Source organism: Chryseobacterium sp. AC417 (genome assembly GCF_979258215.1).
Genome location: NZ_OZ409845.1, coordinates 863,015 through 920,237, shown reverse-complemented (window position 1 = coordinate 920,237; position 57,223 = coordinate 863,015). Strand labels below are relative to the sequence as shown.

The 57,223-nt window shown below is 35.2% G+C and carries 59 protein-coding genes and 2 pseudogenes (2 of these 61 cut by a window edge); 31 read left to right on the top strand and 30 right to left on the bottom strand.

Features of this window, described 5'->3' with window-relative positions:
* The 10 genes and pseudogenes from ACZZ9T_RS04495 to ypfJ all read left to right on the top strand — a co-directional run.
* On the top strand, positions 1-1,838 hold the 3' portion of the coding sequence (locus ACZZ9T_RS04495; protein ID WP_463441094.1) for a TAT-variant-translocated molybdopterin oxidoreductase. Its footprint begins 1,207 nt before the window's first position; only the last 1,838 of its 3,045 coding nucleotides appear in the window; its start codon lies beyond the left edge, outside the window; its stop codon occupies positions 1,836-1,838.
* Between the two features lie 25 nt (positions 1,839-1,863).
* Positions 1,864-3,262, top strand: a pseudogene (gene nrfD, locus ACZZ9T_RS04490) (NrfD/PsrC family molybdoenzyme membrane anchor subunit).
* On the top strand, positions 3,249-3,770 hold the full coding sequence (locus tag ACZZ9T_RS04485) for a DUF3341 domain-containing protein (RefSeq protein WP_463430187.1): 522 nt from the start codon (positions 3,249-3,251) through the stop codon (positions 3,768-3,770). Before nrfD ends, ACZZ9T_RS04485 begins: the two are co-directional and overlap by 14 nt.
* Positions 3,763-4,446, top strand: coding sequence for a c-type cytochrome (locus ACZZ9T_RS04480; protein WP_463441093.1), 684 nt, complete (start codon positions 3,763-3,765; stop codon positions 4,444-4,446). The genes ACZZ9T_RS04485 and ACZZ9T_RS04480 overlap by 8 nt, the downstream gene beginning before the upstream one ends.
* Positions 4,447-4,454: 8 nt before the next feature.
* The gene (locus ACZZ9T_RS04475; RefSeq protein WP_463441092.1) at positions 4,455-5,786 is read left to right on the top strand and encodes a quinol:cytochrome C oxidoreductase; all 1,332 of its coding nucleotides are present in this window, start codon (positions 4,455-4,457) and stop codon (positions 5,784-5,786) included.
* Positions 5,787-5,910: 124 nt separating this feature from the next.
* Complete coding sequence (locus ACZZ9T_RS04470) at positions 5,911-6,927, top strand: hypothetical protein (RefSeq protein WP_463441091.1); 1,017 nt, start codon at positions 5,911-5,913, stop codon at positions 6,925-6,927.
* A 51-nt stretch (positions 6,928-6,978) separates the two neighbouring features.
* A complete protein-coding gene (locus ACZZ9T_RS04465; RefSeq protein WP_463441090.1) occupies positions 6,979-8,169 on the top strand; it encodes a hypothetical protein in 1,191 nt (396 codons plus the stop codon).
* A gap of 133 nt (positions 8,170-8,302) precedes the next feature.
* A complete protein-coding gene (locus ACZZ9T_RS04460) occupies positions 8,303-9,013 on the top strand; it encodes a YfgM family protein (protein WP_463441089.1) in 711 nt (236 codons plus the stop codon).
* 4 nt (positions 9,014-9,017) lie between these two features.
* Positions 9,018-9,542, top strand: coding sequence for a 6,7-dimethyl-8-ribityllumazine synthase (ribH, locus tag ACZZ9T_RS04455; protein ID WP_463430181.1), 525 nt, complete (start codon positions 9,018-9,020; stop codon positions 9,540-9,542).
* A 51-nt stretch (positions 9,543-9,593) separates the two neighbouring features.
* Complete coding sequence (gene ypfJ, locus ACZZ9T_RS04450) at positions 9,594-10,442, top strand: KPN_02809 family neutral zinc metallopeptidase (protein ID WP_463441088.1); 849 nt, start codon at positions 9,594-9,596, stop codon at positions 10,440-10,442.
* A gap of 39 nt (positions 10,443-10,481) precedes the next feature.
* On the opposite strand, the gene ACZZ9T_RS04445 is transcribed toward ypfJ, so the two are convergent.
* Positions 10,482-11,306: a GLPGLI family protein gene (locus tag ACZZ9T_RS04445; protein WP_463441087.1), complete on the bottom strand. Its 825-nt coding sequence runs from the start codon at positions 11,304-11,306 to the stop codon at positions 10,482-10,484.
* A gap of 146 nt (positions 11,307-11,452) precedes the next feature.
* On the opposite strand from ACZZ9T_RS04445, the gene ACZZ9T_RS04440 reads away from it, so the two are divergent.
* The 4 genes from ACZZ9T_RS04440 (at position 11,453) to sufD (ending at position 15,734) form a co-directional block, all read left to right on the top strand.
* Positions 11,453-11,782: a HesB/IscA family protein gene (locus ACZZ9T_RS04440; protein WP_463430178.1), complete on the top strand. Its 330-nt coding sequence runs from the start codon at positions 11,453-11,455 to the stop codon at positions 11,780-11,782.
* Positions 11,783-11,862: 80 nt separating this feature from the next.
* Positions 11,863-13,311: a Fe-S cluster assembly protein SufB gene (gene sufB, locus ACZZ9T_RS04435; protein WP_463430177.1), complete on the top strand. Its 1,449-nt coding sequence runs from the start codon at positions 11,863-11,865 to the stop codon at positions 13,309-13,311.
* 258 nt (positions 13,312-13,569) lie between these two features.
* Positions 13,570-14,313, top strand: a complete 744-nt coding sequence (sufC, locus tag ACZZ9T_RS04430) for a Fe-S cluster assembly ATPase SufC (protein ID WP_463441086.1) — start codon at positions 13,570-13,572, stop codon at positions 14,311-14,313.
* Between the two features lie 113 nt (positions 14,314-14,426).
* Positions 14,427-15,734 (top strand): Fe-S cluster assembly protein SufD, encoded by a 1,308-nt coding sequence (sufD, locus tag ACZZ9T_RS04425; RefSeq protein ID WP_463441085.1) that lies wholly within the window; start codon positions 14,427-14,429, stop codon positions 15,732-15,734.
* Positions 15,735-15,808: 74 nt separating this feature from the next.
* On the opposite strand, the pseudogene ACZZ9T_RS04420 reads toward sufD, so the two are convergent.
* Positions 15,809-16,742 (bottom strand): annotated as a pseudogene (locus ACZZ9T_RS04420) (DUF3078 domain-containing protein).
* Between the two features lie 181 nt (positions 16,743-16,923).
* Here ACZZ9T_RS04420 and ACZZ9T_RS04415 point away from each other — a divergent pair.
* From ACZZ9T_RS04415 to ACZZ9T_RS04400, 4 genes are all read left to right on the top strand, one after another.
* Positions 16,924-17,691 (top strand): rhomboid family intramembrane serine protease, encoded by a 768-nt coding sequence (locus tag ACZZ9T_RS04415; RefSeq protein WP_463441084.1) that lies wholly within the window; start codon positions 16,924-16,926, stop codon positions 17,689-17,691.
* Between the two features lie 37 nt (positions 17,692-17,728).
* Positions 17,729-18,838 (top strand): DNA-processing protein DprA, encoded by a 1,110-nt coding sequence (dprA, locus tag ACZZ9T_RS04410; RefSeq protein WP_463441083.1) that lies wholly within the window; start codon positions 17,729-17,731, stop codon positions 18,836-18,838.
* Between the two features lie 191 nt (positions 18,839-19,029).
* Positions 19,030-20,388: an NADP-specific glutamate dehydrogenase gene (gene gdhA, locus ACZZ9T_RS04405; RefSeq protein ID WP_463441082.1), complete on the top strand. Its 1,359-nt coding sequence runs from the start codon at positions 19,030-19,032 to the stop codon at positions 20,386-20,388.
* A 139-nt stretch (positions 20,389-20,527) separates the two neighbouring features.
* On the top strand, positions 20,528-20,896 hold the full coding sequence (locus ACZZ9T_RS04400; protein WP_463441081.1) for an iron chaperone: 369 nt from the start codon (positions 20,528-20,530) through the stop codon (positions 20,894-20,896).
* A gap of 160 nt (positions 20,897-21,056) precedes the next feature.
* Here the strand turns inward: ACZZ9T_RS04400 and ACZZ9T_RS04395 are convergent, their stop codons facing one another.
* Positions 21,057-21,542 (bottom strand): YkgJ family cysteine cluster protein, encoded by a 486-nt coding sequence (locus ACZZ9T_RS04395; RefSeq protein ID WP_463430171.1) that lies wholly within the window; start codon positions 21,540-21,542, stop codon positions 21,057-21,059.
* A gap of 5 nt (positions 21,543-21,547) precedes the next feature.
* Complete coding sequence (locus ACZZ9T_RS04390; RefSeq protein WP_463441080.1) at positions 21,548-22,513, bottom strand: ion channel; 966 nt, start codon at positions 22,511-22,513, stop codon at positions 21,548-21,550.
* Between the two features lie 169 nt (positions 22,514-22,682).
* On the opposite strand from ACZZ9T_RS04390, the gene ACZZ9T_RS04385 reads away from it, so the two are divergent.
* Positions 22,683-23,063, top strand: a complete 381-nt coding sequence (locus tag ACZZ9T_RS04385; protein ID WP_463441079.1) for a group III truncated hemoglobin — start codon at positions 22,683-22,685, stop codon at positions 23,061-23,063.
* Between the two features lie 32 nt (positions 23,064-23,095).
* Here the strand turns inward: ACZZ9T_RS04385 and ACZZ9T_RS04380 are convergent, their stop codons facing one another.
* From ACZZ9T_RS04380 to hflX, 11 genes are all read right to left on the bottom strand, one after another.
* The gene (locus ACZZ9T_RS04380) at positions 23,096-24,166 is read right to left on the bottom strand and encodes a calcium:cation antiporter (protein ID WP_463441078.1); all 1,071 of its coding nucleotides are present in this window, start codon (positions 24,164-24,166) and stop codon (positions 23,096-23,098) included.
* A gap of 61 nt (positions 24,167-24,227) precedes the next feature.
* Complete coding sequence (locus ACZZ9T_RS04375; protein WP_463441077.1) at positions 24,228-24,566, bottom strand: DUF6122 family protein; 339 nt, start codon at positions 24,564-24,566, stop codon at positions 24,228-24,230.
* 19 nt (positions 24,567-24,585) lie between these two features.
* Positions 24,586-25,686: a hypothetical protein gene (locus ACZZ9T_RS04370; protein WP_463441076.1), complete on the bottom strand. Its 1,101-nt coding sequence runs from the start codon at positions 25,684-25,686 to the stop codon at positions 24,586-24,588.
* Positions 25,640-25,822, bottom strand: coding sequence for a hypothetical protein (locus ACZZ9T_RS04365; protein ID WP_463441075.1), 183 nt, complete (start codon positions 25,820-25,822; stop codon positions 25,640-25,642). Before ACZZ9T_RS04365 ends, ACZZ9T_RS04370 begins: the two co-directional genes overlap by 47 nt.
* Entirely contained in the window at positions 25,823-27,676 is a 1,854-nt protein-coding gene (locus ACZZ9T_RS04360; RefSeq protein WP_463441074.1) for a hypothetical protein, read from the bottom strand. It abuts the gene before it with no gap.
* Positions 27,669-27,863, bottom strand: coding sequence for a hypothetical protein (locus ACZZ9T_RS04355; RefSeq protein WP_463441073.1), 195 nt, complete (start codon positions 27,861-27,863; stop codon positions 27,669-27,671). Before ACZZ9T_RS04355 ends, ACZZ9T_RS04360 begins: the two co-directional genes overlap by 8 nt.
* Positions 27,864-27,898: 35 nt before the next feature.
* The gene (locus tag ACZZ9T_RS04350; RefSeq protein WP_463441072.1) at positions 27,899-28,567 is read right to left on the bottom strand and encodes a hypothetical protein; all 669 of its coding nucleotides are present in this window, start codon (positions 28,565-28,567) and stop codon (positions 27,899-27,901) included.
* Positions 28,568-28,616: 49 nt separating this feature from the next.
* Complete coding sequence (locus ACZZ9T_RS04345) at positions 28,617-29,336, bottom strand: DNA alkylation repair protein (protein WP_463441071.1); 720 nt, start codon at positions 29,334-29,336, stop codon at positions 28,617-28,619.
* A gap of 14 nt (positions 29,337-29,350) precedes the next feature.
* Entirely contained in the window at positions 29,351-30,637 is a 1,287-nt protein-coding gene (locus tag ACZZ9T_RS04340) for a cation:proton antiporter (protein ID WP_463441070.1), read from the bottom strand.
* A 10-nt stretch (positions 30,638-30,647) separates the two neighbouring features.
* Positions 30,648-31,283, bottom strand: a complete 636-nt coding sequence (locus ACZZ9T_RS04335) for a DUF4919 domain-containing protein (protein WP_463441069.1) — start codon at positions 31,281-31,283, stop codon at positions 30,648-30,650.
* Positions 31,283-32,515 (bottom strand): GTPase HflX, encoded by a 1,233-nt coding sequence (hflX, locus tag ACZZ9T_RS04330; protein ID WP_463430159.1) that lies wholly within the window; start codon positions 32,513-32,515, stop codon positions 31,283-31,285. Before hflX ends, ACZZ9T_RS04335 begins: the two co-directional genes overlap by 1 nt.
* A gap of 209 nt (positions 32,516-32,724) precedes the next feature.
* On the opposite strand from hflX, the gene ACZZ9T_RS04325 reads away from it, so the two are divergent.
* From ACZZ9T_RS04325 to ACZZ9T_RS04315, 3 genes are read left to right on the top strand one after another with little or no spacing between them, the layout of a single operon-like run.
* Positions 32,725-33,204 carry a T9SS type A sorting domain-containing protein gene (locus ACZZ9T_RS04325; protein ID WP_463441068.1) on the top strand — a complete coding sequence of 160 codons (480 nt, stop codon included), beginning with the start codon at positions 32,725-32,727 and terminating at the stop codon, positions 33,202-33,204.
* Between the two features lie 5 nt (positions 33,205-33,209).
* On the top strand, positions 33,210-35,756 hold the full coding sequence (locus ACZZ9T_RS04320) for a beta strand repeat-containing protein (protein WP_463441067.1): 2,547 nt from the start codon (positions 33,210-33,212) through the stop codon (positions 35,754-35,756).
* 8 nt (positions 35,757-35,764) lie between these two features.
* Positions 35,765-36,178 carry a hypothetical protein gene (locus ACZZ9T_RS04315; RefSeq protein ID WP_463441066.1) on the top strand — a complete coding sequence of 138 codons (414 nt, stop codon included), beginning with the start codon at positions 35,765-35,767 and terminating at the stop codon, positions 36,176-36,178.
* Between the two features lie 50 nt (positions 36,179-36,228).
* Here the strand turns inward: ACZZ9T_RS04315 and ACZZ9T_RS04310 are convergent, their stop codons facing one another.
* Positions 36,229-36,663 carry an META domain-containing protein gene (locus tag ACZZ9T_RS04310; protein WP_463441065.1) on the bottom strand — a complete coding sequence of 145 codons (435 nt, stop codon included), beginning with the start codon at positions 36,661-36,663 and terminating at the stop codon, positions 36,229-36,231.
* Positions 36,664-36,749: 86 nt separating this feature from the next.
* Between ACZZ9T_RS04310 and ACZZ9T_RS04305 the strand changes: the two genes are divergently transcribed.
* On the top strand, positions 36,750-38,951 hold the full coding sequence (locus tag ACZZ9T_RS04305) for a S46 family peptidase (protein ID WP_463441064.1): 2,202 nt from the start codon (positions 36,750-36,752) through the stop codon (positions 38,949-38,951).
* A 121-nt stretch (positions 38,952-39,072) separates the two neighbouring features.
* On the opposite strand, the gene ACZZ9T_RS04300 is transcribed toward ACZZ9T_RS04305, so the two are convergent.
* The 4 genes from ACZZ9T_RS04300 to ACZZ9T_RS04285 form a co-directional block, all read right to left on the bottom strand.
* Positions 39,073-39,711 carry a response regulator gene (locus ACZZ9T_RS04300; protein WP_463441063.1) on the bottom strand — a complete coding sequence of 213 codons (639 nt, stop codon included), beginning with the start codon at positions 39,709-39,711 and terminating at the stop codon, positions 39,073-39,075.
* Positions 39,701-40,987 (bottom strand): sensor histidine kinase, encoded by a 1,287-nt coding sequence (locus ACZZ9T_RS04295; RefSeq protein WP_463441062.1) that lies wholly within the window; start codon positions 40,985-40,987, stop codon positions 39,701-39,703. The genes ACZZ9T_RS04300 and ACZZ9T_RS04295 overlap by 11 nt, the downstream gene beginning before the upstream one ends.
* A 31-nt stretch (positions 40,988-41,018) precedes the next feature.
* Positions 41,019-42,359: a sensor histidine kinase gene (locus ACZZ9T_RS04290; RefSeq protein ID WP_463441061.1), complete on the bottom strand. Its 1,341-nt coding sequence runs from the start codon at positions 42,357-42,359 to the stop codon at positions 41,019-41,021.
* A 251-nt stretch (positions 42,360-42,610) separates the two neighbouring features.
* Positions 42,611-44,146 carry a YifB family Mg chelatase-like AAA ATPase gene (locus tag ACZZ9T_RS04285; RefSeq protein ID WP_463441060.1) on the bottom strand — a complete coding sequence of 512 codons (1,536 nt, stop codon included), beginning with the start codon at positions 44,144-44,146 and terminating at the stop codon, positions 42,611-42,613.
* A gap of 256 nt (positions 44,147-44,402) precedes the next feature.
* Between ACZZ9T_RS04285 and ACZZ9T_RS04280 the strand changes: the two genes are divergently transcribed.
* Entirely contained in the window at positions 44,403-45,104 is a 702-nt protein-coding gene (locus ACZZ9T_RS04280) for a 3'-5' exonuclease (RefSeq protein WP_463441059.1), read from the top strand.
* Between the two features lie 3 nt (positions 45,105-45,107).
* Positions 45,108-45,434 (top strand): SUF system Fe-S cluster assembly protein, encoded by a 327-nt coding sequence (locus ACZZ9T_RS04275; protein WP_267608192.1) that lies wholly within the window; start codon positions 45,108-45,110, stop codon positions 45,432-45,434.
* A gap of 220 nt (positions 45,435-45,654) precedes the next feature.
* On the opposite strand, the gene ACZZ9T_RS04270 is transcribed toward ACZZ9T_RS04275, so the two are convergent.
* The 3 genes from ACZZ9T_RS04270 to ACZZ9T_RS04260 form a co-directional block, all read right to left on the bottom strand.
* Positions 45,655-46,488, bottom strand: coding sequence for a sulfurtransferase (locus ACZZ9T_RS04270; protein ID WP_463441058.1), 834 nt, complete (start codon positions 46,486-46,488; stop codon positions 45,655-45,657).
* Between the two features lie 63 nt (positions 46,489-46,551).
* Entirely contained in the window at positions 46,552-46,953 is a 402-nt protein-coding gene (locus ACZZ9T_RS04265) for an OsmC family protein (protein ID WP_463441057.1), read from the bottom strand.
* A gap of 31 nt (positions 46,954-46,984) precedes the next feature.
* Positions 46,985-47,833 (bottom strand): hydroxymethylglutaryl-CoA lyase, encoded by an 849-nt coding sequence (locus tag ACZZ9T_RS04260; protein ID WP_463441056.1) that lies wholly within the window; start codon positions 47,831-47,833, stop codon positions 46,985-46,987.
* A gap of 187 nt (positions 47,834-48,020) precedes the next feature.
* On the opposite strand from ACZZ9T_RS04260, the gene pepT reads away from it, so the two are divergent.
* Positions 48,021-49,268 (top strand): peptidase T, encoded by a 1,248-nt coding sequence (pepT, locus tag ACZZ9T_RS04255; RefSeq protein ID WP_463430144.1) that lies wholly within the window; start codon positions 48,021-48,023, stop codon positions 49,266-49,268.
* 5 nt (positions 49,269-49,273) lie between these two features.
* Here pepT and ACZZ9T_RS04250 read toward each other — a convergent pair whose 3' ends face one another.
* From ACZZ9T_RS04250 to ACZZ9T_RS04240, 3 genes are all read right to left on the bottom strand, one after another.
* The gene (locus ACZZ9T_RS04250) at positions 49,274-49,732 is read right to left on the bottom strand and encodes a hypothetical protein (protein ID WP_463441055.1); all 459 of its coding nucleotides are present in this window, start codon (positions 49,730-49,732) and stop codon (positions 49,274-49,276) included.
* 71 nt (positions 49,733-49,803) lie between these two features.
* Positions 49,804-50,868, bottom strand: coding sequence for a thiamine-phosphate kinase (gene thiL, locus ACZZ9T_RS04245; RefSeq protein ID WP_463441054.1), 1,065 nt, complete (start codon positions 50,866-50,868; stop codon positions 49,804-49,806).
* Between the two features lie 84 nt (positions 50,869-50,952).
* Positions 50,953-51,447, bottom strand: a complete 495-nt coding sequence (locus tag ACZZ9T_RS04240; protein WP_463441053.1) for an acyl-CoA thioesterase — start codon at positions 51,445-51,447, stop codon at positions 50,953-50,955.
* A 167-nt stretch (positions 51,448-51,614) separates the two neighbouring features.
* On the opposite strand from ACZZ9T_RS04240, the gene ACZZ9T_RS04235 reads away from it, so the two are divergent.
* The 4 genes from ACZZ9T_RS04235 to ACZZ9T_RS04220 are packed head-to-tail and all read left to right on the top strand — an operon-like array spanning position 51,615 to position 54,800.
* Entirely contained in the window at positions 51,615-52,817 is a 1,203-nt protein-coding gene (locus ACZZ9T_RS04235) for a BaiN/RdsA family NAD(P)/FAD-dependent oxidoreductase (protein ID WP_463441052.1), read from the top strand.
* 13 nt (positions 52,818-52,830) lie between these two features.
* The gene (locus ACZZ9T_RS04230; RefSeq protein ID WP_463441051.1) at positions 52,831-53,244 is read left to right on the top strand and encodes an energy transducer TonB; all 414 of its coding nucleotides are present in this window, start codon (positions 52,831-52,833) and stop codon (positions 53,242-53,244) included.
* Complete coding sequence (locus ACZZ9T_RS04225) at positions 53,245-53,883, top strand: DUF2306 domain-containing protein (RefSeq protein ID WP_463441050.1); 639 nt, start codon at positions 53,245-53,247, stop codon at positions 53,881-53,883.
* Complete coding sequence (locus ACZZ9T_RS04220; RefSeq protein ID WP_463441049.1) at positions 53,880-54,800, top strand: YARHG domain-containing protein; 921 nt, start codon at positions 53,880-53,882, stop codon at positions 54,798-54,800. The genes ACZZ9T_RS04225 and ACZZ9T_RS04220 overlap by 4 nt, the downstream gene beginning before the upstream one ends.
* Here the strand turns inward: ACZZ9T_RS04220 and ACZZ9T_RS04215 are convergent, their stop codons facing one another.
* The 3 genes from ACZZ9T_RS04215 to ACZZ9T_RS04205 all read right to left on the bottom strand — a co-directional run bounded on the left by ACZZ9T_RS04215 (position 54,801) and on the right by ACZZ9T_RS04205 (position 56,437).
* Entirely contained in the window at positions 54,801-55,196 is a 396-nt protein-coding gene (locus tag ACZZ9T_RS04215) for a ribosomal maturation YjgA family protein (RefSeq protein ID WP_463441048.1), read from the bottom strand. It lies immediately after the preceding gene.
* 90 nt (positions 55,197-55,286) lie between these two features.
* On the bottom strand, positions 55,287-55,937 hold the full coding sequence (locus tag ACZZ9T_RS04210; RefSeq protein ID WP_463441047.1) for a thioredoxin family protein: 651 nt from the start codon (positions 55,935-55,937) through the stop codon (positions 55,287-55,289).
* Between the two features lie 2 nt (positions 55,938-55,939).
* Complete coding sequence (locus ACZZ9T_RS04205) at positions 55,940-56,437, bottom strand: TlpA family protein disulfide reductase (RefSeq protein WP_463441046.1); 498 nt, start codon at positions 56,435-56,437, stop codon at positions 55,940-55,942.
* A 243-nt stretch (positions 56,438-56,680) separates the two neighbouring features.
* On the opposite strand from ACZZ9T_RS04205, the gene ACZZ9T_RS04200 reads away from it, so the two are divergent.
* Positions 56,681-57,133: an energy transducer TonB gene (locus tag ACZZ9T_RS04200; RefSeq protein ID WP_463441045.1), complete on the top strand. Its 453-nt coding sequence runs from the start codon at positions 56,681-56,683 to the stop codon at positions 57,131-57,133.
* A gap of 22 nt (positions 57,134-57,155) precedes the next feature.
* Here the strand turns inward: ACZZ9T_RS04200 and mutS are convergent, their stop codons facing one another.
* Positions 57,156-57,223, bottom strand: the final stretch of a protein-coding gene (mutS, locus tag ACZZ9T_RS04195) for a DNA mismatch repair protein MutS (RefSeq protein WP_463442980.1). 2,521 nt of this gene lie beyond the right edge of the window; the window shows 68 of its 2,589 coding nt (coding positions 2,522-2,589); its start codon lies off the right edge, out of view; it ends in the stop codon at positions 57,156-57,158.

Here is a 57,223-nt window from a genome sequence, read left to right as displayed (position 1 = left end):
CTCACCATAAAGGTCAGGATTTCAAAAAATCTTTAGCTAAAGTTCCTTATGTAATTGCTGTAGCAGACAAGAAAAACGAAATGTATAAAGCAGCGAAAGCTGTAATTCCTGTAGCCAACTGGCTAGAATCTTGGGGTGATATGGAACCTCAGTCAGGCGTTTATTCATTAATGCAGCCTACGATCCAGAAAATCTACAAATCAAGACAGATCGAAGAATCTCTATTGGTTTGGAAAAATGGAAAGAACAATGCAGCAAACAACTATTACGATTATTTAAAAGCGAGTTCAGCTTCTGTATTAGGAGCAACTTCTTTCAACAAAGCTTTGTATAATGGTATTATAGCTTCTAACAATGCAACTACTTTATCTTACGCTGGCGGAAACGCTGCACAGGCTGTTGCTGAATTAGGAAACTTTAAAGCTTCAGATTTAGAATTAGTTTTATATACAAAGACTTCTATTGGAGACGGAACTCAGGCAAACAACCCTTGGTTGCAGGAATTACCGGATCCGTTGACAAGAATGTCTTGGGATAATTATTTGACAATTTCTCCGAAAGATGCTCAAAGATTAGAAATAGAAAATGACCTGAATGCAAGAATGCAGTTAGACGGTTCTCTAGTAAATCTTACAGTAAACGGAGTAACAATAAAAGATGTTCCTGTATTTATTCAGCCAGGTCAGGCAGACGGATCAGTAGGTCTTGCGCTTGGTTATGGTAAAAAAGATTCAGGAGCAACTGCAGATACAGGGGTAAATGCTTATCCTTTATTTGATGGTTCAAACCTTGCCATTTCTAATATTAAGATAGAAAAAACAGGAGAAAACCACGAATTTGCAGGTATTCAGCTTCAAAATACACTGATGGGTCGTTATGACATTGCTAAAGAAGTTCCTTTAAAGGAATACTTAAATGTAGCATTTGATGACGAACACCACGGATGGAATAAGCCATTGGAATATCACACCATCAGCGGTGCGTTACCAGCAGGTAAAATTGACCTTTGGGATGCATTCGATGATACAGACGGTCCTCACTTTAACTTATCGGTTGACTTGAACTCTTGTACTGGTTGTGGAGCATGTATTATTGCATGTCAGGCAGAAAACAACGTTCCTGTTGTTGGTAAAGAAGAGATCAGAATGTCCAGAGATATGTATTGGTTGAGAATCGACCGTTACTATTCTGCTAAAGAAAAAATTGAGACTAAAGAAGGTGTAGAAAGAGGATTGAATGTTCCTCAGCTTTATGACATCTTGATTGAACCAAACGAAAGTCCTGATGTAATTTTCCAGCCGGTAATGTGTCAGCATTGTAACCACGCTCCTTGTGAAACTGTATGCCCGGTAGCGGCTACTTCACACGGTAAGCAGGGTCAAAACCATATGGCTTACAACAGATGTATCGGAACCAGATATTGTGCAAACAACTGTCCGTACAAAGTGAGACGTTTCAACTGGTTTACTTATAACCTGAATGATAAATTTGATTTCAATCAAAATAACGATTTAGGAAGAATGGTACTTAACCCGGATGTTGTTGTAAGAACAAGAGGGGTTATGGAGAAATGTTCATTATGTATCCAAAAGACTCAAGCTACGATCTTAGAGGCTAAGAAAGAAAACAGAAAAGTAACAGATAATGAATTTAAGGGTTCCGTTGCTTGTGCCGCAGCTTGTCCTACAGGATCACTGACTTTCGGAGACATGAATGACAAAGAATCTGAAGTGAGAGAATTATATTCTAGCAACAGAAGATACTATTTACTTGAAGAGATCGGAACAAAACCAAACGTGTTCTATCACACTAAAGTAAGAAACAGAGCAGAAAATTAAAGTTTAAATAATAAATAGGTAAAAAATGTCAGGACATTACGAAGCTCCGATAAGGGAACCTCTGATTATTGGTCACAAAACTTATCACGATATCACAGAAGATATTGCACGACCTATAGAAGAAAGAGCAGGAAAATTATGGTGGGTATCACTATATGCAGCCTTAGTTCTTTTCATCTACGGATTTGGCTGTATCGCCTACACTATCGGGACAGGTATTGGAGCATGGGGGCTTAATAGAACTATTAACTGGGGTTGGGATATTACCAACTTCGTATGGTGGGTAGGTATTGGTCACGCCGGAACCTTAATCTCAGCAGTATTATTATTATTTAGACAGCGTTGGAGAATGTCTGTAAACCGATCTGCGGAAGCAATGACAATCTTCGCAGTTGTACAGGCAGCAATCTTCCCGGTGATTCACATGGGTAGAGTTTGGGTAGGATATTGGGTATTCCCTCTTCCTAACCAGTTTGGTTCTCTTTGGGGGAACTTCAACTCTCCTCTACTTTGGGACGTATTTGCAATCTCTACATATTTCTCAGTGTCAACAGTATTTCTGGTTTATGGGATTGATTCCTGACTTTGCAATGATCAGAGACAGAGCAAAAACTCCTTGGACAAAGAAAATTTATACCTTCCTTGCCTTCGGTTGGGGTGGAAAAGCAAAACACTGGCAGAGATTTGAAGAATTGTCTTTGGTATTGGCAGGTTTGGCAACTCCACTAGTATTCTCGGTACACACTACAGTATCTTTTGACTTTGCTACTTCAGTAATCAAAGGATGGCACTCTACGATCTATCCTCCTTACTTCGTTGCAGGAGCAATCTTCTCAGGATTTGCAATGGTACAAACGCTATTGTTAATCGCCAGAAAAGTGTGTCACCTGGAAGATTATATTACAATGTATCATATTGAAATTATGAACATCGTAATCATCTTAACCGGTGGTATGGTAACTGTAGCTTACGGAACCGAATATTTTATCGGATGGTACTCTGGATCAAGATTTGAAGATTTTACTTATCTTTCTCCGGGTGCTGCAACAGGACCTTACTGGTGGGCTTTCTGGGCATTGATTACTTGTAACTTGATTATCCCTGCATTATTCTGGTTTAAGAGAATAAGAACAAATATTATCGCAACATTTATCATTGCATTAATCATCAACATCGGTATGTGGTTTGAGCGTTTCGACATCATCGTTATCAACCTTTCAAGAGATTACTTGCCAGGAACTTGGACGATGTTTAAACCAACCATTATCGACGTAGGTGTATATTTAGGAACGATCGGGTTTTTCTCTGTATTATTCTTACTATACGCAAGAACGTTCCCTGTAATTGCACAGGCAGAATTAAAATCGATTTTGAAAATCTCAGGTGAAACTTATAAAGCAAAAGAAGGAGATGAGCACCACTAAAATTGTATACGGACTTTATGCAGATGACGACGATCTTATGAACGGAGTTAGAGCATTCAACGATAAAGGAATCGCAATAAACGAAGTTTATACTCCATTCCCTGTTCACGGGCTAGATAAAGCTTTAGGTTTAAAGAAAACAAGAATTTCTGATGCTGCATTTATCTACGCTTTATATGGTGTGAGTATTGGCGCTACCGTTACCTGGTACGTGATGAATCATGACTGGCCTCAGAATATTGGTGGTAAACCAGCTTTTGATTGGGCTCACAACATGCCGGCATTTGTAGTTCCAATGTTTGAACTAATGGTATTCTGTGCTGCACACATGATGTCTTTAACTTTCTTGGTTAGAAATAAAATGTATCCAGGTGCACCGGCTCAGAACCCAGACCCTAGAACCACAGACGATAAATTCATGATGGAATTTATTACTGAAGATGTAGAATCTATTAAGCAGCTGCTTGTTGATACGGGAGTTGAAGAAATAACTGTAAAAGATGCTTAAAATGAAAAGAAATATTTTAAAAATAACAGCAGTTTTAGGTTTAGCTTCAGTTTTACTTAATTCTTGCGGACCAAAAGATAATACCCCATTGGTATATTTCCCGGATATGTACTTTCCGGTAGCTTACGACCCTTTAATGAAAGCTGAGATCGCCTATTCAGATCATGAAAATGAGATTCCTGCATTTGTGAAAAATAACGGTGCTACAGGTCTTGGCCCAGTGGAAGGTTCTGTTGCTCAGAATAAAGACGGTATTTTCGCAGAAAATAAGCTTCCAAAAAACCCGGATGAGTATAACGCTGGTTATGATGCTTCAAAATCATTATCTTCTTCTCCTCTGAACCCAGCTAATGCTGCGAAAGATATTGAAAGAGGTAAAATATTATTTGATCATACTTGTTCAGCTTGCCACGGAACTGGTGGTGACGGACAAGGACCAATCGTGCAAAGCGGAGCATACTCTGGTGTACCCAATTATGCAGACAGAGAAATCACTGTAGGTTCTGTACATTATGTAATAACAAACGGTAGAAATGCAATGGGTTCTTATGCAGGACAATTAAACGCTGGTGACAGATGGAGAGTTGCAATGTACGTGATGAATGCTTTTAAAAAAGGCGCAGTTCCGGCAGCAACTACAGCAGCAAAAACAGATTCTACCGCAACTAAAAAATAAGAAAAGAAATGTATAGTTTTTCACCAAAATTAAAATCAACTTCTATAATACTTCTTGTTGTAGGTTTAGTTCTATTTGGAATTGGTTATTTTATGAATCATGGAATAACTGCAGAAAAAGTTGAACACATGATGGAGGCAGTTCATTCTGCTGGTCACGATGCACCTACACATTCTAGTGAGATGATAGGACCTCAGGATCATGCTTCTCATCTTGAGCATGCAACAATGCAGATTCACAATCAGCCTTTGGCAGCAATACATTTCGTAGCAGTATTTTTCTTCGGAGTAAGTTGTGCAGTATTATTTTTCTACTGTATTCAGCATGCAGCTCATGCAGGATGGCCAATTATTATTACAAGAGTAATGGAAGCTATTGCTTCTTACATCCCTTATGGTGGTGCTATTTTAGTAATTCTAATGCTACTGAATATCTTCCACCAAGGTCACTTATTCCACTGGATGGATCCTGATTTAACAGATCCAAATTCTGCACATTTCGATGTCATCTTGTTTGAAAAGAAAAGATTTTTAAATATTCCTTTCTATGCAATCAGAACATTGATCTACGTAATCGGAGCATCATTCTTCGCATGGAAACTGAAAGCACAATCTAAAAAAGTAGATGATACGAAATCTTTGGTTGAGTATCAGTTCCTTTACAGATGGGCAGTAGGATATATCGCATTCTTCGGGTTTGCTTCTGCAGCTTGGGCATGGGACTGGTTGATGTCTATTGACCCTCACTGGTATTCTACAATGTATATCTGGTATTCTATGGTTAGCTGTCTTTCAAGTGGTATCGCAGTAATTATTTTACTTAGTGTTTACCTGAAGAAAAACGGATTCTTGCCACAGTTCAATGACAATCACTTGCACGATTTAGGAGTTTTCCTTTTTGCGACAAGTATGCTTTGGACGTATACATGGTTCGCACAGTTTATGTTATACTGGTATGCAAACGTACCGGAAGAGGTTAATTACTTCTTTGGAAGATTCCAGCACTACGGTGTGACATTCTTACCGATGTTGATCATCAACTTCTTATTACCACTATTGGTATTGGTAAGTTCAAGCATTAAGAGAAATTATAAAGTGGTTACTATTATGGCGGTTGTTGTAATATTAGGTCACCTTTTAGATTATTTTAATATGGTTATGCCGGGAACGGTTGGTCCTTACTGGAATACTCCTGAAGTTCTTCTGTTAGTATTGGGTGCTATTTTATTTGTTGTAGGATTATTTATCTTCACAGTAATGTCTGCATTGGCTAAATTAAAATTAATTCCGACAGGTAACCCTTACCTTCACGAATCTGAAATTTATGAGTATCCTTTCTAAGGACTTGTAACAAAATAAAACTTTAAAAGACTGATTTATCATAAATCAGTCTTTTTTTGTCATTTAAGGCAACCATTTATTAAAAATACTGTCTTATTATAAAATAAACTTAAAAAAATAAACCATGAAAAAAATTCAGCTACTTACTGTACTATTTGTATTCTTACTCAACTTTGTAAGCGCACAGACCACAACCTTTCTTTCTGAAAAAACAAACCAGCCCCTTCCAAAGGTTTCAGTCTTTGGAAATGACGGAAGCATCGTTGCCTATTCTGACATTGACGGAAAAATAGAAAGAAAGATGTTAACATCTTCTCAGGAAAAATTCCAACTGGTCTATGAGAATATATTGCTAGGAACATTTTCTTATGCTGAACTGGATAAAGATGTGGTAAAGCTAAATGACCGGGTAAAAGATATTGAAACTGTTGTCATAAAAAACACCAAACCTGCAAAATATATTTTGATAAAAGGAAATTTCAATGCCTATGTAACATTAAACAGTAAGCTCAATTGTTACGTTGACGGAATTGTTACCTACGTTTTTGATAACAAAACAAAAAAAGTAAAAAGTACAAACATCGAACAATATCGCATTTTCAGATTAGAGAATGCTAAGAACGAGAAAAAGGAAATGGGATCTTGGGATTATAATTCTTTCCTGGAGCTTCCAAAATTGAAAAGTGTAGGTAATGTAGAAGAATACAAACAGAAAAACACAAAAGTAAAAGAACTTAAAGGAACAAATAAAGACGAAATAGAAATCACAGGTGAAGCACTTCAGGAGAAAGAACTGGCTCTTTTCGGGTATCGCTTCTTTGATATTAGAGGAATTATTAATGTTTCTTACGATAAAGATTCAAAAAAAACATTGCGCGATCTTTTAGAATCCAATGAAATTAGTTTCATCAAAGTAAAACATAAAACTGAGCAACAATATAATCAAATCATAGTGTATAAAAATTTCGCACCTATTGAGCTGGAATTCAGTGACAATAAGGATGTAGAAAAAGTAAAATACGATAAAGATATCAGTCAATACACAACCAGCTACTGGCAAGATTCTTCCTTCCCAAATATGCAGACTATTTTCAGTTCGTTCTTCAAAGAAGATTTAAAGGAAAAAGAAAACAAAAAATAAAGAAACTTTATTCACAAAGGTTTTCTAAATTTGCATCAAACCATAAACAAAATGAAAAAGCTAAGTTTTCTACTTATTTTTAGTTTACTTCTTTTTACAGCTTGTAAGAAAGATCATGCCGATGCTACCACGACTCAGACTTTACAGTCGAGCATCAATGACATGGCATCAAGTCTTACGACGATCAAACAGATCAAATTTAACGAAGCCTTATATATTCTAAAAACTTTTGGTGTTGAGGCAGATGGCGATGTGAATGAGCTGAAAGCTTTGGGTCAACTTATTGATGGAAAAAAAGTTCCTGAAATTTTGTCAATGGCAGATCAGGTGGCTCAGAAAAATGGCATTGAATGGGCAAGTACAGCTCCACCATCATTAGGAGAAATGAATATTTTCGGTGACGAAACAGCAAAAGAAAGCGACCCGAATGATGTAAGAGCAAACTCTTTAAATATTGTAACCCAATTATCCGGTGATGCAGGATATGGGGCAACATCAATGCAAATTATCCCAAGATTGGTAGACAATGCAGGAAAACCTATTGCTTTTACAGGCGCGGCTTTAGAAACCACTTTAGAAGTTTTCAGTAACGGAATTAAGCTTTCGACAGCGAAAAATTTAATGCTGGATAATAATTTCAAAGGATTTAACCTTAAATTTTCATCTTTACTCGCATCTAAAATTGTTGATAATAAAATTGACATCACAGTTTCCGTAAAGACAACTTCAAAAACTTTCAAAATGTCTAAAATAGGATTGGATGTAAATCCAAATGCTTTGAGAGTTCCTGAAATTCCGAAAACAGATTCGACGATGATTGTGGAAGATCCAAATGCAGTGATTGATCCTGCCAATCCCACAGGAACTACTCCAGGTACGGTAACAGATCCAAATACAACTCCTACTCAGCCAAAACCGGCGGTAACTGACCCTAAAGGTACAGTAAGCAAATTTTTAAATAATGTAAGTTCACAAAATTTAAAAGCAGCTTTTGACGCATCAAGCAATCCAAGTTGGGGAAGCTATGAATCATTTTCTAATCCCACATCTGGTTTTGGTGCTGTGAAAAACGTAAGTGTGAAAAACATTACGACCAACGCTTCAAATCCTAATGTCTCGAGTGTGAATGCAACCTATGATGTTACTGATAAAAATGGAAGAACAACTTCTTTAAAAGCAACTTTCGGGCTTAAAAACGTAAATGGAGAATGGAAAATTTCAAGTTATAAGATCAACCCGTAATAATAAGCGAATAATATAACGCTGAAATTTTATGAAAATATAAAGAATTTACAATTCAGATAATAATACCTGCAAAGTATTTTGTAAATCACTTAGAAACAATTAAATTTGCAGTTCAATTTTTTAAGAATTTATGGCAAAATTGGGAAAAAATGCTCCAAATGAGCAAGAAGGTAAAGAAACAGTAGAATTTTTTAAAGATCTTGATAGAGAGGCTTTAAATACAGAAAGATTCTTAGAAAGATATCAGAAACCATTAAGCATCGCTTTCGGAGTTTTAGTTTTGGGAGTTTTAGGGTTTTTCGGATACCAACAGTTTGTGGTAGCTCCAAAAAATGCTGAAGCGGTAAAAACTTATTTAGCAGCTCAGAAAAACCTTACGGAAGGTAAAGATAAAGAAGCTTTGGGTGGAAAATCTGCAGCAAATCCTGGTTATTTGGGAACTTACAACGAATATTCTTCAACTAAAATCGGTAAACTTTCTGCTTATAATGCAGGTTTATTGAAATTCAAAGAAGGTAAATTCCAGGAAGCCTATGATCTTTTGGATAAATTTTCATCTGATAACAAAACATTGATGGCAATGAAGTATGGCGCAATGGCTGATGCACAATCTGGACTTAACAAAAACGATGAAGCTTTATCATTGTTAGACAAAGCCACTTCAGCATCTGATGATCCTTACACTTCTTATTATTTCACAAGAAAAGCGGGTATTTTAGCTTTAGGAATGAAAAAAAATGCAGAAGCTAAAAAATATTTCGCAGCAATTGACGAGAAATATCAGGACTACGACAACGGAATGTCTGATTCTTATATAGAAATGGCTAAATACATAAACTAAAAACATGGCAACAGTTAATCTTTCAGATTACAAGCCACTACATATTACCAATGCCGAAGATTTTTCTATCGGCATTGTTTTTTCTGAGTGGAATGACTTTGTAACCTATAACTTACGTGACGCAGCTTTGGAAATTCTTGCAAAAGAAGGGGTAAAGTCTGAAAACATCAAATTATTTTCCGTTCCGGGGGCTTTTGAATTAAATTATGCGAGTATGCAACTTTGCAAAGAGCGCAAATTTGATGCAGTAATCTCTATCGGATGTGTGATCAGAGGCGAAACTCCACACTTTGATTTTGTATGTGATGCCGTAGCTCAAGGAATTAAAGACTGTAATATTTTAACCGACACTCCTACAATTTTCTGTGTGTTGACAGATGATACAAAAGAACAGTCTATCGCTCGAAGTGGCGGTGATCTTGGGAACAAAGGTGTAGAAGCAGCAGTAACAGCTCTAAGCATGATTAATTTTAAAAGAAATCTTTCCAATAAAAAAGGAAATATTGGTTTTGGAAATTCTCAAGTCTAAATGATTTCTATATAAAGAATATTTTTAACTTTACCTGTAAAATTACTTATTATGAAATGGACAGACGACAGAAGTGGTAACGTGGATGACAGAAGAGGATCCGGTGGCGGCGGAGCAATTGTTGGCGGCGGTCTGGGAACGATTATTATTGCTGCAATTGTATTTTTTCTTGGTGGAGATCCTTCAGCGATTCTTTCAGGAGGAGGTTCAGCACCACAGACTGAACAACGAGAATTAAATCAAAACGAACTTCAAATTGGCGAATTCATCAAAATGATTACCGCAGAAAACGAAGAAACCTGGACTAAGATTTTCGCAGAAAACAATATGCAATATCAGCCTGCAAAAGTAGTTTTATTTGAATCTCAAACACAATCTGGCTGCGGAACGGCACAGTCTGCAATGGGACCATTTTACTGTCCGGCAGACCAGGCTGTTTATATGGACATGAGTTTCTTTCAGGAACTTCAGGAAAAATTTGGCGCTAAAGTAACCGAATTTACCATCGCCTATGTAATGGCTCATGAAATGGGACATCACGTACAGAATCTTCTGGGAACTTTAAACAAGACAGACCAATTAAGAAGAAGCGGAAAGTATTCGGAAACACAGCTTAATCAGGTTTCTGTAGCAACCGAGCTTCAAGCGGATTTTTATGCCGGACTTTGGGCAAGATATTCTAACGAAAGGGAAAAATTCTTAGAGCCCGGAGATTTGGAATCGGCAGTTGAGGCGGCAGAAGCAGTGGGTGACGATAATATACAGCAAAAAACGCAAGGACATGTAAATCAGGAAAGTTTTACGCACGGTTCATCGGCACAGAGAAAAGAATGGTTTATGAAAGGATATAATTCCGGAGACATCAAGCAGGGAGATACTTTTAATCAACTTTTAAGATAACAAAAAAGACCTGAAGAAATTTCTTCAGGTCTTTTTAATTTATTTCAGCTCGATAGGATTGCTGTTTTTTTTCACCTCTTCTTTTACCCTTTCTTCCATTCGCTTTCTCATATCTGCCGGATTTTGATTTCCGCCACCTCGATTTCCAATTCTAGCTCCACCGCCACCTTGATTCATAAACGACATAGGATCGGTTTTGAATTTTTCCTGTTGCTTAAGGTAATCTGTTCTTTTCACTTTAATCACATTTACGAATGAGGTCATTTCAGGAAAATCAGCAATCTTATAATTTTTCATTAAATCAAAAGAATAATCTCCTTGGGTGTCTTCTGCTTTCACAACTAACCCAGGAAGTCCGCTGAATTTATACGGACCATCCTGATAGGGCAAATCTGTTGTGAACCAGGCTGTCCAGGTTCTGCCACCAAAATCAGTTTCAGCTTTTTGAACTTTATATTCACCAATTTTTGTGGTTTCAGATAAGATTTTCCAGTTTAAAGGTCGGTCTTCTTCGTAAGAATAAAGATCTCTTCCCAGACGATCTTTGTAAAAAGTTTTTTGATCTTTTTTGTCCTTCTCAATAGAATAATTAATATTGGTTCTCAAACTTTCCATTTGATCTCTGTTGAAACCTCTTGCACCACCACTTTGACGGTTAGCCTGCATTACCGAATCTCTTTTAATTCTGTTTTCGGAATAGAACATTGATTTTTCTGCCGAGATGTCTAAATAAGCATTCTCCGTTTTTACATCCGCTTTATTAGAAGCGTCAGATTTCATTGTTACCTGATAAACAAATCTATTGGTTTGTGCAAAGGTTGTCTGCACCAATAACGCCACAGCTAAAATGCCTAATTTTTTCATTATTTTCCTTGATTTATAGTTTTGATTTTAAATAATCATCAAAGTTAAGCCATCGATGATAAAAATTGATAAAATAAAAATTACGATTTTTTATTACTGATTAAAGTTTGTATTTTTGCACTATTAAATCATTCTAAATAAATACAATGATAAAAGTTTCAGATCATGCTAAGGAAAAAGCTATTCAACTGATGACAGAAGATGGTTTTAATCCGGCAGAAGATTATATAAGAGTGGGAGTAAAGAGTGGTGGTTGTTCTGGTTTGGAATATGTTTTAGGTTTTGACAACAAAAAAACAGATACCGATCAGATTTTCGAAGACAATAATATCAAAATTGTTGTAGAAAAAAAATCAATTCTTTATTTAGCAGGAACTGTCCTGGAATACTCAGGTGGATTGAATGGAAAAGGATTTGTTTTTAACAATCCTAATGCAGCCAGAACGTGTGGTTGTGGTGAGAGTTTTTCTTTGTAATTAGAAATTAGAGTTAGAAATTAGAAACGAGCCTATTGCGAAATCTAAAATCTAAAGTCTGAAATCTAAAATCTAATAAAATGAGTAAATATACTGAAGACGACCTACGCGTCGATTTAGAAAATAAAAAATACGAATTCGGCTGGGAAACGATACTCGATTACGAAGATTTCCCGATTGGTTTAAACGAAGACATCGTCCGGGCTATTTCTGCCAAGAAAGAAGAACCGGAATGGATGACAGAATGGCGTTTAGAGTCTTTCAGAATTTGGTTGAAAATGACTGAGCCTACTTGGGCAAACATCAAATACACACAACCAGATTTTCAGGCTATAAAATATTACGCTGCGCCAAAATCAAACCCTACTTTAGAAAGTCTGGACGAAGTTGATCCTGAATTATTGGCAACTTTTGCTAAATTAGGAATCAATATTGAAGAACAGAAAAGACTTTCAAATGTTGCGGTAGACATTGTAATAGATTCTGTCTCTGTAAAAACAACTTTTCAGGATACATTATCTGAAAAAGGAATTATTTTCTGTTCCATCTCTGAAGCGATTAAAAATCATCCAGACTTGGTAAGAAAATATCTTGGCAAAGTAGTTCCTAGAGGTGATAACTTTTACGCAGCATTGAACTCCGCAGTATTTTCTGACGGAAGTTTCTGCTATATTCCAAAAGGAGTAAGATGCCCTATGGAATTATCAACCTATTTCCGGATTAATCAGGCAGGAACCGGTCAGTTTGAGAGAACGCTTGTGATTGCAGATGAAGGAAGTTATGTATCTTATCTTGAAGGCTGTACAGCTCCCTCAAGAGACGAAAATCAGCTTCACGCCGCTGTGGTTGAATTGATTGCATTGGATCATGCTGAAATTAAATATTCAACGGTTCAAAACTGGTATCCCGGAAATGAAGAAGGTAAAGGTGGCGTTTTCAATTTTGTAACCAAAAGAGGTTTGTGTGAAACCAAAGCTAAAATCTCATGGACTCAGGTGGAAACGGGTTCTGCAATAACATGGAAATATCCGTCTTGTATTTTAAAAGGTGACGGCTCTGTAGGTGAGTTCTACTCTATCGCAGTGACCAATAATCATCAGTATGCAGATACGGGAACGAAGATGATTCACATCGGAAAGAATACAAAATCAACAATTATTTCTAAAGGAATCTCGGCAGGAAAATCTCAAAACTCATACAGAGGACTGGTAAAAGTAATGCCTTCTGCAAAAGGAGCAAGAAACTTTTCTCAGTGTGATTCACTGTTAATGGGTAATGAATGTGGTGCACATACTTTTCCTTATATTGAAATTAAAGATCCTACGGCTCAGTTAGAACATGAGGCTACAACTTCAAAAATCGGTGAAGACCAGATTTTCTACTGCAACCAGAGAGGTATTGATACCGAAAGAGCAATTGCTTTAATCGTAAATGGTTTTAGTAAAGAGGTTTTAAATAAATTACCTATGGAATTTGCTATTGAAGCTCAGAAATTACTTGAGATTTCTTTGGAAGGTTCTGTTGGATAAAATTAAGATTTTATTTAAATTTTAATTTTACAAACTAATATTAGCAATGTCTTTGTCATTCCGGAGGAATCTAAACATAGAATTTCAACGCTGTTGAGATTCCTCCGGAATGACAAAGACTATTTAAAAATCTACAAATTATTAGAATAATTTTTAAATAGATTAATAATAAAATTAAACATAGGAATTGATTAAATTCTTAATATTAATAAATAATAAAAGCATTAAGTATTCCTTAATGATCGATAAATAAAGTTTATGTTAAACATTAAAAACTTACACGCCAGAATTGAAGATGGCGCACAAATATTAAAAGGTATCAATCTTGAAATAAAGCCGGGCGAGGTTCATGCGATCATGGGACCAAACGGGGCAGGAAAATCTACGCTTTCTTCTGTAATTGCAGGAAAAGAAGATTACGAAGTAACGGAGGGTGAAATCCTTTTTCAAGGTGAAAACATTATTGAAGATGCTCCTGAAGAGAGAGCGCACAAAGGTATTTTCCTTTCATTTCAGTATCCGGTAGAAATTCCGGGAGTTTCTGTGACTAACTTTATCAAAGCAGCTTTGAATGAAAACAGAAAAGCCAATAATCTTGAAGATATGCTTGCAAAAGAAATGCTGGCAATGATTCGCGAAAAGTCTGAGAAATTGGGAATTAAAAAAGATTTCCTTTCAAGATCATTGAACGAAGGATTTTCAGGAGGTGAAAAGAAAAGAAATGAAATTTTCCAGATGATGATGCTGAATCCTAAGTTGGCTATTCTTGACGAAACCGATTCAGGATTAGACATCGATGCTTTGAGAATCGTTGCAGATGGGGTAAATCAGTTCAAAAACGAAGGAAATGCAGTTCTTCTGATTACGCACTACCAAAGATTGCTGAATTATATTGAGCCTGATTATGTACACGTTTTAGCAAACGGAAAAATCATTAAGACAGGTGATAAATCTTTAGCTTTAGAATTAGAAAGCAAAGGGTACGATTGGTTGCTTAACTAATAAAATATTTTTGGGTAAGTTTTTTATCAATTCTTAGTCGAAAAGGCAGTGAAAAACTGCGATATTGATACAAATTAAATTATAATAAAGGTGTGATGGCCCAAATATCAGTAATGGCTTTATACGATCAAACAATAGAAAATCACAGTGAATTTTTGGAGAGTCTGCGTCACAGATTTTTAGATGACGACAGAAAAAAGGCGCTTGAGAAATTTGCGATCAAAGGTTTTCCTACCAAGAAAGACGAAGAGTACAAATATACCAACCTCAAAGAAATCACAGAAAAAGAGTACAACTTTTTCCCGAAAGAAAGTCACAACATCTCCAAAGAACAGCTGGATCAGCTTCATTTGGGAGAAGAAAACTTTGACTGGATTGTTTTTGTAAACGGTCAGCTTCGCAAAGAGCTTTCAAACATTTCTATCGAAAATGCAGAATTTTTGTCTTTCAACTATGCTTTGAATGATGAAAACCACAAAGATGTTTTCGACAAATATTTCAACACCATCGCAGCAAAAGATTTAGCTTTTACAAACTTAAATCAGGCATACTGCAAATACGGGTTCTTCCTTAAGGTTCCGAAAAACGTGATCATTGAGAAGCCGATTCATGTTTTTTATCTTTCTCAAAATCAAGAAGAAAACACTTTCTACAACACCAGAAATTTATTGATTGTTGAAGAAGGGGCTAAAGTAGAAATCATTGAAAGTCACCATAATTTTGATGAGAGTTTTGTGTTTACCAATTCGGTAACTGAAATTTTCACGTATCAGAATGCAAAAGCAGACTGGCACAAAATTCAGAATGACAGCGATACTTCTTATCTGGTAGACCATACTTTCGCAAAACAGGAAAGAGACAGCTTAACGACGGTAAATACGTTTACATTCGGAGGAAAAATCATCAGAAACAATCTTGATTTTATTCACAACGGTGAAAATATCAACTCTTTCATGAACGGAATCACCATTATCGGGAAAGATCAGTTGGTAGATCATCATACTGCGGTTCACCACAATACACCAAACTGTCAGAGTTACCAAAATTACAAAGGCATTTATAAAGATAAATCTCACGGAGTTTTCAACGGAAAGGTATTCGTAAATAAAATTGCGCAGAAAACCAATGCTTATCAGCAAAATAACAATGTTTTATTGAGCGAAGGAGCTACGATCGACACAAAGCCTCAGTTGGAAATTTTTGCAGATGATGTGAAGTGTTCTCACGGTTGTACAGTAGGTCAGCTGAACAAGGATGCTTTGTTTTATTTAAGAGCAAGAGGAATTTCTAAAAAAGAAGCACAAGCTTTATTGTTATATGCTTTTGCCAATGACGCGATGCAGAATATCGACATTGAGCCATTAAAAGTAAAAATAGAGCAACTTTTAGCAGAAAAACTTGAAGTTACGATGGAGTTTTAATTCAAAATTAATTTCACTAAATATTAAAAAGCACTTCGATTGGAAATGCTTTTTTTGTTTCAATGAGATTTACTTTATTTCTTCAGCCAATACTGATGATCTTTCCTGCCAGAAATGCTTCACTCCATTATCAATATTATACGCAAACCCGATTCCCAAAGTCTGTTTCAGCTGTGTTTTCTGAATCTGATTATGGTCGTACATGACATCTACCGTAATGATCGAAGAGATAAACTTGTTGATTTTCATATTTAAAAGCATATTGTAAGACAGCACCATATGATCTGGATTATCGAGATAATTGGAGAATATAGAGGCTGTATTGGTCATTTCTATATTTTCCATCAGTTTAACCTTATAAATCGCAGAACCTAAGAAACCAATTTGCATTAAGAAAAAATCTCCGTCAGCTTTTAAACCGTAATTTCCTGCAAGCTGCAATTCTTTATCGAGTACGAAAGTAAATCTGCCATTGAGAGGACGTAACGTTACGGTTAAATTGTCATCTGGTCTGTACGTTAAACCCAAACCTGCATTCACATATCCCGGAGCCATAAAATTTGATATTTTCTTTGCTTCCGGATTATTTCCGTCTTCAAAACCACCAGAGAACTGCGAAAGCAAACTTGCACCTGTAGATAGATACCAGCTTTTAGAAAACTGTCTTCCATAGTTGCTGGAGATATTAAGAACGTCCTGAGTTTTTCTGGTTCCGATATCTTGGGTAGTATTTTGGCCGTAATTTAAAATAATAATATTTTCCCAAAGGTTGCGTTCCTTCTCGTAGGTAAGATTATAATTTGCACTTGCAAGCCATCCCACATTATTGGCTCCACCTCCTACCCAATTTGAGAATGCTACCTGATTAAACAAGAGGCTATTTTTTGCAATTACAGACCAATATTTAGGTTTTTTGATGGTATCAACTGCTGCTGAATCAGAAATTATTACCTGAGCAAAAGAACTACCGCTGAAATACATCAATAACAGTATTAAATAATTTTTCATAAAATTGTATTTTTTCAAGTGCAAAAATAAGTATATAAATTTAAATTCCAACTGATGGGATTTTCTGAGCCATAATTCTATTAAAATCATAGCGTTTTGTCTCAAATCGTTTTTAAAATCCCAAATCATCGACAAATTTTCCGAAATTTATACTTGGCTTTTGATTTGACAGTTTTCATTCATGTTTAAAAATGTAATTCACAAAAACGCAATCATCAATCCTCTGCTCATGCTTGGAGCCATGTGGTTGGGATATTTTTTACAGATGCTGGGCTTTTTTGGAAGTTGCTTCGGTGCGATCATTCCGTTACTGCCGGAAGGTTTGTTGGGGATAATCACCTCTCCTCTTCTCCACGGAAGTATAGATCATATCTTCGGAAACTCTATCCCCATTGCAGTTTTGATGTTTTTATTGTACCAGTTTTATCCTTTGGTTGCCAATAAAGTTTTGGTTTTGGGCTGGCTGGCTACAGGACTTTTACTTTGGATACTTCCACCCATAGACATTCTGACGGGTGAATATATGTACACCTGTACCATCGGAGCCAGCGGTGTTGTGTATGTTCTCGCATTTTTTCTGTTTTTCAGCGGAGTTTTTAAATGGAATATGACGCTTCTAACTATATCACTTCTTGTCGTTTTATATTACGGAAGTTTGATTTGGGGAATGTTTCCTGAAGAACTTTTTTATAATATGCCGGAACCGAGCAAGATTTCATGGCAAGCTCATTTATCAGGAGCTGTTATAGGCAGTATTCTTGCCTTTACATTTAAAAATGTTGGCGATAAAAAGAAAAGATATATCTGGGAATTTCCTAACTATTACAGTGAAAAAGATGATAAGCTTTGGCAGGAATATAAAGAAAACAATCCTGATGATTTTCTGGAATTACCCTACAAAAAAAATGAAGATATTTGGGATCGTTTAGACGAAATACGTAAAAAATAAATCTAAAAATGTTTACATTTGAATAAAAAAAACACAAATGTATTCTGAAGAACACCTTTATTCTATCGCGCTTCGTGAGTGTAATTTTATTGGAGATATTAATTTTTATAAGCTTGTGCGGGCTTTCGGAAGTGCAAAAAACGTCTGGGAAATATCAAAAAAAGAATTAAGCAAAACCGATGGAATAGGCACTAAAACAGTTTCTGATATTGGAAATTCTGAGCATCTGAAATTTGCTGAAAAAGAGATTCTGTTTTGCGAAAAAAATTCCATCAAAATCAATCTGCGACAACAGAATGAGCTGCCGTTTTTACTGAAAGAATGTGACGATGCACCTGCAATTCTCTACCAAAAAGGAAACTTTGAAACAAAAGTAAAAGCAACCAGTATAGTCGGAACAAGAAACATGACGGCTTACGGTAAAAAATTTATTGAAGATTTTTTTGAAGAAATAAAACCCCATCCGTTCATTTCGATAAGCGGATTAGCTTTAGGCGTCGATAAAGAAGTTCACGAGCAGTCTCTGAAACATCAGATTCCTACGATTGGTGTTTTAGCTCACGGTTTTCACACCTTTTATCCTTCAAAAAACAGAAAGCTTTCAGAAAAAATCCTTGAAGAAAATGGAGGGTTGCTAACAGAATTTAATTCTTCACGAAAACCCGACAGAGAAAATTTTATTCAGCGAAACAGGATTGTTGCCGGCATTTCTCCTGCTACAATTGTTGTGGAGACAGCATTTGGAGGCGGCTCTATCAGCACCGCAACTTTCGCAAATACCTACAACAGAGACATTTTTGCATTGCCCGGAAAAATCACAGATAAATACAGCCAGGGCTGCAATCAGCTTATCTTTCAAAATAAAGCAACAGCAATTTCCACGATTAAAGATTTGCTTGATCTTATAGGAATCAATTCACCAAAAACCAAAATAGAAGAACTTTTCCCATACAGTAAAATGACAATTCAATTATCTGAAAATCAAGAAATAATATATAAAAGCATTGCAGAAAACCCACATGTTTCATTAGATGATTTGGCAGAGAAAATTTCTGTTGCTTCACACAAGATACTTCCGGTGATTTTAGAATTGGAGCTTTTGGGGAAAGTAAAATCATTTTCCGGGAGACAATTTCTCGCTATTTGAAAATTAACGATTTCTTAATATTTCATTATTTCACATATAACATTTAATTTTTAACAAATTTTAGATCATAATTATCAATTTAACAATATTCTGTTGCATTATTATTGAGTTTTCAGCAAATATCAAATCAGGTATTGTGAATCTTGAAAAAAAAATTAAATTTGTTGACATAATATTCAACCCTACTTAATATGGAACAATATAATATTGACCAGAAGATCCAGGAATTTATTGCTAAAATTGAGGCGAAAAATCCTAACGAACCGGAATTTTTACAGGCAGTAAAAGAAGTTGCCATCACTGTAATTCCGTTTATCTTAACAAGAAAAGAATATACAGGCATGAAGCTTCTTGAGAGAATGGCTGAAGCTGAAAGAATTATTATTTTCAGAGTTCCATGGGTTGATGACAAAGGTGAAATTCAGGTAAACAGAGGGTTCAGAATTCAGATGAACTCTGCAATCGGACCTTATAAAGGAGGAATCCGTTTCCATCCTACGGTCAACCTTTCTGTTCTTAAATTTTTGGCATTCGAGCAGGTTTTCAAAAACTCTCTGACTACACTTCCGATGGGAGGTGGAAAAGGAGGTTCAGACTTTGATCCTCAAGGTAAAACTGACATGGAAGTAATGCGTTTTTGCCAGGCTTTCATGACTGAACTTTGCAAACATATCGGTCCTGAAACTGACGTTCCTGCGGGAGACATCGGTGTTGGAGCCAGAGAAATCGGATATTTATTCGGTCAATACAAAAAAATAAGAAACGAATTTACGGGTGTTCTTACCGGAAAAGGTTTGGCTTACGGTGGTTCATTAATCCGTCCTGAAGCTACAGGATATGGTGTGGTGTACTTCGCTGAGCAGATGCTGAAAACTATCGGACAGACTTTTAAAGATAAAACGGTAACGGTATCAGGTTTCGGAAACGTAGCTTGGGGAGTTATCAAAAAAGTAAACGAACTGGGTGGAAAAGTGGTTACACTTTCTGGTCCTGACGGTTATGTTTATGATAAAGATGGTATTGACGGTGATAAAATAGATTATTTATTAGAATTAAGATCTTCAGGTAATAACAGAGCTGAAGATTATGCTAAGAAATATCCGTCAGCTATTTTCTATGCCGGCAAACGTCCTTGGGAAGTGAAGTGTGATGTTGCGATACCTTCTGCAACTCAAAACGAATTACACTTAGAAGATGCAAGAATGTTGGTAGAAAACGGTTGCGTTTGTGTAACTGAAGCTGCCAATATGCCTTCTACATTAGATGCTATCAATTATTTCCTTGAAAACAAAGTATTGTTCTCTCCGGGAAAAGCTTCTAACGCAGGTGGTGTAGCCACTTCAGGATTGGAAATGACTCAAAACTCAATCAGATTAAACTGGACTTCTGAAGAAGTTGATGCAAGACTGAAAGAGATCATGATCGGGATCCACAAAGCTTGTAGAGACTATGGTAAAGAGGAAGACGGCTATGTGAACTACGTGAAAGGTGCCAACATCGCCGGATTCGTAAAAGTAGCAGAAGCAATGCTTGCTCAGGGAGTCGTATAAAAATATAAAGGTCGGGAAGTTTCCCCGGCCTTTTTTCTTACAACCTGTCCCGGGAATATAAATGGGAAAAAGTAATAGTGAAAGAGGAAAGCGTTGGATTTATTCAGCGCTTTTTTTATTTTTATTAAAACTTTCAATCATGAAAAATACATTCAAAACTATTGATGAATATTGTGATTTGTTTCCTGAAGAAGTTCAGATAAAATTTGAATTGTTAAGAAAAACCATTCATTCTCAAAACTCTGAAATCGAAGAATATATTGGGTACCAAATGCCTGGATTCAAATATCTGAAAAAACCGCTGGTGTATTTTGCAGGTTATAAAAATCACATCGGGTTTTATCCAGGAGCCGAAGCTGTAGAAAAATTTAAGGAAGAATTGAGTGAAAAAAAGTATACAATTTCAAAAGGAACGATACAGTTTCCGATTGAGGAAGAACTTCCTTTAGATTTGATTGAAAAGATTATACAGTTCAGAATGATGGAAATTGAGCAGAAAAAATCCTGAAACATTAAAGCTTCAGGATTCCAATTTACTATCTAAAAAACTACTTCTAATATAAATCAACGGGGATTGATTTTATAATGAAACGAAGCGAGATTGATAAAATTATATTGAATTTATCTTTTAACGTAAGTTTAGTATTATTTAAATATATTTAAGAGTATCATTTAATTCTGCTCATCATTTTTTCTACAAACTCAAATGCTGCAGGACAAATCACGGTATTCTGTATCATCAGGTGATTGATTTGGTAAATCTTTTTCCTGTCTGTATGCGGATATTCTCTACACGCTTTAGGACGTACTTCATAGATCGAGCAGGTATTATCGTTATTCAGAAAGAAGCACGGAAGATTCTGCAAAACTTTATCCTTATCCTCATCTACACGCAGAAACTTACTTTCAAAATCTGCCTGTTTCATCCGCAGATGTTTTGAGATACGCTCTATATCTTTCTCAGTGTAAAGAGGTCCGGTAGTCTTGCAGCAGTTTGCACATTGCAGACAGTCAATTTTTTCGAAAACCTCTTCATGAATTTCTTCAACAACATAGTCAAGATTTTTAGGCGGTTTCTTTTTGAGACCGTCTAAAAATTTTTTATGCTCTTTTTGCTTTTGTAAAGCCTGTTTTTTATAAAAATCTACATTCATTATTTCTAATCAACTTGTACAGTGGGCAGATTTACTTTTTTAAATTCATTTATTTTATCTAAATCTAAAACCGTTGATTGCTTTGAAATATCGGGATAATACATCGGAATAAACTGTGCACCATATATTATTTCCTTGGAAACATAAGAAGATCTTTGGACTACGGTGTTAGAAAAAACTTCGTCAAATGCGCGTACATGCACAATGATTTCAATATTTATATTTTTAAAATCCTCTTCTGAAAACCTGTAAAATGGTGAATTTTCATCTATTTTATGCACAATTGTCCAGTTCAGTGCCAATGTATTGATTCTATTGAGATGGGTGTCAAGTGTGTAAAAATTCGTTTTAGAATCTCCGTCTTCTGTAATCTCTATTGCAGTAGAAAGTACAACTTCTGCATCTGTCAACGCATTGTTTTTATAAGGCGCTACTCTGAACATCAATGCTGTAACATCTTGAAAAGGAGCAATGACAGCCACTTTTGAAAACATAAGATATGCTCTGGGTCGTGAAAATCTACCGTAAAATAAACCTGTTGCTATAGCAAAAGTAAGTAAACCTAGAAATGCTTCAAAAGTAGCCACAAGACTTGCCACAAAACCCACCGGTGCAATTCTGCCATAACCGACTGTGGTAAACGTTTGTGAGCTGAAGAAAAAAACATCAATAAACTCATCGAGAGGATTACTCTTGTTAATCCCCGTAAGATGCTCTACCCCAATAAAATAATAAATGGCTGCAAAAATAAAATTGATGAAAATATACATCAAAACCAGATAAGAAATAAAACGGAAAGAAGACAGGTTCAGCATCGTGTGATACCAGCTCATTCTGTTTAAAATATTAACTCCTTTCCTTTTTACATTAGGTAATCCGTCTTTATTGATAAATCGTCCTGAAGCATTTGCTCCAAAGCCGCTACTGTCTGTGTTTTTCTGCTGAATTCTTTTTTTAAAACCTCTTGCCATATTGTATTGTCATTTGTGTGCTTACATTTTCCTGTTTATTAAACCGCAGTTAGAAAGCGCAAAGATAAAACATTGTTTTTTATGAAATTTTACAGGTAGCCCAATGAAATATCATGTTATTTTTAAACTAAATTTGAAGAACGAAATTGAATCGAAAATAAAATTACCAATGAAAGATTTAGAATCGAGAGAAGACATAGAATTGCTCGTCAACTCATTTTATAAAAAAGTTGCAGAAGACGAAACAATTGGTTTCTTCTTTAAAGACATCGTAAAGGTAGATTGGGAAAAGCATTTGCCTAAGATGTATTCGTTTTGGGAAACCATTTTATTCGGACAGATGAGCTATAAAGGAAACCCGATGCAGATGCACTTTCCGATCAACGAAATTCAGGCAATGGAAAAACAGCATTTTACGCAATGGCTAAAACTCTGGAAAAATACTGTTGAAGAGAATTTTATCGGTCAAAACGCTTCTATGGCCATTACCAAATCTGAAAATATCGCCAATTTAATGGCTTACAAAATGGAAATGGCTAGAAAACCATAAAAGTTCTTGATTTTATAGTTGCTTGCTCTAATTTAAGGTACGATTACTGTGAAAATATAGGCAGCCAGATTCACCAGCAAAACCGTTCCGTACAATACATTCGTTTTTCCTCTGCTTAATGAAAGCATTACGATGAAAACCGATAAAGTAAGCAGAATAATATCTTTCTTATCTAAACCTAAAACCAAAGGGATATCGTACATAATACTCACTGCAGAAATGGCAGGAATCGTTAAGCCAATACTTGCCAAAGCAGATCCCAATGCTAAATTAAGACTTGACTGAATCTGATTGTTTCTCGCAGCCCTTATCGCCGCCAAACCTTCCGGAAGTAAGACAACCGCTGCAATGATAACTCCGACAAGAGATTTCGGAGCACCCATACTCTGGACCACATCTTCAATTGTACCGGATAAACCTTTCGCCAAAAGCACAACAATCACCAGACAAATAACCAAAAACAGAAAACTGACAATAGTCTGAGTCTTAGTTGGCACATAATGGCTCTCCGTATTTCCGTCTGCCGGAACAAAATAACTTCTGTGTCTTACCGTCTGAACCATCAAAAACACCCCGTAAATCACAAGACAGGCAATAGAAACAAAGATCAACTGTGCAGTATTGTAATAAGGTCCGTTTACACTTGATGTAAAATTTGGTAGTATCAAAGTAATCACGAGAATAGAAACGATACTGATCAGATATGTTGTTGCTGAGGTGCGAGCGAAATACTGCTCAAAATACTTCACCCCTCCCACCAATATACAGATACCGATAATTCCATTCAGAATAATCATTACCGCCGCAAAAACAGTGTCTCTTGCTAAGGTTAAAGCCTGATCGCCTCCTGCAACCATCAGTGAAATAATCAGGGCAACTTCTATAATGGTTATACAAAGTGCCAAAATAATTGTTCCGTAAGGTTCGCCAACTTTATGGGCAACCACTTCTGCGTGATGCACGGCAGAAAGTACACTTCCTATTAACAGAAATCCGGCAACAATATCAGAAACCGTTCCTGTACCCATTAATCCGGTGAAGTAATAAATAACAGCAAGTACGGGGAAAATGTAGGTGTAATGTAAAATTTCTTTTAGTTTCATAAGCGTCTCTAAAATACAAAAAATCTATGGGCTTTTTTTAAAAGGAAACATTAATCATATTTTAATGAGGCCAGAGAACAAAATCCTGATAATCTGTGATCATGTGAAGGAGAAGTCCGATACCTATTATTCTTATATTTCCTTTAAAAAAAAGCAGCAAAAAATAAACCGCAATAGCATAATAAGAATGTAAGAAATGAAACCCGATACTCATTCTGTCCGGATCAAAAACAGGATCTGCAAACAGATGATCAAGATCCACCAACATTGTTGCCAGAAGAATGAGATACACTTTCTTCCAATCTTTTCTGTAAAACACAAATGCAACAATTCCCGGAAAAACCAAATGCAGAAAATAATGGGTAAAAGTCTTAAGCAAATGAAGATCAGATGGATTCATCAATAGAATTTTTAACTTATTATCTCAAAATTAAAGGTAATTTTTGTTTGGCAAATTTTATCTTTAAGTAATAATTGTTGGATTGATTGGTATAAAAAATAGATTCAAAATCTTTCAGAAACCTTTTATCCAAACTCATTAAAGTTTTTAAAGACGAAGAAAGTAACGGACTGTTTTTCAGGAAAATATAGTTTTTCTTCCGTAGATTATTTGTTATGTTATTCTTTCTCGCTGATTTTATGACAATTTCCCTGCTGTTTTTAGAAGCAAGATTGGGTTGAAAAGGGATTGCAGTAAACTGATTTTGAGCATTCATCCATTTTTTATTTTGGAAAAAGCCCCACGTCTTTTCAGGATTTGAGCTTTGAAGCAAAATTTCATAATTGGGCTGAATAATTTTCTGATAGCTCACCTTTTCAATTTCGTTAAAATCATCATCATAACCGTAGCTGATTATGGTATCATTTACTTCCTCAAGATCAGCAGTCATTTTCAGGGAATTGACATTCGCAGAATCATTAAACTTTTCATTAAAAAAATGGCTTACATTTTTGATGTTTTCAGCATCCAATTCAGCTTCTAAAAAATTGGTCTTACTTTGTAAATCTGTAAACAAAGATTCAAAATTCTCTGATTGCGAAGTGTTGCTTATTTCAATTTCATTATCATTTAAATGAATTGAAAAATTCTGAGTTCTTAATTCTGAAATGAATGATATACTTCCCAAACCATCATCAATAAAAGAGTTTGCATTTAAAATTTTGTTTCTGAAATTTTCCGACAATGGTTTCCCGATGTTTTTTAAATTAACATCAGACGTTCCTACAAAACATTTTTCACCCTCGATTTTGATGAAGAATTGATTATTTTTAAATCCGCCTTTTCCGTCACTTATCAATTTATACCGCTTTATAAATTCTGAAAATGCAGTTTCGTCACTGACTTCAAATATGGTATACCATTCTGAAATTTTGGTATTTTTCAGGTGGAAAATCTGAAGAAAATCCGGAATTTTCAATCCTGAATCACGAAACGAAATTTTATTTCCCTTTTTCTGATCTCCATCAAACCATTCAGAAGGATGAGCCAGAGTAACTTGAAATATACTCTCTTTTAACATTTTTCACATCCACCAAAACCAAAATATCTGCATTATCAGGAACATATTTCAAGTCTTTATCTTTATGAAAAAGCAAGATGTAAACCGCAGCAGCAAACAAAAAAATAATGGTAAGAATGATCTGTTTTTTCTTCATTTACAGAGTTTGTGGCTTTTTATCAGCTTCCATATTCTTGAAAATCTCATCAAAAAGATCAAAGAAATACATCAGGCTGTTGTCGGAAGAATTTTTAATATTGTAATCCATCTCAGTTTGGATGCTTTCACCTCTCACTTCCGTTTTAAAATACACTTCACCCACATTTTTTCTCAACAGATCCAATGTTTTTCTTTCAGAAACTGTTTTAAATTCCTGCTCCATGCCCAATAATAATTTTTGAATATTTAATCTTCCTGATAAAGGATATTTAGCAGAATCTTTCATCCATTGTTTAGAAATATCAGATTGATTTTTTGCTGACAAATTCTCTGTAGAAGTTGTAAGATAAACGATTCCGTCTTTTACCGTGAAAAATAGCTGGTCAAGATATCCATTGCTTTTACTTTCTTTAAATGCATAAACTTCTCCGTTTTTCGTAAAATTTTTGGCGAAATCTTTATTGGTTGTCAATACATCAAAAATACGTTTCCAATATCCTTCGTTATCTGTTGCGAACGCAAAAGTAAAATCCGGAACCATCACATCTTTTGTCTTTTTCACTTCTTTCTCATTGTAATCTTCGTCATAATCATAATCTGTATATTCTACTTTTTTAGATTTCAGCTCATTCAAAACAAAAATTCCGTTTCCGGGTGCAATTTTGGAGATAGCTTCTTCATCTAAGACAATCTTCATGGTTTCCATCATCAGCTGCAGTTCTTTCTGGTATTCTGTTTCACCGGCATCCTGAAAGAAACCGTACATCATGTCAAAAACCTTGTAGCCATTAACGTTCATTGCGTAGTAACCTACACTTTTATCACTGATTAAAGCCGTAAGTTTTTTGTTTTTCTTACCCTTGTAAACATCAGAAATACTCTTCTGAATCTCATTATTTTTATGTTGATAGTTATTAACCAATCTTACTTTATCTTTATCAAAATACAGATTGTAAGATGAGTTTGAATTGTACATTTTCTGAATAAACTTTGTGTAACCTACAAGACTGAACATCTTTCCGTAAACGCCTTCATTCATTATTTTCCCGTAATCGGTATAAGCAAAGACATCAGAATTGGTGTCTCTGAAACCTAACATCTCTTTGGGAGCTTCAAGCACAAAATTCGAACTGAAATACTGATCAAAATTATTTTCGGCGATTCTTTTCACGATTTTGAATTTCTCAATGTCCAGAGAATCCATTTTTTTCTGATATGCAGCATCTTCTTCTTCATACATCTCCGTTCCTTCATAATCATCCTGAGAAACCGGGGGAGGTGTTGCTTCAACATCTTTTTCTGAATAGGTAGAATCTTCTGATCCGTCACCTGATGTTTTCTTTTCCTTCGGATATTGGTGATGCTTCTCCAGATATTTAATGTCTTTCTGATATTTAAGAATATCGGCATTACTTGATTTGATGTTTTCCTTTAAATATTGAATTTCTTCTTTTAAATATTTAATCTCCTCTTTATAATCAAAAGGTTCTTCCTCATAAACCGCCGCACTGTCTACGACAGCAACTGCGCTATCGATAACTGTTACCACGCTGTCTGTAACATTATCATCTGTCCAGATATTACTGGATGGCTTGTTATAATTAATCATCGAAAGAAAAGCTCTGTTCTCATTCCAAGCAACGAATGTGTCATCATCAATATCAATGTATGAATAGTTGTTTTTCTTAGAAACTTCCTGTCCTTTTTTCTTGGTTGAATTGATAAATTGCTGGAATTTTTCTTTGTTATCTATAATAAAATGAGCGTTATATGCCTGAACAGAATCATTCAGAGTAGCATAATGATATTGTGTGGCATCGTATTTTATTCCTGTTTTGGAGTAGTCATTCACATGACGGTTGCTTGTCTTTTTCTTTGGTAATTTCCTGCAAAAACGGATTAAATTTTTCCCAATTGATTTTTTTGTTCAGTTGTTTACCGTTGATTTCCATGTAGAATACAGCATTCTGAGGAATTTTCATGCTGTTTTGAGCATCAACGAAGATAAAACCAAAAAGCAGAATAGCTAGAATTGGCATTTTTAAAAGTAGAGATTTCATATTAAGTGTGAGGATTATTGAAATAGAATAGTATTCTGGATTTGTTTTTTCTGAAGGATAAAGTCTAAAATATTCCCTTCTAATTTTATTGCTTTTTTGTTTGGTGCAAGCTGATAAGAAGAATTAGACTGAAATTTAATCATGTTTTCAAACTGCAGGACAGAAGTATATTTCGCATTGTTAAAAATTTCTTTGTCGGCTGTACTCAGTTTGTCGTAATCACTTTTGAATGTATTGATTTTATTTCTTGTAAAAGATTTTTTAGCAGGATGGTGCATATAAATCTGAGTAGGAATCATTTTTCCTAAAATATTTTTAGCTTTCAACTGTTCTAATCCGGCATTTACGTTTTCAATTTTTTTGAAGTTGCAGCTCAGTTTAATCACATAATTGTCAAAATCCATCGAGGTTTTTACATTGGAAATTCCCGGAACACTTTTAAAAATTCTTGCAGCTTCATTGATCTTAGCTTCAATTTCAGATTTTTTCGGAACTTTTTTACCGTTGATTGTCTCCATTTTTGATATGGAAGCCAGTCTGGTTTTGCTTTTACTTGCGTTTAAGATAAGAGAATATTCTCCGCTTCCGTCAGCTTTTACATTGACTTTATCTAAAATATCAAAACAGCTCGTGAGCAATAACAATGGAAGCAAAAACAATAAACACTTGGAGAAAATTTTCATGATTTAGTTTTAAAGAGCAAACTTACTTAATTTAGATCGAATTAGTATTTTAAATTCTGCCTTTTAGATAATCCTGTCTCACCTCTTCATCCAATTTTTCAATCGCGTATCTCAGGCAGGTTCTTGGCATATCTTTGTAATGTTGATTGAGATAATTGATCAATTCAGTTTCATTTTTATTTCCCATCTCTCTCAAAAGCCAGCCGTTTGCTTTGTGCATTAAATCGTGTGGATGATGTAAATTCTGAGTTACAAATTCTTTAGTCAAATCAAATGACCCTTTTTTAATATAATACATGGTTCCTACAACTGCCATTCTTTTGTGCCACATCTGGTCAGAAACGGAAAGCATCCGCAAAAGGTTTTCTTTCTGATTTTCAAATGCATGCCTGCCCAAAATTTTGTAACAACTCGTGTCAACCAAATCCCAATTGTTGATGTATTGAAGATGATTCAGATAAAATTCTACGACTTCATCTTTTGCAGTCTGATCTTTTGTTTTTTCAAATTTAGAAATAAGCATTAATAAAGCCGTTAAGCGATGCTCATGGTAAGGAGAAGAAAGCAATTCGCTCAGTTCTGTGAGATTAATTTTTGAATAAAACTCTTTCGCAACCAATCTTTGATCCGGAACTTTTACTCCCAAAAACAAATCTCCTTCCCCATATTCTCCTTTTCCTGTTTTGAAAAATTTAGGAAAAAAAGCGGCCTTTTCCGGAACGGATAAGACAGCTAATGCTTCTTTGATTTCTTTAAGAATATTATTCATTGACTTACAAACAATTAAAGAACTTCTTCTAAAGCAATACTTTCCAACTCCTTTTCTTCTTTTTCAATCTGTTTCGGATTGGCTACTTTTGCAATCGTAAGTCCCTGAACGATAATAGAGAAGACAACAACACAATAAGTAATACTTAAAATGGCATTGCTGTATTCATTTTTCGGAATAGACATCGCTAAAGCAATGGAAACGCCGCCCCGAATTCCACCCCAAAACAAAACTTTTATAGTTTGGGGACTAAACCTTGTTCTGAAAGACATAAATTTTGTAGGTCCCCAAATCGAAATAAATCTTGCACAAAGAACCACAACAATTGCTAAAATTCCCGGAATAACATAATAGTTTAAATCCTTAATCATCAGCAGTTCAAACCCGATGAACAGGAATAAAACGGCGTTCAGAATTTCATCAATCAGTTCCCAGAATTTAATTAAATAATCCTGAGTGACAGATTTCATTTTAAATTTCACATTAAAATTACCCATGAATAATCCCGCAGCAACCATCGTTAAAGGACCTGAAACGTGCATCTGTCTTGCAATAAGATAGCCTCCCATTACCACCGCAAGCGTTACCAGAACCGAAATAATATAATCATCCACTTCACGCATCAATCTGGAAGTCACCCATCCTAACACAATTCCCAGAAGCAATCCCCCACCGGCTTCTTTCATTAAAAGAATAGCAATATTTTCTACACCCAAATCTACTTCCTTACCTATTGCAAGCTGTAAAACAACCGTAAAAACCACAACTGCCATACCGTCGTTAAACAATGATTCGCCTGCAATTTTCGTTTCCAGTGATTTCGAAATATTAGCTTGCTTTAAAACACTTAAAACTGCTACAGGATCGGTCGGCGAAATTAATGCTCCGAACACTAAACAATAAATAAAAGGTATTTGTAAACTCACTAAAGGCAACAGATAAAACATCCCGAAACCCACAATAAAGGTCGAGATAATCACTCCTGCCGTTGAAAATATAAGCACCGGACGAAACTGCTCCTTCAAATCATTAATATTAATGTGAATTCCACCTGCGAAAAGAAGGAAATTTAACATTGCTCCCATCAGAACTTCTGTGAAGTCGATACTATTCATCAAATCATTCAAATGACCGAATGTTCTTGGAAGAAAGCTTTCACCAAATAAAACCAAAATTACAGATACCACGATGGCAATAACCATAATTCCGATCGTGCTCGGAAGCTTTAAAAATCTGTAGTTGATATATGCAAAAATGGATGCTAAAACGATAAGTGCAGAAAATGAATAATATAATTCCAATGAAATGTCTTTAAAAAATTAAGTCTAAATAAAATATTTTGATGTAAATTTTGTTCTCTCCTTTTTCCCAAACGTCGATTACGCCATCTTTCAGAGTTTTTGATCTTCTGGTATAATCTTTACCGATATTCATCACATTGAGAAAGATGTATTCGTCTCCCACGCTGTTTAATTTGTATGCTGTTTTCTCTGACTTTCCGTCACCGGAATTTTTGATAGCATCCGTAAGAAGTCTGAGCTGTGAAATATGATGCGTGAAATTGCTCACATCTTTCGTCTGGTCATAAGCTCTAAGCAAAATAAGAATGATATCGAGATTGGTAGGATCTTTTGCATACAGCATCTTTCCGAGCCTGATGCATTCTGCAAAATTATTATTTTTAAACGCGTCGGCTAAGCTTTTAAACTCTTCATCTGACTGGGAAATTTTATTTTTCCCAAAATTTCTCCCGTAGTACAAATGTTGAGCTTCTACACTGTCGAGAGATTTTGGAAGACCTTTAAATTTAAAAATAAGCTTTTCGTAATTGTAGACAGAACTCGGGTTGTTAAGATTTTTTTCAATACTTTTCAGGTCAAGTTTTGTTTTTTGGCTCAACCCAAAAAACGGAAGCAGAAGGAGAAAAAATATGATTTTATAATTCATTAATCTTCTTTTTCAGACCCTTCATCTTCATCGTTATCAAAATATTCAAAAAGAAAATCATTATACGGGAATCTTGAAATATGAATTTTCATCACCTCATCATACAACAGTCTTTTCATTTCAGGGAAATTCTCTTTCGTCAATGCAGAGATGAAAACCGCAGGATGCTTAGATTTTGCCATCCATGTTTTTTTCCATTCTTCAAGAGAAACATTTTTATTGGAACCCGGCGTAAGATCGTCTTCGTCTTTTTTCTCGTAACTGAAATCATCAATTTTGTTAAAAATCATGATCATCGGTTTTTGATGCGCATTGATTTCCATTAAAATCTGATTTACCGATTCTATGTGATCTTCGAAACTTTCGTGAGAAATATCTACAACGTGAATCAGCAAGTCGGCTTCACGCACCTCATCCAAAGTAGATTTAAAAGATTCTACTAACTGAGTAGGCAATTTTCTGATAAAACCTACGGTATCCGTCAACAGGAAAGGTAAATTTCCGATTACTACTTTTCTAACGGTCGTATCAAGCGTTGCAAAAAGTTTATTTTCTGCAAAAACATCAGATTTAGATATCGCATTCATCAACGTCGACTTCCCTACGTTGGTATACCCTACCAAAGCGGCACGCACCACTTTTCCGCGGTTATTACGCTGAGTTGCCATTTGTTTGTCAATGATTTTGAGTTTATCTTTTAGCAATGAGATTCTGTCACGGATGATCCTTCTATCGGTTTCAATCTCCGTTTCACCCGGACCACGCATCCCGATTCCCCCTTTTTGCTTATCTAAGTGAGACCACATTTTGCTTAATCTTGGGAGCAAATATTGGTACTGCGCCAATTCTACCTGAGTTCTTGCATAAGAGGTCTGCGCTCTTTGGGCAAAAATATCAAGAATAAGATTGGTTCTGTCTAAGATTTTTACTTCAATTTCTTTTTCAAGGTTTTTTAGCTGAGACGGCGACAATTCATCATCAAAAATAATGGTTCCGATCTCATTTTCTTTTACATATTCTTTTATTTCCTGTGCTTTTCCGCTTCCGACGAAAGTTTTAGAATCGGGTTGCGTTAAATTCTGCGTAAAACGTCTGTCTATCGTAGCACCTGCCGTTAAAGCCAAAAACTCGAGCTCATCCATATATTCCTGTAACTTATCTGCATCCTGATTTTGGGTGACAACGCCTACCAAAACTGCCCTTTCGTAATTATGTTGTTTCTTTTCTAACATGAAATTCTTTATAATTTATAAGATTACAAGATAGTATTTTAAATTAATAAATCCAAACCAAGTCTGCAAAAAACAGGGAAATCACCTTTTAAATTCCAGTTCTTTACCTCTGGTTTACACGCTTCGTCTCCCCCTACCTTTACACCGTAAAAATCTCACTAACAGATCTTAACCGCAAAAACATTATTAACCAGAAAATTTATGTTAACATGAAAAGCACTTTTATTTACAGCTTCTTTTTGATTCTCTGCACAGCATTTCAGGTAAATGCACAAAAAGCAGTTCTTGCCACCGGATCAAATGCATCAGGAAGTAACGGGTCTGCTTCGTACAGCGTCGGGCAAATTGATTATACCAGCAAAGGAACCAATCATCAAATGATGGAAGGTGTGCAGCAATCCTACGAAATCACCACGCTTTCTACCACAGAAACAGCCGGATCAGACAAAAAAGAAATTTTATTGTATCCAAATCCTTTCAAAGATTTCATCTTCCTGGATTTTACTACAAATGACTACCGAAATTCTGAATATCAATTATTCGATTCTTCCGGAAAACTTGTAAAAGAGGACAAAATAAGAGAGTCAAAATCGGAATTTAATTTCTCTGCAGTTCCTTCTGCGATGTACATCATCAGAATCAATCAGAACGGAAAAAATATTAAAACTTTTAAAATCATTAAAAAATAATCATCATGAAAAGAATTTTACTAACAGTCGGAATTTTATTAGGCTGTCATTTGGTATCAGCACAAGCTCCGGAAAAAATGAGTTATCAGGCTGTGATGAGAAACACATCAGGTCAGTTATTAACCAATCAGAACATTGGAGTAAAAGTAAGCGTTTTGCAGGGTTCGCCAGCGGGAACTGTTGTGTATTCTGAAAGATTAACCGGAACAACTAACGTCAACGGTCTTATCAGTTTGGAAATCGGAACAGGAACGGTACTCTCAGGTACTTTTGCCGGTATCAACTGGTCTTCAGGAAATTATTATTTAAAAACAGAAACAGATCCTACAGGCGGAACGAGTTATACAATTGCTGGAACAAGTCAATTATTAAGTGTTCCCTATGCCATGTATGCAAAAACTTCAGGAAGTTCAGGAGGAAGTTTCGCAATACCTTTCGCAGCAACTGCAAATAATGCTGCCAATCTCTTCTCTATAACGAACGACGGCGACGGAACATCAATAGATGGCGTAAGCAATTCTACTTCCTCAAGCATTGCTCCCGTAAGAGGAACTGTCACCAATGCAACACCCGGAGGGTTTTCATCTGCCGTTCGAGGGATCAATAATGGGACAGGAGGTTTAGGAATCGGAGTTTGGGGATCACAGGCAGGAAGCGGCTGGGGAGTATACGGTGCAACTCCCACAGGAATTGGCGTCTATGGAAATTCATCAGGAGCCGGGTATGGAGTTTATGCAAATAGTACTTCAGGAACAGGACTCAATGCTACGAGCAATACAGGAACTGCAGCTAATATTTCAATTTCAAATAATGCAAATGCAAGTCCTGTACTTACGGCAAGTACTCTAGGAAGCGGGAATGTAATTAATGTTTCAACTACGGGTTCAGGAGCTGGTGTAATGAGTAACACAGGAACCGGCTTCGCCATTCATGGAATTACAACTGCACAGAGTTCTGCCGGAGTTATAGCAGATAATAATGGAGCGGGTGAAGCAGTGGTTGGCAGAAACACCAGTGATATTGCAGGAGCTGTAGTGGGAAGAAATGATGGCGGTGGCTACGGTGTTCATGGTTTTCTTGCTAATAATACGACCGGAACAGGAATAGGTGTTTACGGTAGAGTGGGTGTAAGCGGAAGTACAGGAAGAGCAGGTAGATTTCAAAATTTTAATACCGCAAATGACAGAAACACTTTTGAAGTAGAATCTAACAGTACAGGAAATATACCGGATAGCGCACAAGGTAATGTTGCTTCATTTCTGTCTAATAATACCAATAGTGTAAGTGCCGCAGTGAGAGGAGAAACGAAAACCATATTCGGGAATTTCGGAGCTGCCGGTATTTTTGGGGTTTCTTCCGGAACGGGCGGTTTTGGAGGATTGTTTTATTCTTCAAACGTCAGTGGAAACGGCAGAGCTTTAGTAGCTATCACCGATGGAAATGGGGATGCAATCGTAGCCAATGCAGGTAAAGACGGCGACGCCATTGAAGCCAATGTAGACGGAAACGGACGTGCAATTTACGGCTGGGTTCCTACATTCAGTACAGGTAAAGCAGCAGAATTTAAAAATTTTAATACCGCAAATACTTCAACAGCGCTTAGTGCCACAACTTTAGGAAATGGTATCGCAGGAGATTTTTTTGTAGATAATAATAACGGAACTTCACCTGCCGTGAAAGGAAAAGTAAATTCTATATTTTCAAATTTCGGAACGGCTGGGGTTTATGGTGAATCTGCCGGAACAGGAGGTTTCGGAGGTTTATTCTACGCAAGCAATACAACTGGAAACGGACCCGCATTAATCGCTCTTGCCAACGGAAACGGAAACGGAATTACAGCCAATGCCAAAAACGCAGGAGATGGTATAGAATCAACTGTTGACGGAACAGGAAGTGCAATCTATGGATGGATTCCCAACTTTGGTACAGGAAGAGCAGGTTATTTCAGAAATTTCAATACCGCAAATTCTCAATCTGTACTTTCTGTAACCAATGCAGGAACTGGAACTGGCGTTTTTGTTAATCACACGGGAGCTTCCGGGAACATCGCGGTTTTTCAAAGTGCGGGAGCCAATGTTGCGAGAGTCAATAAAGCAGGAACAGGGTTCTTCAATGGGGGAACTCAAAACAGCGGAGCTGACTTAGCTGAAGTTTTTGACGTGGAAGGAAACATTTCTGAATACGAAATGGGAGACATCCTTGTTATTTCAACAACAAGCGACAGAGCCGTAGAAAAATCATCAAAACCCTACTCCACCTTAGTTGCCGGAGTTTACGCTACAAAACCTGGAGTTTTATTAACCGAAGAAAACGTAGATGCAGATTTATCCGGCAAAGTTCCAATGGGGGTTATTGGAGTTATCCCGACAAAAGTTTGTTTGGAAGGAGGAAAAATCAAACGGGGCGACCTTCTGGTTACTTCATCAAAACCGGGCGTTGCCATGAAAGCCAATCCTAAAAAAGTAAAAATAGGCCAGGTTATCGGAAAAGCGCTTCAGGATTATAACCAAAACTCAATCGGAAAAATAAAAGTATTAGTTAACATTAAATAAAAACCATCATGAAATCATTATACATCATCCCATTTTTGCTTTTAAGCGTAACATTTTATGCACAGGAAAGAAAATCAACAGAACTTCAGGATCAGGAACTGGTTTTGAAAGAAGCAAAAGCATTTGAACAAAAGATGCATGAACAAAACAAAGTTTATTCTTTAAAAAAAGATCAGAATACAACTTTAGCTTCTGAACAAGGTCTCGAAGTAAAAGCGAAAACTGAAAAAATTCAAAGCCAAAGCAATAATCAGGGAAAACTACTGCCAAATACTGCCAGTTTTGAAGAAGTTTTAGCTTCGATTCCTAACAGACAAAATAATCGCAAGGCAAGTATTTCGCCTAATCATTCAATTATAGTTCAGGGTTTGCACAACACGGCAACTTTAGAAGAAATAAAAAAAACGATTCCGAAAAACTAAATCAATAACCACTTTTTTATGGAAGTCTACATCAGTGTAGACTTCTTTTTTTAATCCCAATCTGCGGCGATGAACTTCATTTCATTTCCTTTATCATCAGAAAGCGTCATTCGATGACCTTCAATTGTATATTTTGTCATATTTCCAAATTTCTTCAAAAAAGCATCTTCAAGATTCATATTTTGACAAGCCATTTCTGTACTTGCAAGATTTGAAATTTTCAGTTTTCTATTATTTTTAAATTCTGAAGAGAAAAAAATTCTGTTGCATCCCATTGTTGCGGTTCCTTTCACAAGATTACCTTTTTTTTCTCCGGTTAAATTAATTCCGGCCTTCTTCTCTGTCAAATCTTGTTTGATAAACTGATCGAAAGAAACCAACATCCATTCCCTCTGATAGTGAGGATTACTCAACTTTGCAGCAGAACAATTTAAAACCAAACTTAAAATGAAAAAAGCAGAAAGAAATGATAAAATGTTTTTCATAACACTCTCTCACCCATTTCCATACCATTTAAGGATAGATTAAAGGAAAATTTAGTAAATTAGCCCCACAAAAATTATTTTAAAAAATGAAAAGAATATTTTTATTATTCACTTTTCTTTTAGGTTTTGCTCAAATGAGAGCAGATGAAGGAATGTGGCTGTTGATGCTTATCAAAAGACTTAATGGTGTCGATATGCAAAAAGAAGGTCTTCACCTTACTCCTGAAGAGATTTATTCTGTAAACAATTCTAGTCTGAAAGATGCAATTGTAAGCTTTGGAGGGTTTTGTACAGGAGAAATTGTATCAGACAAAGGTTTGATTTTCACCAATCACCACTGTGGTTACGGTGCCGTTGCTGCCGCATCTACTCCATCAAAGGATTACCTGAAAGACGGTTTCTGGGCGATGAAAGAAAAAGATGAATTCAACTCTAAAGATCTTTACGTAAGATTTTTGGTGAGAATGGATGATGCTACGCAAAGAATCAATTCTAAATTAAACAACAGCATGAGCGCAGCCGACAGAAAAGCTGTAATTGATGCTGAAACAAAAGCAATTCAGACAGAAAATTCTGAAAACGGAAAATATACCGTTGTAGTGAGAGATTTCTTTAACGGAAATGAATTTTATTACTTCGTTTATCAGGATTATAAAGACATCAGACTGGTAGGTGCACCACCATCTTCAATCGGAAAGTACGGTGGAGATACAGATAACTGGGAGTGGCCAAGACACACAGGAGACTTTACGGTTTTCAGAGTGTATGCTGATGCAGCTGGTAATCCTTCAGAATTTAAGCCAACCAATGTTCCTTTGAAACCTAAACACTTTTTACCGGTTTCTCTTAAAGGAATTAAGCCTGGTGATTTCTCAATGATTTTGGGTTACCCTGGAAGAACAAACCGTTACCTTACTTCTTACGGAATCAATCAAATGGTTTCTAAAGACTATCCGGCTTGGGTAGAAACTTCTAAAATGGCGATGGATGTCATGAAGAAGTATATGGATAAAGATAAAGCAACCCAATTAGGTTATGCTTCACAATACGCTTCTGTAGCAAACTACTGGAAAAACAGACAAGGAACAATAGATGCCGTTGAAAAAAACGGAACAATTTCCGAAAAACAAAACCTCGAAAAGACTTTCATACAGTGGGCTGCACAGCCAGGTAATGAAATGTATGACGGTGTTGTAGACCAAATTGCTACCTATTACAAGCAGGTTTCAGACAGAAACGTAGAAAGAAACTACGCATCTCTTTTAACCAGAAATGCGAAATATATTGCTCTTGCTTTTCAGATGGCACCTACATTAGATGCATATGCAAAACAAGATATGGCAGGGAGATTAGCGATGAAACCAAAAGTGGAAGCCGCTATCAAAGATGCTTACGACAACATCAATACTGATCTGGAAGGTGAAATGCTTAATTCTTTGGTCAATCTTTATAAAACCAGAGTAAAAGAAGATGTAGCTTCTCCTACCATTATGGCTTTGGATGCAAACACATTGTCGAATATTGCATTTTCTTCAGTATTTGCAAACAAAACATCCGTAACCAATTTTGTTTTGAATCCGGATCGTTTGAAACTTGATGCAGACCCTCTTTTGAAAATTGCCAGAGGAATTGCTGCAGATCAGAAAGCATCTAATGACAGATTTGTTTTAATTGATGATAATTTTGCAAAAAACAACCGTCTTTTCTTAGCTGGTTTGATGAAAGCAATGCCTGAGAAAAAATTCTACCCGGATGCAAACTCTACGATGAGATTAACATACGGACAGATTGATACTTTGCCAATCAGAACAGACAGAAACTATTTTGGTGTAACAGAAAACTACTACACAACCATGGAAGGTTTGGTAGGTAAATACAAAGCAGGTGACGAAGAGTTTGATCTTCCACAAAGAGTAATTGCTCTTCAGAATGCTAAAGATTACGGTCAATATGCTGATAAAGCAGGTTACCTTCCGGTAAACTTCCTTTCAAACAATGATATTACAGGAGGTAACTCTGGTTCTCCGGTAATTGATGGAGACGGAAACCTAATCGGTATCGCATTCGACGGAAACAGCGAAGCATTAAGTGGTGACATTGTTTTTGAAGATAAATGGCAGAAAACCATCAGTGTAGATATTCGTTTTGTTCTTTGGACAATCGATAAATACGCAGGTGCAAGAAGAATTGTAGATGAATTGAAATTGGTAAGAGACGAGAATACTCCAGCTGATACAGGCGCATCTAAAATAAAAACTGCAGCTCCTGCAAAAAAGAAAAAGAAATAATTTTTTCTAAATGATATTTAAAAAACCGTGGAATTAAATTTCACGGTTTTTTTTAGCTCTTATCCTTCATGAGTATTCAGATCATAGAAAATGCTGACTAAAAAGTAATTCACAGAAAATTTTACTTTTTGTGATCCAGATACTTTTTTATTGCTTCACCCCGGTTTCTTACCTGCAATTTTTCATAAATGCTTTGTGCAATTTTTTTAATGGCATCAATCGATAAAAATAATTTGCCTGCAATTTCCTTATTTAAAAGTCCGTTTGAGATATGATTTAAAACTTCCAATTCGCGAGGATTAAGGGTATTGATTTCCGAAGTGCTATTTCTGTCATCCTCAGTCTTGAAATAAGCAATTATTTTTTTTGCGATAGAAGACGTTATCGGTGCTCCTCCATCTTGAATCAGCAGAATTTTTTCGGTTATTTTTTCTAAAGAATCTTTTTTCAGCAAATATCCATCTGCTCCTGCTTTTAGTGAGTTGAAGACATTTTCGTCATCTTCCAAAACGGTTAAAATAATCAATTTGGTTTCGGGATAATCTCTTTTTATAACAGAAACTGCTTCTACACCAGACATTCCGGGAAGATTGAGATCCATCAAAACAATTTCCGGAAGAATATAGGGGAAATCTCTGATCAAAGATTCTGCATTAGAAAACATTCCTACAATATCAAATTCTTCGCTTTCAAGAAGCAGTAATTTTAATGATTGATAAAAGAGGTTATTGTCTTCTACAAAGGCAATCTTAATTTTCATCTTTTTTATTATTTGTGTTAATGATTAATTGAAAAGTGGTTCCGGAATCGCTGCTTTGTGCCAAAACAATTTGTGCATCCATCAATTCTGCCGCTTTTTTGGCCTTTAATAATCCTATCCCGGTTCCTTGTATGTTTTCTATGCTATTAATTCTTATATAAGGTTTGAAAATATTTTCACGATACGTCTCATTAATTCCGATGCCGTTATCGGTGAAGCTAATCGTCAAATTATCTTTGTAGATAATATAATTTATTTTTAATGACTTAACCCTGTTTTTGTTATAATAATAAGCGTTTTCTGCAACAATAATGACAATTTTGCTTAGTAATGTTGCATCTATTTTCAGATTAATTTCCTGGTTGTCAACAGTATACTCAAAATCTAATTTATTTTTTTTGAAATTTTCTAAACTTTTAGTTATAATTTGCGTCACATTATGCCTGTTTTTTTGTGGTATGGTGAGTATTATTTTATTATAATCGAACATATTATTGATAAATTTTTCTTCCTCTTCAATATTTTTTTTAATTACAGAGAAATAGGGTTTCAATTCGTCGTAAGATTTATTTTCATGAATTCCTTGTTCTATTTTCCCAATAAAAGTGTTGAAAACATGAATGGGAGATTTCAAAAAATGGCTGGAAGCTTCAGTAAAAAGGAAGTAATCGGCAGATTGGTTTTTCAACTTAATTTTTGCGTCTTTCAAAGTTTTATTAAGTTTTATCAATCTTTTCATTTTAAGATGCATGTAATATGCATACATAAAAAGAAGCCCCACAATAAAATTGATATGAACAGTTAAAACAATAATGGTGGTTTTTCTGTGATTTTCGTCCTGATAAAAACGAGGCAGATATTGGTTTAAAGAAGTGTTTTCGATCATTAACAATGAAAAAGATAATAAATTGATGAGTAATAAATATTTGAGCTCTTTGGTATTAAAAACAATCGCAGAACCAATAATCACAGGAATGTAGTAATAGGAAAGATAAGGGTGGGAAAAATAACAGGATGTCACAAAAATAATCACATTATAATAGATGAAAATAAATACTTTGGAGAGCAAATATTTTCTTTTATGATTAAGATAATATACCAGTAACGGGACAGGCATTAATACTAAAGAATAAACCGCACTATTGTAAACCCCCATAAACATGTAAAGAAATGTCGCAATACATTGATTCACAAGATAGCTGAAATTAAGAATATTAAAGAAAATAATCTTCACATTGGTTTCCTCAGAATTCTCCTTGTGAAAACCAATGTACATTAATCTTGCTATTTTAATTAAAAAATAATATTTAATGTATCTCATTTTCATCGGTCAAATCTAATTTAAAAATGGAACCTTTTTCTTTACTGCTGTAATACAAATCCAACGTTGCATTCATTTTAAAAGCAGCAAGTTTTGAAATCGTTAATCCCAATCCACTTCCTGCAGAAGTTTCGATTTCGTTAATTCTGTTGAAAGGATCGAATATTTTTTGTACATAATCCTTACTGATTCCGATGCCATTATCTTTAAAAAAAACAGATAAAATATTATGCTCTCTTTTAGCATAAATTTTTATTTCCGGAACTTCGGAAATATTGTATTTCAAAGCATTATCTACCATATTCTGAATGATAATTTCTAAAAGCAAAGGATTAGAAATTATTATTTTTTCTTCAACCTGATTTACAATATGAGCTTCTTTATATTTTATTTTATAGATTTTGCAACATTTTTCAATAAACTGACCGAGGCTGATAACTTCTAAGCTGTTGACAATATTATAAATGGATAAATAAGAAATCAGATCGTTAGAATATTTTTCATTGAGTTGATTGCTTTCTTTTATGAGATTAAAATAATAGTCGTTCTGTTGTCCTTTTTTATCCCTTACGTTGCTTTCAATTTTATTTAAAAAACTATTAATAATGAACAAAGGGGTTTTAAGTGAATGAGTGGCCGCCAAACCAAAAGTCTGCAACTCATTATTATGTACCTTAAGAGTTTTTTTCACGAAAAAAAGCCTTGTCTTTAATTTTTTTAAATTTTGTTCCTGAATTTCTACAATGAAGACAATTAAAAACACAAGCCAGAGAAGAAAAATACTCATCGTTAAAAGAAAAATTATATTCAGCAATTCTTTTCTTTCAGGAGAAAGAATATTAAAACTCACCGAAAATAAATGCTCCGGATAAAGTGCCTGAATAAAAAACAACGAGACAAGCTGCACAATAAAAAAGATCATATAATATCCCTCTTTCGCAGAAAATACAAACAGACATGCAATAATCGGTATGGTGTAATAATGCGTTAAAGTAATAGGATAGCCGTGAAAAGTGCCGCAAAGAAATAGATAAGTAATGATACCCTGTAAGCCAAAAACTTTTGTTAAAAGAAAATATCCTTTTTTTAAGAAATGTTTATTGATAAAATAAACAGAAAAAACAATACCGTTTAAAAAAACCATCCAGTAAAAACCATTAATCAAATAGATTACGGTGACAAGTAATGTTAAAAAATATACCGAAATAGAAATCGCATTCAGAATTTGAATTTTATTTTTCTCTGCAACATTCTTATGCTGAAGCGTTCCGTTATTAATAATACGGAGAAGATGTATTTTATTGAAAAACGGAATCATTTGTGACATTAACAACAGAATAAATTAAAGTTAAGGAATATTTAGTAACAGTCTAGCTTTAAATTAAAAAAAAACGGGGAACAAATATGTTCCCTGCTAACACAAAATGATGAAAAAAAAGTTATTCACTTTTTATATATCAAAGATGAAGTTTTTAAATGAAGGAAGATTTACACTTTAGGATAAATTGAAATGCACCTTAGGATAAACTTTGAATATTGAATCTCTAAGAAATGAATTATGTTAAGGAATAATTAAAATTAAACATTCCAAAACTCCCGATCCAGACTTCTGTACTGTATCGCTTCAGAAATATGATGCGACAGAATATTTTCAGACTCTTCCAAATCTGCAATTGTTCTTGCCACTTTTAGAATTCTGTCATACGCTCTAGCAGAAAGATTCAGTTTTTCCATTGCCATTTTGATGAGGTTAAATGAAGCATCATCTAATTCACAAAACTTTTCCAATTCTTGCGAACCAATTTGAGCATTATAACTGATCGACAGATCTTTATATCGTTCATTCTGAATCTCACGGGCAATCAAAACACGTTTTCTGATGTCTTCGCTTTTTTCGCCTTTTCTTTTTTCAGCCAATTGCTCAAACTCAACTTTCTGTACTTCCACATGAATATCAATTCGGTCTAAAAGCGGACCCGAAAGTTTATTCATATATCGTTGCATTTCAAAAACCGATGAAGTATTATTAGGATCATCAGGAAAATATCCACTCGGACTTGGGTTCATTGATGCAACCAGCATAAAACTCGAAGGATAGTTTACCGTAAATCTTGCTCTCGAAATGGTAACTTCACGATCTTCCAAAGGCTGTCGCATTACTTCAAGAACGGTTCTTTTAAATTCCGGCATTTCGTCTAAAAATAAAACTCCGTTGTGAGCCAGAGAAATCTCACCCGGTTGAGGATAACTCCCACCGCCAACTAGAGCAACATCCGAAATGGTATGATGCGGAGATCTAAAAGGCCGAACCGTCATCAGAGAAGTTTCAGTTCCCATTTTTCCGGCAACAGAATGTATTTTTGTGGTTTCTAAAGCTTCCTTTAAAGTAAGTGGCGGCAAAATACTCGGAACACGTTTTGCCAGCATGGTTTTTCCACTTCCCGGAGGTCCGATAAGAATGATGTTATGTCCGCCTGCTGCGGCAACCTCCATTGCTCGTTTTGCAGTTTCCTGACCCTTCACTTCAGAAAAATCAAACGGAAAACTATTGATCTTATCCTGAAATTCTTTTCGGGTGTCTAAAACTACTTTCTCAAGCGGTTTTCCTTCATTAAAAAAATCAATGACTTCTTTAATATTTTCAACCCCGTAAACATCGAGATTATTCACAATCGCAGCTTCTCTGGTATTTTGTTTAGGAAGAATAATTCCTTTAAAACCTTCTTCACGAGCCTGAATGGCAATTGGCAAAACTCCTTTAATGGGTTGTAAACTTCCGTCCAGAGACAATTCACCCATGATGATATACTCCTGAATATTATCTGCTACAATTTGGTCTGAAGCCACCAAAATTCCCATTGCAATACTCAGATCATAAGCAGCACCTTCTTTCCGAAGATCCGCAGGAGCCATATTGATTGTGATTTTCTTTCCGGGAATTTTAAAGCCTACATTTTTCAGAGCGGCAGAAATTCGGTAACTGCTTTCTTTAATTGCATTATCCGGGAGACCTACAAGATGATAGCCAACACCGCCGGTGTCTATATTGACTTCGATCGTAATTGTTTGTGCAGAAACGCCGAAAATTGCGCTTCCGTAAATTTTAATCAACATTATGTCGTGTTTTGAGTAAAATTATAAATTTTTCACTTATTTTTCACAAATTAACTATTAATTTTTATTTGTAAATTCTATTTTTGTTTACATCAAATCATTTTTATGAACAAATTAAAAAATGAAGATCAGTTATAGAACGAGAAATGCCGATTGCGATTTGGAAATAGATTTTAAATGAAAACTTTATAGTTCTAAAAACCTATGAAGTTACAGATAGCAATCGAAAATTTAAATTTGTAAAACAGACACAAAAATGATACAAAACATTCCATTAGAAAAAGTCTTATTCCTTGATATTGAAACAGTTCCAAACTCCGGTTCGTGGGAAGAATTACCTGAAACAGAACAGAAACTTTGGGATAAAAAAACAAAATTCCAACGGAAAGATGAGATTTCACCAGAAGACTTTTATGAAAGAGCAGGAATCATGGCAGAATTTGGCAAAATCATCTGTATCTCAATTGGAATGCTCGAAAAAAATGAAACGCTAAGAATTAAAAGTTTTTCCGGTGATCATGAGAAAAAATTACTGCAGGAATTTGGTGAACTTTTTAATAGCCCAAGGCTTCGTGATGTCATTCTTTGTGCTCACAACGGAAAAGAATTTGATTTTCCATGGATTGCGAGACGCTTTCTGATAAACGGGATGCAGCCGCCTTCTCCTTTTCAAATGTTTGGTAAAAAACCGTGGGAAATTCCGCATCTTGACACGATGGAACTTTGGAAATTCGGAGATTATAAAAGCTTTATTTCACTTGAGCTTTTAGCCCATGTTTTCGGAATTCCCACTCCGAAAGACGACATCGACGGATCAATGGTTTCATCAATTTACTACATAGAAAAAGACTTGCAACGAATAGTTGACTATTGTGAAAAAGATGTCTTAACTTTGGCAAACATTTTCCGGCGTATGCGTCAGGAGGATTTATTGCAGAGAAATATCAATTTAGATTAACAAATGAACTTTACAGACGATCAGATTGCCGACATCGGTGAAGAAATTATAAGAGTACTAAAAACAGTTTACGACCCGGAAATTCCGGTGGATATTTACGAGTTGGGATTGATTTACGATGTTCAGATTTCGGAAGAAGCCGATGTGAAAATCATCATGACCTTAACGAGTCCTAACTGTCCCGTTGCGGAAAGTCTTCCGCAAGAGGTAAAGGATAAAGTGAAAGAAGTAGAAAATGTGAAAGAAGTAGATTTGGAGCTCACTTTCGAACCCACCTGGAACAAAGATATGATGAGTGAAGAGGCAAAATTTGAGCTGGGAATGCTTTAATAAAGAAAGGAAGATGGTTGCTGGAAGTTTTTGACAAAACTATCTTTTTCAAAATATAATAACAATAGAAAACCTGGGAAATTTCCCGGGTTTTTGCATTTTAATTTTCATTCAAAAAAACCTATATGCTTACTTACTAATTAATAGATTATGATAAATGCACTTCTCGTAAATTATGGCTAGTCACAACTTCCAGCTTCATTCTCCCAGATTCAAAACTTTATTCTGTAATAATTTCCCTTCCTTCTCTTCTGCTCCATTCACTCCAAGAACCCACGTATAGATTCGGGATTTCAAAACCGGCATAGGCTAAAGCTAAAACTGTATGGCAAGCCGTGACTCCGGAGCCACAATGAATGATTAGTTTTTCTGGTTTACTCTCTAGTAATTGTACATATTTCTGCTTTAAAATTTCAGGTTTCAGGAAATATCCGTTTTCGTCTAAATTTTCTGAAAAAGGAATATTAATTGCTCCGGGAATATGTCCGGCAATTAAATCTATTGGTTCAGATTCACCTTTAAATCGATACGAATCTCTTACATCGATCACTGTCGCAGAATGGCTTATCAATTCATCTTCAACATCTTCCAAGGTTGATATGGGAAGAAGCCAATCTTTTCTTTTGATGATTTCAGCTTTCTCAAAAGTTTCTTCGCCAGATGAGAATTCCAAACTCTGTTTTTCAGCTTCCTGAAATCCTCCATCCAAGACCTGAACGTTTTTTAAGCCGAAAGCTTTCAACATCCACCAAGCTCTTGCTGCAGCATTCACTCCGTTTTTATCATCATAAATTACTATTTGAGAATGTTCTGAAATTCCCAAGCGAGAAACCGTTTCAGCAAATTTTTCAACGTTTGGAAGCGGATGTCTTCCACCAAAAGCGGCATCGTCAACAATTTCTGCCAAATCTGTATCCAAATCTATGAATCTTGCCTCTTTGATGTGTTTTTGAAGATAAATTTCATGTATATCTTTTCCGGTTCGTGCATCAAGAATAATGAGATGTTTCTTTGAAATATTTTTAAATGCTGCAGGTGAAATGATTGGAGACATGTTGAGTTGATTTAAATTAAAAGAAATCAGCAACAAAAAACCGCAGAAATCTCTGCGGTGAATTTATTGATAAATGAAAATCATGGTCTGTACCAATTCCGGGTGAAGACTTCTCGCTACCGGGCAATTGTGAGCTGTTTCTTCAATGAAAGCTTTTTCTTTATCTGAATAGCTGTCTGAAAAAACAAAATTACATACGATTTCGCCAATTCTTCTCGGCTCCGTTTTCATAATTTTTTGAAGGGTACAATATGCTCCGTCAATATTAATATTTTTGTCTTTGCCTAAAATAGCAACAGTTGTAAGTACACATTCTGCCAGAGAAGTTGCACAAAGATCGGTTGGTGAAAACTTTTCTCCTTTCCCGTGATTGTCTGTTGGCGCATCACTTTCGATGATGGTTCCTGACTGTAAATGTTCTGCTGAACATCTGAGTCCGCCGATGTATGTTATTTTTGATGTCATAAAATTTTGAATAAATAAAAGAGACAATGTCTCAAAAATGAAAAATATCCTTCGCTCTGTTGTAAGAACTTTCAAAATTTAACAAGTTCAATTTATGTTCTGCTTTTTCTACACTCATAAAATTGATCACCTGTTCAGTTGGCATATTTCCTACAAGATCGTCTTTTGCCATCGGGCAACCGCCAATTCCTTTGATGGCAGAATCAAATCTTCTGCAGCCTTTATCGTAAGCAGATTTTAATTTTGAATAAGAATCTTCATATCGGTTATGAAAATGTGCTCCGAAATCAATATTCGGATATTTTGAAGGTATTTTCTCAAATAGAACAGAAATCGTTTCCGTTGTTGCAACTCCCGTAGTATCAGAAAGTAAGATATTTTTAATTCCGATTTCAGAAAAACGGTTTGCCCAGAAATCTACATCTTCCCATTTCCACATTTCACCATAAGGATTCCCAAATGCCATGGAGAAATAAAGATTCAATTCTTTGCCTTCACTTTCTGTAAGCTCCAGCATCTTAACCACATCATCAAAAGCCTCTTCCTGATTTTTATTGGTATTTCTGTGCTGAAAAGTTTCAGAAATAGAAAAAGGAAACCCTAAAATATCCACAGACTGATGCGCCAATGCTTTTTCAGCTCCTCTGTAATTTCCGATAATAGCAGAAACCTTGGTGTTGGATAAAGATTTGTCGATATTTTCGGCAACCTCAGCAGAATCGGCCATTTGCGGAATTGCTTTCGGCGAAACAAAACTCAGACAATCTAAGACATCAAACCCTACTTCCATTAATGAGTTGATATAATCGATTTTTTTGGCAGTGGGAATAAATTCTCCCCAACCCTGCATGGCATCTCTGGGACATTCTGTAAGAAACATGTTCACTTTTGATTTTCTCAAATATAATAAAACTAAAACAATTCGATCTTTGCAATAAACAAAGCTAAGATTCTTTTGATAACCAATAATTTATAATTGATTCATAATTTCGATCCGTTATATTCGATTACAAAAAACCTATTCTCAGTATCAAATTTGCTAACTTTGTTAAAATTTTATACATCTAATGAGTACAATTGAATTCAACCAAATGTGGAGAGAAAAATTACTGAACCGTTTTCTCAGCTATGTAAAAATATATTCAACCAGTGATGCAGAAAGCGAAACTACACCCTCTACAGAAAGACAGTGGGATATTGCGAAATACATCGTAGAAGAGCTGAAAACAATTGGTCTGGAAGACGTTTCTATTGACGATCACGGTTACATTATGGCTTATGTTCCTTCCAATCTGGAAAATGACAGTCAGCCAACCATTGGATTTATATCCCATTATGACACTTCACCGGATTTTAGTGGTGAAAACGTAAAACCACAAGTTTGGGAAGATTATCAGGGCGAAGATTTACTTTTAAATAAAGAAAGCAACTTCACACTCTCTCCTTCAAAATTTGAAAGTTTAAAGATGTATATCGGTCAGACTTTAATTACGACAGACGGAAACACTCTTTTGGGAGCCGATGATAAAGCGGGTTGTGCAGAAATTGTAACGGCTGCAGAATACTTAATTGCTCATCCTGAAATCAAGCACGGAAGAATGGCAATTGGCTTCACTCCAGACGAAGAAATCGGAAGAGGTGCACACAAATTTGATGTGGCTAAATTCGGAGCTGAATTCGCTTACACAATGGACGGAAGTGAAGTTGGAGAATTGGAATATGAAAACTTCAACGCTGCAGGAGCTGTCGTAAAAATCCACGGATTGAGTGTACACCCAGGTTATGCTTTCGGAAAAATGGTGAATGCAAGTCTTTTGGCGGCAGAATTCATTCAGTCACTTCCTGCAAATGAAACCCCTTCTACTACCAAAGGTTTTGACGGGTTTTATCATTTGATGGATGTTACTTCTGATGTTTCAGAATGCAAGCTTCAATACATCATTCGTGATCATGACGAAGAGAAATTTGAGGCAAGAAAAAAATTCATGGAGCAAAAAGTGATAGAATTCAACCAAAAATATGGTGAAGGAACGGCTGAAGTTGAAATTAAAGAACAATACCGCAATATGAAACAGCAGTTTGAAGGCAAAATGCACATTGTTGACCTTGCTGCAAAAGCCATGAAAGAAGCAGGAATTGAACCTAAAATAAAAGCGATCAGAGGCGGAACAGACGGAGCGCAATTATCTTATATGGGATTACCTTGTCCGAATATTTTCGCCGGCGGAATGAACTTCCACGGACCTTATGAATATGTTGCTTTGGAAAGTATGGAGAAAGCAGTGGAGGTGATTGTGAATATTGTAAAAGCGTAAGAGTTTTAAAATATAAATTGAAATCCAGCTCGTTTTTTTGAGCTGGATTTCAATTTATCTGAAACTTTTAATTTTTTATAGCAATTTTCTCCTTCATGATAGCCAAAACAAAGGCTAACATTCCCATTAATTTCTTCAAAATTTGTAGTATAAGCCATATCAATATCGTTAATATCACCTGGGTAAGTAATTAAATCTTTATCTAAATTAAAATAGAAATCCTCAAACTTAATTGAATTACCATCTAATCTATATGTAGATTCATAATCTAAGAGCTTCTTTTTCTTTTTATCATAAATCATCCTTTTATATTTGCCATCTTTTCTAATTATTATTGTATCAAAAGTATTTTTATATGATACAGGAGAATATTTGCCATAAACTTCATTTTGGTCAATTCCTTGACAAGAAATAAAGAATAAGAAAAGAATATAAATCAACAACTTCATCCAACGAATTTTCATTTGCAAATTAATTATTTAAATCAAAAAACCACTACAAAATGCAGTGGTTTCACAATATATAAAATTAAAATTTAATCATTCTGTTGATTTCCTAAAAAAGCATCCCAACCCTGCGCTGTCAAAGCAACCAATTGATTAGAACCTCTCGCCACCATAAAGTTTCCTTCTTCTTTTTCAACAGCATGGCCAATAATCGTAAAATCTGGGTGATTTCTCATTTTCTCAAAATCATTTGGCGAAATCGTGAACAGCAATTCATAGTCTTCACCCCCGCTTAAAGCCGTCATCACAGGATTTAAATTCAAATCATCTGCAGTTGTAATCGTCAGATTATCCATCGGGATTTTCTCTTCGTACAATCTGAAACCTACTTTCGACTGGTCTGAAAGATGCAGAATTTCCGAAGCCAAACCGTCTGAAATATCAATCATCGATGTCGGTTTGATATCTAATTGTTCCAAAATTCCTTTCACATCGGTTCTTGCTTCAGGTTTTAATTGCCTTTCCAAAATATAGTCGAAACCTTCCATTTCAGGCTGCATATTCGGATCTGCGAGGAAAACAGCATGCTCTCTTTCCAGAATCTGAAGTCCCATATAAGCACCTCCTAAATCTCCGCTTACCACAAGCAAATCGTTTGGTTTTGCAGTGCTTCTTATGACGATATTTTCTTCATCTTCAATTCCTACTGCCGTAATACTCATGACCAATCCTGCGTTGGAACTCGTAGTATCTCCGCCAATCAAATCAACTTTATATCTTCCGCAAGCCGCCTGAATTCCTGAATATAATTCTTCCAGAGCTTCTACCGGAAAACGGTTGGATACCGCCAAAGAAACTAAAATCTGGGTTGGTGTTGCATTCATTGCCGCAATATCACTTAAATTCACCACAACCGCTTTGTATCCTAAATGTTTCAACGGAACATATCCTAAGTTGAAATGAACTCCCTCTGCCAAAACATCAGTTGTTAAAACTACTTTTTTATTCCCTGGATTGATAACGGCTGCATCATCTCCTACTCCAACTTCCGAAGATTCGTTAGTCAGAGGAAAATGTTCTGTCAAATGTTTTATTAAGCCAAATTCTCCTAATTTGGAAATGGGTGTTAATTCCGGTTCTTTATCTTCAAACATAAATTTTTATATAATTGATGGTTAATAATTGATAAAATGATGACAAAAAAATTAATCATCATTGATCAATTATCATTTATTTATTTATTTATTAAAAATCGCCGGATCAATATTTTCAGGACGGAAAGGAAGTTTTTTAAAATCTTCTCTCGTCATCAATACCGTTTCGGCAGTTTTGTATTTATTCATTGCTTCGATCACGTCATCGGGCGGAGTGGTCATTTTTCTCAGCATGGTATCAATCCAGACACCGGTAGCTTCTGAGGTAGCACAATGAGAACCATCAGGAAGATAAAACTTGTGAACAAAACGATAAATTGCAGCATCTTCTGCACAACCGTCAATTTCAAGACTTACAATCACGATTTGATCGGCAAATATTTCTTTAAAGAAAGAAAATCTTTCATGCATAATGACTGGACCAATTCCCCAACGGCTCATCTGTGTAACTCCCATTTTTTCTTTTTTCATGAAAGCCATTCGGGTTTGCGCACAATACTGTACGTAAGAAGAGTTGGCAAGATGTTTATTGGCGTCTAAGTCGCTCCAGCGTACTTCAAATTTATGGTAGAAAATCATTTTTAATAATAGTTTTAATTTGAACTTTTTAAGACCAAAACATTTAAACAATTAGTTATTTTTTAGCTTTAAAATTCAAAATTATAATCCTCAAAATTACTCAAATAAGATGGTTTATAAAAATTGTAGTTTTGTAAAAATAATCTTCAGTATAAGATTACCAATTTATGAAGCAAATTATCATTATCGGAGGTGGCGCAGCAGGGTTTTTCTGTGCAGCAAATCTTGACGAAAAGAAATATAGAATTACAATTTTAGAACAAAATTCTGACGTACTTCAGAAAGTGAAAATTTCAGGAGGCGGAAGATGTAATGTTTCTCATGCTTGTTTTGATCCAAAAGAATTGGTTCAGTTTTACCCTCGTGGACACAAGGAATTATTGAGTGTTTTTACCAAATTTCAACCTGGTGATATGATGGACTGGCTTGAAAAACGAAAAGTTTCGTTGAAGATCGAAAATGACAACAGAGTTTTTCCGGAAAGCAACTCTTCACAAACCATTATCAATACTTTTCAGAATGAAATCCAGCAGAAAAATATTGAAGTAAAAACGAAATGTTCTGTGAAAGAAATTATTAAAAAAAATGATCAATACCTCGTTTCAACAAGTTTAGGGGATTTTTCAGCTGATTATATTATCTATACCACAGGAAGTTCGCCGAAATCTTTAAAGATGATTGAAAATTTGGGACATAAAATCATTGAATTAGTTCCGTCGCTGTTTACATTTAATATTAAAGATGATTTGCTGAAAGATTTAGCCGGAACAAGTTTTGAAATGGCAGAAACATCAATTCCAACATTAAAAACTGAAGAAACCGGACCGTTGCTGATTACCCATTGGGGACTTTCCGGACCTGCGATTTTGAAAATTTCGGCTTGGGAGGCAATTAATCTGGCACAGATAAAATACAATTTTGAGGTTCAGATAAATTTTATTTCTAAAGATATTGATGATGCAGAAGCATTATTTCAGAATTTTAAAATCTCAAATCCTAAGAAATTAATCGGATCATCGAAAATTTTCGAAGTGACGAATCGTTTTTGGCAGAGAATATTGGAAGTATCAAAAGTTGATTTAAATAAACAAATTGCGAATATTTCCGGAAGAGAAATGCAGACGATTTTAGAAAATTTGTGCAAAAAGAAATTTAACGTAACTGGAAAATCAACTTTTAAAGATGAATTTGTGACTGCAGGTGGCGTCGATTTAAAGGAAATTAATTTTAAAAATATGTCTTCGAAAGTGCTGCCAAATTTTTATATTGCAGGAGAAGTTCTGAATATTGATGCCGTGACGGGTGGTTTTAATTTTCAGGCTTGCTGGAGTGAGGCCTGGTTGATTGCGCAGGATTTAAATAATTTATAAATAAAACTATATCATGAAAAAATTACTTGTTTTTGCACTACTGATTATCTCTGTAAAAACTTTTTCACAGGAAAAGACTTCTCCAAATCAGGAAAATGTAAGCGAAGATGCCAAGATTTATGAAGATGTCGCTGATAAAGCAGAATATCCCGGAGGTTTAGATGCATTTAGGAGAAATTTTGCTCAAACTTTTAATTCAGGTAATATTAATGGAAGAGGGAAGATAAAATCTGAAGCTGTTTTTGTAATAGATCAAACCGGATATATCACGGACATTAATATTATGGGAGATAATAAATCTATGAATAAGGAAATGAGACGAGCAATAAAAGCCATGTCTAAAACTAAATGGGCATCCGCAAAGATAGATGGACTGCCTGTCAAATCCAGGTTCAGATTTCCTCTTATAATTAATATCGGAAACTAATTGCTTTCAGCCAAAAGAAATATTTCAACTTTTATTAAAATCCTTTTAATCATTGGCTTCGGATATTTCTTTTGGCTCATGCTCAAAATCACTTTAGAATATATTCCTTTCGACACCAACGTCAGCTTTTTAATGATTAAACAGACTGAAGTTGCTGAAAGACCGGAATATCTGTGGTTTTTCTATACCCATATTTATACGAGTATTTTTGTCTTACTTACAGGATTTTTAGCCATTTTAAGAAAAGATTTCGGCTTAAAAAACTTTCATAAAAACGCTGGAAAAATTTATATTTTTCTGATTCTGCTTTTTGCTGCTCCATCAGGAATTTACATGGGAATTTTTGCGAATGGTGGATTTTTATCTAAACTTTCCTTTGTGATTTTAGGCTGTTTTTGGTGGCTCACAACTTTTAAGGCATATCAATTAGTGCGGCAAAAAAAATTCAAAGAACACAAACAATGGATGTGGCGAAGTTTTGCGCTCACAATTTCTGCCATCACTTTGAGAATATGGAAGGTAATTATTGTATATTTATTTCACCCAAACCCGATGGATATTTATCAGATTATTGCTTGGTTGGGTTGGATTCCAAACATCCTTTTAATTGAATATCTAATCACAAAAAAATACATATGAAAATTTTAAAATTGACTCTCACCTCGCTGCTTCTCTTTGCTCTTGCTAGCTGTAAAAAAGAGTCAACCGTATCTGCAACTTCTAAGGATTCTGTAGTTGCCAAGAAAGATTCTGTGGTTGCCCCTGAAATTTTCAAAGAATATTATGGAATTTATACCGGAGAATTTTCGGGGAAAGAAATGATGCACGACACCGAAATAGATGAAGACTATGAAGGAATCAACATCAAAAGACTTTCTTTAAAAATAAACAAAATCACGAAAGACAGCGTTTACGGACAAAGCATCGTGAACGGAAATCAACGACCTTTCAGAGGAATTTTTAATGAAAGTTCTCAATCATTCATTCTTGATGAGCCGGGAAATGATAAAACGGACGGAAGATTTGAAATTAAATTAAAAAGCGACAGCATCATCGGAAAATGGACTGCTTTTAATAAATCTGCGGTAAAAGCTGCTACCAAAAATTTAAAGCTGATTAAAAAGGAATTCGTCTACAATCCGAATTTTATGCTCGATGAAAATTCCGATTTGATTGACTGGGAAAATCCGAGAGATTTTAAAGAAAAATATACAGACGAAGAAACCGGAAAAACAGAAACGTATACTTCATCTAAAAATAGAATTGCATCTGATGCAGTCTTCAAAATCAATGCATCAAAGCAAAAACTGAGCGAAAAAGACCTAAAAAATCTACGAAAACTGGATATGGAAATCATTAAAAATTCAGTTTTTGCAAGACATGGCTATTCTTTCAAAAAACAAACCTACAGAAACTTTTTTGAGCAGACCGATTGGTATATTCCGGTTTCAAATAATGTTGACAGTGAGCTTTCTGCGATGGAAAAGGAAAATGTGGCTTTGCTAAACCGGTTTATTAAGTATGCTGAAGATAAATATGACTCGTTCGGCAGATAATTATACAGATTGTCTGTTGATTGAATTAAATTTTATTTTCACAAAAAGATACAGCAGCAAACATCCTGCTCCATAGCATAAAATATCAATCCAAGAAAATGAATTTCCAATCACGATATACATTAGGCTTCCAGGTTGGAAGCCTAACTTTTCTGCAATATTGAAGAATTGGGCAACTTCTATTAAACAGGAAAATGCAAATATTGCCAGAATAAGTTTTATATCATTTACCATCAGAAAACTTTTGAAGAAAGTGAAAAGCAGCATCACGACAATAACATCACCCAGATAGGCTCTGATAAAGAATTGATCTTTTAAAACAGTCGCTATTAAAACTTCAATACAAAAAATAACCACTGTTAAGAGAAAATATTTCAGGCTAAACTTGAATTTCATCATCATTAATTTTGGCTAAAGCCCTGGAATTTAGATTAAAAAAGAGCGGACTAAAGTCCGCACAATATCTCAATTTTAATTATAATAAAACTATTTTTTCACTTTAATAGAACAACCAATTGCAACTGTTTTTGTAGTTTTTATGGGTTCATTTTTTATCAAAGAGTTAACAGCATCTTTCACATAATGTTCTGTTACTTCATCGGCATTTTCGTAATTGTTATCAATTGCGCCTATGTATTTTACAATATTTTTACCACCTTCTTTCTGCAAAACAAAGACATGAGGCGTTTTTGTTGCCCCATATTGAGGATAAATCTTCTGGCCTTCGTCTAACAGATAAGGAAACGTAAAACCTTTTTCTTTTGCTCTTGTCATCATTTCGTTAAAGCCATCTTGAGGCTGTACTTTGGGATCGTTTGGATTGATTGCAATTACAGGAAAGCCGAGATCTTTAAACGTGTTGTCGAGTTTTATAATTCTGTCCTCATAGCTTTTGGCATAAGGACAATGGTTACACGTAAAAATTACGATAAAACCTTTTGCCTGAACAAAATCTTTCAAAGAAACCATCTTGCCATCGACGTTTTTCAGTTTAAAATCTGTCGCAGCATCTCCTACTTTATAACCTTTAACTTCTGTGGAGCTTTTGGATTCTTGCTGAGGTTTATTCTGAGCATTTATATGTATCAGACTCAAACCAAGCACAAGCGCAGTGAATATTATTTTAAAATTTTTCATCGTTATAGATATTTATTGATTGTATTTTCAAGTTCATCTTTGCTCATTTCTCCGTTGTTGAAATGTACTTTTTCCCCGTTTTTATAAAAAATAGTTACCGGTATATTGCCTTCCCAACTTTCATCAAACTTCGGAATCCATGTATTCATTCTTTTAATATCATCCAGCAAAATCACTTCAGCTTTCAGTTTTTTGTTCTTAATAAACTGAATCACTTTTTCTTTATCTTTCGCACGATCTAAGGAAACTAAAAGCATTTTAAATTTAGAATTATCTTTAAACTTTTCATTGACCTTCATAAAATCGGGCAACTCTTTTACGCACGGAGCGCAAGTTGTTGACCAAAAATTCAAAACCAGAAAAACATCTTTTTCTTCCTGAATTTTCTTCTCAAGCACTTCATAATTGACCGTTGGGACGTCTTTTATGATGATTTCCTCCTGCGAAAAATAAAAAGAGACACTGAAAATCAATGTCATTAAACTCAAAATTTTCTTCATATTCAAAAATAGTAAAAGCATTTTGTAAATCAGCGAGATACGATCCGTTAAACTTTGTTAATTAATGTATTTAGATTAAAGATAAATGCATTTTTTGCTGAAATTATCAGAAACAAAATAAGATTGTATTATAAATTCCTCTGCGATCCAGTTTGATTAATTGGTATTAAGTTTGCTGCCATGAAATAGTTAAAATATACGTCTGATAGTAGTTTAAAATCAGTATTACCAAAACAAAATATAATGAATAAAGCAATTATTCTGTTCGGTTTACTTTTCGGAGCCATTATGTCTGCTCAGGAAGCCGTAAACAAGAATGCAATTGAAAACAATATCACACAAATCCCCAATTACAATGAGTTGGTTAAGAAAAAAATCAACTTAAAAGATGTTGTTACGACCGCAGATACTCCGCCAGAATTTCCAGGAGGATTCAATGCTTTCAAGCAAAAATATTTTGACGGTATGCCTACGATTAATTTAAAACACCAGCAAAAATTAGACACACGGATTTACTTTGTTGTTGAAAAAGATGGCTATGTAAGAAATATTGCAGCCATCGGAAGCGACAAAAAGCATGTAGAAGCAGCAGAATTAGGTGTTAAAAGAATTTTTATCCGTTGGAAACCAGCCATAAAAAATGGTAAACCTGTACGTTATCTTTACACATTTCCATTGTCTGCAAGAAAATATTAAGGAAGGCTTTTTATAATAGAATTTACTTACCGATCATTTTTTTAATCGAATTCAACTTCATTAATGCTTCAATCGGGGTTAACGTATTGA

What these genes read in the sequence shown, in the direction of transcription:
- ACZZ9T_RS04440 (WP_463430178.1), top strand. Translation starts at nt 11,453, where the DNA reads ATGATAAAAGTTTCAGATCATGCTAAGGAAAAAGCTATTCAACTGATG.
- pepT (WP_463430144.1), top strand. Translation starts at nt 48,021, where the DNA reads ATGAGTACAATTGAATTCAACCAAATGTGGAGAGAAAAATTACTGAAC.
- ACZZ9T_RS04335 (WP_463441069.1), bottom strand. Translation starts at nt 31,283, where the DNA reads ATGAATTATAAAATCATATTTTTTCTCCTTCTGCTTCCGTTTTTTGGG.
- ACZZ9T_RS04310 (WP_463441065.1), bottom strand. Translation starts at nt 36,663, where the DNA reads ATGAAAAACATTTTATCATTTCTTTCTGCTTTTTTCATTTTAAGTTTG.
- ACZZ9T_RS04250 (WP_463441055.1), bottom strand. Translation starts at nt 49,732, where the DNA reads ATGAAAATTCGTTGGATGAAGTTGTTGATTTATATTCTTTTCTTATTC.
- gdhA (WP_463441082.1), top strand. Translation starts at nt 19,030, where the DNA reads ATGGAACAATATAATATTGACCAGAAGATCCAGGAATTTATTGCTAAA.
- ACZZ9T_RS04460 (WP_463441089.1), top strand. Translation starts at nt 8,303, where the DNA reads ATGGCAAAATTGGGAAAAAATGCTCCAAATGAGCAAGAAGGTAAAGAA.
- ACZZ9T_RS04345 (WP_463441071.1), bottom strand. Translation starts at nt 29,336, where the DNA reads ATGAATAATATTCTTAAAGAAATCAAAGAAGCATTAGCTGTCTTATCC.
- ACZZ9T_RS04205 (WP_463441046.1), bottom strand. Translation starts at nt 56,437, where the DNA reads ATGAAGAAAATTTTGAGTTTAATGACATTGATTTTCAGTGTCTCTTTT.
- dprA (WP_463441083.1), top strand. Translation starts at nt 17,729, where the DNA reads ATGTATTCTGAAGAACACCTTTATTCTATCGCGCTTCGTGAGTGTAAT.
- ACZZ9T_RS04480 (WP_463441093.1), top strand. Translation starts at nt 3,763, where the DNA reads ATGCTTAAAATGAAAAGAAATATTTTAAAAATAACAGCAGTTTTAGGT.
- ACZZ9T_RS04290 (WP_463441061.1), bottom strand. Translation starts at nt 42,359, where the DNA reads ATGTCACAAATGATTCCGTTTTTCAATAAAATACATCTTCTCCGTATT.
- ACZZ9T_RS04315 (WP_463441066.1), top strand. Translation starts at nt 35,765, where the DNA reads ATGAAATCATTATACATCATCCCATTTTTGCTTTTAAGCGTAACATTT.
- ACZZ9T_RS04230 (WP_463441051.1), top strand. Translation starts at nt 52,831, where the DNA reads ATGAAAAAATTACTTGTTTTTGCACTACTGATTATCTCTGTAAAAACT.
- ACZZ9T_RS04285 (WP_463441060.1), bottom strand. Translation starts at nt 44,146, where the DNA reads ATGTTGATTAAAATTTACGGAAGCGCAATTTTCGGCGTTTCTGCACAA.
- ACZZ9T_RS04445 (WP_463441087.1), bottom strand. Translation starts at nt 11,306, where the DNA reads ATGAAAAAATTAGGCATTTTAGCTGTGGCGTTATTGGTGCAGACAACC.
- ACZZ9T_RS04265 (WP_463441057.1), bottom strand. Translation starts at nt 46,953, where the DNA reads ATGACATCAAAAATAACATACATCGGCGGACTCAGATGTTCAGCAGAA.
- ACZZ9T_RS04300 (WP_463441063.1), bottom strand. Translation starts at nt 39,711, where the DNA reads ATGAAAATTAAGATTGCCTTTGTAGAAGACAATAACCTCTTTTATCAA.
- ACZZ9T_RS04305 (WP_463441064.1), top strand. Translation starts at nt 36,750, where the DNA reads ATGAAAAGAATATTTTTATTATTCACTTTTCTTTTAGGTTTTGCTCAA.
- ACZZ9T_RS04215 (WP_463441048.1), bottom strand. Translation starts at nt 55,196, where the DNA reads ATGAAATTCAAGTTTAGCCTGAAATATTTTCTCTTAACAGTGGTTATT.
- sufB (WP_463430177.1), top strand. Translation starts at nt 11,863, where the DNA reads ATGAGTAAATATACTGAAGACGACCTACGCGTCGATTTAGAAAATAAA.
- ACZZ9T_RS04465 (WP_463441090.1), top strand. Translation starts at nt 6,979, where the DNA reads ATGAAAAAGCTAAGTTTTCTACTTATTTTTAGTTTACTTCTTTTTACA.
- ACZZ9T_RS04220 (WP_463441049.1), top strand. Translation starts at nt 53,880, where the DNA reads ATGAAAATTTTAAAATTGACTCTCACCTCGCTGCTTCTCTTTGCTCTT.
- sufC (WP_463441086.1), top strand. Translation starts at nt 13,570, where the DNA reads ATGTTAAACATTAAAAACTTACACGCCAGAATTGAAGATGGCGCACAA.
- ypfJ (WP_463441088.1), top strand. Translation starts at nt 9,594, where the DNA reads ATGAAATGGACAGACGACAGAAGTGGTAACGTGGATGACAGAAGAGGA.
- ACZZ9T_RS04320 (WP_463441067.1), top strand. Translation starts at nt 33,210, where the DNA reads ATGAAAAGAATTTTACTAACAGTCGGAATTTTATTAGGCTGTCATTTG.
- ACZZ9T_RS04210 (WP_463441047.1), bottom strand. Translation starts at nt 55,937, where the DNA reads ATGAAAAATTTTAAAATAATATTCACTGCGCTTGTGCTTGGTTTGAGT.
- ACZZ9T_RS04400 (WP_463441081.1), top strand. Translation starts at nt 20,528, where the DNA reads ATGAAAAATACATTCAAAACTATTGATGAATATTGTGATTTGTTTCCT.
- ACZZ9T_RS04365 (WP_463441075.1), bottom strand. Translation starts at nt 25,822, where the DNA reads ATGAAGAAAAAACAGATCATTCTTACCATTATTTTTTTGTTTGCTGCT.
- ACZZ9T_RS04370 (WP_463441076.1), bottom strand. Translation starts at nt 25,686, where the DNA reads ATGTTAAAAGAGAGTATATTTCAAGTTACTCTGGCTCATCCTTCTGAA.
- ACZZ9T_RS04375 (WP_463441077.1), bottom strand. Translation starts at nt 24,566, where the DNA reads ATGAATCCATCTGATCTTCATTTGCTTAAGACTTTTACCCATTATTTT.
- hflX (WP_463430159.1), bottom strand. Translation starts at nt 32,515, where the DNA reads ATGTTAGAAAAGAAACAACATAATTACGAAAGGGCAGTTTTGGTAGGC.
- ACZZ9T_RS04260 (WP_463441056.1), bottom strand. Translation starts at nt 47,833, where the DNA reads ATGTTTCTTACAGAATGTCCCAGAGATGCCATGCAGGGTTGGGGAGAA.
- ACZZ9T_RS04270 (WP_463441058.1), bottom strand. Translation starts at nt 46,488, where the DNA reads ATGTCTCCAATCATTTCACCTGCAGCATTTAAAAATATTTCAAAGAAA.
- thiL (WP_463441054.1), bottom strand. Translation starts at nt 50,868, where the DNA reads ATGTTTGAAGATAAAGAACCGGAATTAACACCCATTTCCAAATTAGGA.
- ACZZ9T_RS04275 (WP_267608192.1), top strand. Translation starts at nt 45,108, where the DNA reads ATGAACTTTACAGACGATCAGATTGCCGACATCGGTGAAGAAATTATA.
- sufD (WP_463441085.1), top strand. Translation starts at nt 14,427, where the DNA reads ATGGCTTTATACGATCAAACAATAGAAAATCACAGTGAATTTTTGGAG.
- ACZZ9T_RS04390 (WP_463441080.1), bottom strand. Translation starts at nt 22,513, where the DNA reads ATGGCAAGAGGTTTTAAAAAAAGAATTCAGCAGAAAAACACAGACAGT.
- ACZZ9T_RS04240 (WP_463441053.1), bottom strand. Translation starts at nt 51,447, where the DNA reads ATGATTTTCTACCATAAATTTGAAGTACGCTGGAGCGACTTAGACGCC.
- ACZZ9T_RS04385 (WP_463441079.1), top strand. Translation starts at nt 22,683, where the DNA reads ATGAAAGATTTAGAATCGAGAGAAGACATAGAATTGCTCGTCAACTCA.
- ACZZ9T_RS04485 (WP_463430187.1), top strand. Translation starts at nt 3,249, where the DNA reads ATGAGCACCACTAAAATTGTATACGGACTTTATGCAGATGACGACGAT.
- ACZZ9T_RS04325 (WP_463441068.1), top strand. Translation starts at nt 32,725, where the DNA reads ATGAAAAGCACTTTTATTTACAGCTTCTTTTTGATTCTCTGCACAGCA.
- ACZZ9T_RS04475 (WP_463441092.1), top strand. Translation starts at nt 4,455, where the DNA reads ATGTATAGTTTTTCACCAAAATTAAAATCAACTTCTATAATACTTCTT.
- ACZZ9T_RS04280 (WP_463441059.1), top strand. Translation starts at nt 44,403, where the DNA reads ATGATACAAAACATTCCATTAGAAAAAGTCTTATTCCTTGATATTGAA.
- ACZZ9T_RS04415 (WP_463441084.1), top strand. Translation starts at nt 16,924, where the DNA reads ATGTTTAAAAATGTAATTCACAAAAACGCAATCATCAATCCTCTGCTC.
- ACZZ9T_RS04295 (WP_463441062.1), bottom strand. Translation starts at nt 40,987, where the DNA reads ATGTACATTGGTTTTCACAAGGAGAATTCTGAGGAAACCAATGTGAAG.
- ACZZ9T_RS04350 (WP_463441072.1), bottom strand. Translation starts at nt 28,567, where the DNA reads ATGAAAATTTTCTCCAAGTGTTTATTGTTTTTGCTTCCATTGTTATTG.
- ACZZ9T_RS04470 (WP_463441091.1), top strand. Translation starts at nt 5,911, where the DNA reads ATGAAAAAAATTCAGCTACTTACTGTACTATTTGTATTCTTACTCAAC.
- ACZZ9T_RS04355 (WP_463441073.1), bottom strand. Translation starts at nt 27,863, where the DNA reads ATGCCAATTCTAGCTATTCTGCTTTTTGGTTTTATCTTCGTTGATGCT.
- ACZZ9T_RS04395 (WP_463430171.1), bottom strand. Translation starts at nt 21,542, where the DNA reads ATGAATGTAGATTTTTATAAAAAACAGGCTTTACAAAAGCAAAAAGAG.
- ACZZ9T_RS04380 (WP_463441078.1), bottom strand. Translation starts at nt 24,166, where the DNA reads ATGAAACTAAAAGAAATTTTACATTACACCTACATTTTCCCCGTACTT.
- ACZZ9T_RS04200 (WP_463441045.1), top strand. Translation starts at nt 56,681, where the DNA reads ATGAATAAAGCAATTATTCTGTTCGGTTTACTTTTCGGAGCCATTATG.
- ribH (WP_463430181.1), top strand. Translation starts at nt 9,018, where the DNA reads ATGGCAACAGTTAATCTTTCAGATTACAAGCCACTACATATTACCAAT.
- ACZZ9T_RS04235 (WP_463441052.1), top strand. Translation starts at nt 51,615, where the DNA reads ATGAAGCAAATTATCATTATCGGAGGTGGCGCAGCAGGGTTTTTCTGT.